Genomic DNA, 53,930 nt, shown 5'->3' on the forward strand with positions numbered 1-53,930 from the left:
GCTGGCCGGCTACCCGCTGGTCGGCGTGAAGGTGACCTTGCTCGATGGTCAGTACCACGAGGTCGACTCGTCGGAAATGGCCTTCAAGGTCGCCGGTTCGATGGCGCTCAAGGAGGCATCCGCCAAGGCTTCTCCGGCGCTGCTCGAACCGATGATGGCGGTCGAGGTGACCACGCCCGAGGACTACATGGGCGAGGTCATCGGAGACCTGAACTCCCGCCGTGGCCACATCCAGGCCATGGAGGAGCGCAGCGGTACCCGCGTCGTCAAGGCTCTCGTGCCGCTGTCCGAGATGTTCGGGTACGTCGGCGACCTGCGGTCCAAGACCCAGGGTCGTGCCAACTACTCGATGGTGTTCGACTCCTACGCCGAGGTTCCGGCCGGTGTGGCTAAGGAGATCATCGCCAAGGCAACGGGCGAGTGACCCGCTGGTCGGCCTCGGGTGACCGGGGCCGGCCAAGAGGCGACGCCTCGCGAAGGCGACCGGGGAGCAATCCCCTCCAGACGGCGGCGAGCGGCCCGCGACCACTTCGGAAGCGAACCGCTCGTCACCTACCCGACAGGACTCCGCCTGGCACAACAAGTCGTACGGCGGAAAGTTAACAAGTCCAGGAGGACAATCCAGTGGCGAAGGCGAAGTTCGAGAGGGACAAGCCGCACGTCAACATCGGGACCATCGGTCACGTTGACCACGGCAAGACCACGCTCACCGCAGCCATCACCAAGGTTCTGCACGACAAGTACCCGGAGCTGAACCCCTTCACGCCGTTCGACGAGATCGACAAGGCGCCGGAGGAAAAAGAGCGCGGCATCACGATTCAGATCGCGCACGTGGAGTACCAGACGGAGAAGCGTCACTACGCTCACGTCGACGCTCCGGGTCACGCTGACTACGTGAAGAACATGATCACCGGTGCCGCCCAGATGGACGGCGCGATCCTGGTGGTCGCCGCGACCGACGGCCCGATGCCGCAGACCCGCGAGCACGTGCTGCTGGCTCGCCAGGTCGGCGTGCCCTACATCCTGGTCGCGCTGAACAAGTCCGACATGGTCGACGACGAGGAGATCCTCGAGCTCGTCGAGATGGAGGTCCGCGAGCTGCTGTCGTCCCAGGAGTTCCCGGGCGACGACGTGCCGGTGGTCCGCGTTTCCGCGCTGAAGGCGCTGGAGGGCGACGCCGAGTGGGCCGACAAGATCGTCGAGCTGATGACCGCCGTCGACGAGAACGTTCCGGACCCGGTGCGTGACACCGACAAGGCGTTCCTGATGCCGGTCGAGGACGTCTTCTCGATCACCGGCCGCGGCACCGTCATCACCGGCCGCATCGAGCGCGGCATCATCAAGGTGAACGAGGAGGTGGAACTGGTCGGCATCAAGGAGAAGCCGCTCAAGACCACCGTCACCGGTGTCGAGATGTTCCGCAAGCTCCTCGACGAGGGCCAGGCGGGCGACAACGTCGGTCTGCTGATTCGCGGTATCAAGCGCGAAGAGGTCGAGCGCGGCATGGTCGTCGTGAAGCCGGGCACCACCACCCCGCACACCGAGTTCGAGGCGCAGGTCTACATCCTGTCCAAGGACGAGGGTGGCCGTCACACGCCGTTCTTCAACAACTACCGTCCGCAGTTCTACTTCCGGACCACGGACGTCACCGGCGTTGTGACCCTGCCCGAGGGCACCGAGATGGTCATGCCGGGCGACAACACCGAGATGTCGGTCCAGCTGATCCAGCCCATCGCGATGGACGAGGGTCTGCGCTTCGCGATCCGCGAGGGTGGCCGCACCGTCGGCGCCGGTCGCGTCACCAAGATCACCAAGTGACGTGACGAGGGCCCGCTTTCCTCACGGGGAGCGGGTCCTCTCTTGTTTTGCGGTGACTTCGGTCCCGTAAAACGACCCCCGATTTTGGGTGGTGCAGGCGATGTGCCATCCTGTATGGGTTGCTCGTTCAGGGCGGCCGGAATTTCAGACTCGCGGATCGACGTGATCGGTCCTGGTAGTCGCGATGAAGCTCCGGCCGCCTTGGTGCGAGGGCCTCGCGCCCTTGTTCGGTGTTCGGCTCCGTTCTCTTTCGGAATCCGATCCCCCGGCCGCTTTTGGTCGGCCGAGCAGGGCACAAGAAGGTGTACGGGCTTTCGGGCCCACCCCATCGGCGACGTTCGTGGGGACCGGTATGCGACAGCTGGGCGACACGCCCGACCGCGTGTACCGGGCACCTACACACTTGAACAGGGGCGGACTGAGAGCTGTGACGGCTCCCGGTATCGGGGACGACACCACGCTGAGGGCCGTGAGGGGCACCGATGGGTGCGCCCTGCACCCATGTACCTGACCGCGGCACGAGACTAGAGGAACGGCAAGCCACCATGGCGGGACAGAAGATCCGCATCCGGCTCAAGGCCTACGACCACGAGGCGATCGACGCGTCCGCACGCAAGATCGTCGAGACCGTGACGCGCACCGGCGCTCGGGTCGTGGGGCCAGTGCCGCTGCCCACTGAGAAGAACGTCTACTGCGTCATCCGCTCCCCGCACAAGTACAAGGACTCGCGGGAGCACTTCGAGATGCGTACGCACAAGCGGCTCATCGACATCCTCGAACCGACGCCGAAGACGGTCGACGCGTTGATGCGCATCGACCTGCCGGCCAGCGTCGACGTGAACATCCAGTAAGGCACGGCGACGAGGTAGCGGAGAGAACGAGACCAATGTCTGACAGGCAGATCAAGGGGATTCTGGGCACGAAGCTCGGCATGACCCAGGTCTTCGACGACCAGAACCGGGTCATCCCGGTGACCGTCGTGCAGGCCGGGCCGAACGTGATCACCCAGATCCGGACCCCCGAGAAGGACGGCTACTCGGCCGTGCAGCTGGCGTTCGGCGCCATCGACCCCCGCCGGGTGAACAAGCCGCGTGGCGGCCACTTCACCAAGGCCGGTGTCACCCCGCGCCGCCACGTCGTGGAGCTGCGCACCGCGGATGCCGGCGAGTACGAGCTCGGCCAGGAGATCAGCGCGGACCTCTTCGAGGCAGGCGCGGTGGTCGACGTGGTCGGCACCAGCAAGGGCAAGGGCTTCGCGGGCACCATCAAGCGGCACGGTTTCCACCGTCAGCCGATGAGCCACGGTGCTCAGGCGGTGCACCGCAAGCCGGGTTCCATCGGCGGCTGCGCGACCCCCGGTCGCGTCTTCAAGGGCATGCGCATGGCGGGGCGGATGGGTACCAACCGCGTCACCACGCAGAACCTGAAGGTGCACAAGGTCGAGGGCGACAACGGCCTGCTGCTGATCAAGGGCGCTGTGCCCGGCCCCAAGGGCGGCCTGGTGCTGGTTAAGAGCCCCGCGAAGGGTGGTGCGTGATGAGCTTGACGCTCGACGTCCGTACCCCGGACGGCAAGACCGACGGCACCGTCGAGCTGCCGGCCGAGATTTTCGACGCGCAGGCCAACGTGGCGCTGATGCACCAGGTCGTCGTGGCCCAGCTGGCCGCGGCTCGCCAGGGCACGCACGCCACGAAGACCCGCGGTCAGGTCTCCGGCGGCGGCAAGAAGCCGTACCGGCAGAAGGGCACCGGTAACGCCCGTCAGGGCTCCATCCGCGCCCCTCAGTTCGCCGGCGGTGGCACCGTCCACGGCCCGCAGCCGCGGGACTACACCCAGCGGACCCCGAAGAAGATGGTGAAGGCCGCCCTGCGCGGTGCCCTCTCCGACCGGGTTCGCGCCGGCCAGCTGCACGTGGTCACCGGCGTTGTCGGCGGCGAGCAGCCGTCCACCAAGTCGGCCAAGACCGCGCTGCGGAACTGGACCGAAGCCAAGAAGGTTCTGGTCGTGCTCGACCGCCACGAAGAGCAGAACTCGTGGCTGAGCCTGCGGAACCTGCAGAACGTGCACCTGATCGACCCGGGTCAGCTGAACACCTACGACGTGCTCAACAGCGACGACGTTGTGTTCACCAAGGCCGCCTACGACCGTTTCGTCGCAGGTCCGGCCAAGGGCCGGTCGGTCAAGGCCGCCGCTTCTTCCGCTGAGGAGGCAGAGCAGTGAGCGCCGACCCCCGGGACATCATCCTCAAGCCGGTGATCTCCGAGAAGAGCTACGGGCTGCTGGAGCAGTCGCAGTACACCTTCTTGGTGGACCCGCGCTCGAACAAGACCGAAATCAAGATCGCCATTGAGCAGATCTTCGACGTCAAGGTCGCCAGCGTCAACACGATCAACCGCAACGGCAAGCGCAAGCGCACCCGCACCGGGTTCGGCAAGCGCAAGGACACCAAGCGGGCCATCGTCACCCTGACGCCGGAGAGCAAGGCGATCGAGATCTTCGGCGGTCCGGCCGCCTGACGGTGCTGATTAGGACGAGGTTGCTTTAGAAATGGGCATTCGCAAGTACAAGCCGACGACGCCTGGCCGTCGTGGCTCGAGCGTGTCCGACTTCGCCGAGATCACCCGGACGGAGCCGGAGAAGTCGTTGATCGTCCCGCTGAATCGCAAGGCGGGTCGCAACGCTCAGGGCAAGATCACCACGCGGCACAAGGGTGGCGGTCACAAGCGGGCCTACCGCCTGATCGACTTCCGCCGCAACGACAAGGACGGTGTGCCGGCCAAGGTCGCGCACATCGAGTACGACCCGAACCGCAGCGCTCGGATCGCGCTCCTGCACTACGCCGACGGCGAGAAGCGGTACATCATCGCGCCGAACGGTGTGAAGCAGGGCGACCCGATCGAGAGCGGCGCTCGGGCCGACATCAAGCCGGGTAACAACCTGCCGCTGCGCAACATCCCCACCGGTACCGTGATCCACGCGATCGAGCTCCGCCCCGGTCAGGGCGCGAAGATCGCTCGCTCGGCCGGTGCCCGGGTGCAGCTGGTGGCCAAGGACGGCCCGTACGCCCAGCTGCGGATGCCTTCGGGCGAGATCCGCAACGTGGACGCGCGCTGCCGTGCCACCGTCGGCGAGGTCGGCAACTCGGAGCACGCCAACATCAACTGGGGCAAGGCCGGCCGCATGCGGTGGAAGGGCAAGCGCCCGACCGTCCGCGGTGTCGTCATGAACCCGGTGGACCACCCGCACGGTGGTGGTGAGGGCAAGACCTCCGGTGGTCGCCACCCGGTCAACCCGAACGGTAAGCCGGAGGGGCGTACCCGTCTCCGCAAGCCGAGTGACAAGCTCATCGTCCGCCGCCGGCGTACCGGCAAGAAGCGCTGAGCAGGGAGGTAAGCAAACATGCCACGCAGCCTGAAGAAGGGCCCGTTCGTGGACGACCACCTGCTCAAGAAGGTGGACGCGCTTAACGAGTCGGGCAAGAAGACCGTGATCAAGACCTGGTCCCGTCGGTCGACGATCATCCCGGACATGCTGGGCCACACCTTCGCGGTGCACGACGGTCGCAAGCACGTCCCGGTGTTCGTCACCGAGGCGATGGTGGGGCACAAGCTGGGCGAATTCGCCCCGACCCGCACCTTCAAGGGCCACGTCAAGGACGACCGGAAGTCGCGCCGCCGCTGAGCGGGTCTGTGACACGAACGAGTAAGAGCAAGGGGTAGCAGGATGACAGCCCGTTCCGACTCCACTGCCGCGGAAGCCCCGCGGGCAGTGGCGCGGGCCCGGTTCGTCCGCGTGTCGCCGATGAAGGCGCGGCGCGTGGTCGAGCTCATCAAGGGCCGGAGCGCCAGCGATGCCCTGGCTGTGCTTCAGTTCGCGCCGCAGACCGCCAGCGGTCCGGTGTCGAAGGTGCTCGCCAGTGCGATCGCCAACGCGGAGAACAACCTTTCCCTCGATCCCGAGACGCTGGTCGTGAACCACGCGTACGTGGACGAGGGTCCGACGTTGAAGCGGTTCCGGCCGCGCGCGCAGGGTCGTGCGTACCGGATCCGGAAGCGGACCAGCCACATCACGGTCGAGGTCGAATCTCGGCCCGCGGTGACCAAGTCCCGAAAGAGCCAGAAGGGGAGTGCCCGGTAGTGGGTCAGAAGATCAACCCGCACGGCTTCCGACTCGGCATCACCACGGACTGGAAGTCTCGCTGGTACGCCGACAAGCAGTACTCGGAGTACGTCGCGGAAGACGTCAAGATCCGCCGGCAGCTGTCTCGCGGGATGGAGCGCGCTGGGATCTCGAAGGTGGAGATCGAGCGCACCCGTGAGCGCGTCCGCGTGGACATTCACACCGCCCGGCCGGGCATCGTCATCGGCCGTCGCGGTGCCGAGGCGGACCGCATCCGCGGTGCGCTGGAGAAGCTGACCGGCAAGCAGGTTCAGCTCAACATCCTCGAGGTCAAGAACCCCGAGGCGGACGCCCAGCTGGTCGCACAGGGTGTGGCCGAGCAGCTGTCCAACCGCGTGTCCTTCCGGCGCGCGATGCGCAAGGCCATTCAGTCGGCCATGCGCTCGTCGCAGGTCAAGGGTATCCGGGTGCAGTGCGGCGGACGTCTGGGTGGCGCGGAGATGTCGCGCTCGGAGTTCTACCGCGAGGGTCGCGTCCCGCTGCACACGCTGCGCGCGGACATCGACTACGGCTTCTTCGAGGCCCGCACCACCTTCGGGCGCATCGGCGTCAAGGTGTGGATCTACAAGGGCGAGCTGGTCGGTGGCCTGAAGCAGAAGCAGCAGGAGTCCGAGGTCCGTCCGCCGCGCGGCGGCGGCAACGAGCGCAACGAGCGTGGTGGCCGCGGTGACCGCGGTGGCCGTCGTCGTGGCGGTGCGGACCGCGGTGAGCGCGGTGCAGCTGACAAGTCCGCCAAGGCCGAGACCAAGGCCGCGGAGGGCGAGCAGCCGCAGGCTGCGCCGGCTGAAGAGAAGACGGAGGGCTGAGACGTGCTCGTCCCACGCAGGGTGAAGTGGCGCAAGAGCCACGCGCCGAAGCGTAAGGGCTTCGCCAAGGGTGGCACCCGGATCAGTTTCGGCGAGTACGGCATTCAGGCGATCGAGCACGGCTACGTGACCAACCGGCAGATCGAGTCGGCGCGTATCGCGATCACCCGGCACGTCAAGCGCGGCGGCAAGGTGTGGATCAACATCTTCCCGGACCGCCCGCTGACCAAGAAGCCGGCCGAAACCCGTCAGGGTTCCGGTAAGGGTTCGCCGGAGTCCTGGGTCGCCAACGTCAAGCCCGGACGCATCATGTTCGAGCTGACCTTCCCGAACGAGAAGACGGCGGTCGAGGCGTTGACTCGTGCGGCGCACAAGCTCCCGATGAAGTGCAAGATCGTGTCCCGCGAGGGTGGTGACTTCTGATGGCAGCGGGTGTCACCGCATCCGAGCTCCGCGAGCTGGACAACGAGGAGCTCGTGCAGCGGCTGAAGGAATCGAAGGAAGAGCTGTTCAACCTCCGGTTCCAGATGGCCACTGGTCAGCTGCAGAACAACCGGCGGCTGCGCGTCGTCCGACAGGACATCGCCCGGATCTACACCATCATGCGCGAGCGCGAACTGGGCCTGACGGTTAACACCGAAGGCGCTGAGGAGGGCGCGGCATGAGTGAGAAAGGACAGGGCGTGGAGCGCAACAGCCGCAAGGTGCGCGAGGGCTACGTCGTCTCGGACAAGATGGACAAGACGATCGTGGTCTCCCTGGAAGACCGCAAGAAGCACGCCCTCTACGGCAAGGTCATGCGGCAGACCACCAAGGTCAAGGCGCACGACGAGGCCAACTCGGCCGGCGTCGGTGACCGGGTACTGCTGATGGAGACCCGGCCGCTGTCGGCCAGCAAGCGCTGGCGACTGGTCGAGGTCGTCGAGAAGGCCAAGTAATCAACACAGTTCTGGGTGGTCCTGCGTCCCGCGCAGGTGGTCTCTCAGAACGACACGGCGAACCGGCCGGTCGCCGGCAAGATCAGCGGCCGGCCGTTTCGCTTGTGGTAGTTGACCGCGCGTGTCAGGTCGGCAATTTGGCACGCCAGAGTGTGTCCGGGCACAAGGTTCGGGCACTTAGGGTCAGGAGTCATACGTGATCCAGCAGGAGTCGCGACTTCGCGTCGCCGACAACACCGGGGCCAAGGAGATCCTTACGATCCGTGTCCTCGGTGGGTCGGGTCGGCGCTACGCGGGCCTCGGGGACATCATCGTGGCGACCGTCAAGGAAGCCATCCCCGGTGCCGGAGTCAAGAAGGGCGATGTGGTCAAGGCCGTCATCGTCCGCCAGAAGAAGGAAAAGCGTCGCGCGGATGGTTCCTACATCCGGTTCGACGAGAACGCCGCCGTCCTGGTGAAGCCGGGTGGCGAGCCGCGAGGCACCCGCATCTTCGGGCCGGTGGCCCGAGAACTGCGCGACAAGAAGTTCATGAAGATCATCTCGCTCGCGCCGGAGGTGTTGTGATCATGAAGATCAAGAAGGGCGACACGGTCGTCGTCATCTCCGGTAAGGACAAGGGCGCCAAGGGCAAGGTCATCCAGGCCATGCCGGCGGAGCAGCGGGTCCTGGTCGAGGGTGTCAACCGGATCAAGAAGCACACCAAGGTCTCCCGGACCGAGCGTGGCGCGCAGTCCGGCGGCATCGTCACCCAGGAAGCCCCGATCCACGTGAGCAACGTGATGGTCGTGGACTCGGACGGCAAGCCGACCCGCGTCGGTCACCGCATCGACGAGGACGGCAAGAAGGTTCGCGTCTCGCGCCGCAACGGTAAGGACATCTGATCATGACTACTGCTGAGAAGATCGTCCCCCGGCTCAAGACCCGGTACCGCGAGGAGATCCGCCAGGCCCTGAACGAGGAGTTCAACTACTCCAACGTGATGCAGGTGCCGGGCGCGGTCAAGGTCGTGGTCAACATGGGTGTTGGCGACGCCGCGCGGGACAGCAAGCTGATCGAGGGCGCGGTTCGCGACCTCACCTCCATCACCGGCCAGAAGCCCGAGATCCGTCGGGCCCGCAAGTCCATCGCGCAGTTCAAGCTGCGCGAGGGCCAGCCGATCGGCGCGCGGGTGACCCTGCGCGGCGATCGCATGTGGGAGTTCCTGGACCGCCTGGTCACCATCGCGCTGCCGCGAATCCGTGACTTCCGCGGTCTCTCGCCGAAGCAGTTCGACGGCAGGGGCAACTACACGTTCGGCCTCAACGAGCAGTCGATGTTCCACGAGATCAACCCGGACAACATCGACCGCCCGCGGGGTATGGACATCACCGTCGTTACCACTGCCACCAACGATGACGAGGGCCGGGCGCTGCTGAAGCACCTGGGCTTCCCGTTCAAGGAGAACTGAGCGATGGCGAAGAAGGCGCTGGTTATCAAGGCGGCCCAGAAGCCGAAGTTCAAGGTTCGCGGCTACACCCGCTGCCAGAAGTGCGGGCGTCCGCGCTCGGTGTTCCGCAAGTTCGGCCTCTGCCGCGTTTGCTTCCGCGAGATGGCGCACGCGGGCGAGCTGCCCGGCGTGAGCAAGTCTTCCTGGTGAGCACTCGCCTGCTTCGGGGTCCCGGTTTCCCGGTCTGATCCGGCGACCCTTACCCTGAAGCAGGCGCTACCAGGGCTGATGCCCACGCTCCGCACGCGAGCCGTGCTTGCGCACGACTGAACAGGGCCCCGTCACCGTGGCGGGAGACCCCGAACTTCGTCCAGGCCAGAGTCCAGACGCCCACCCTCTCCGGGTGGGTCGTGGTCCGGGCTCATCGGAACCAGACGAGAAAGGTTGAGCAGGTCATGACGATGACCGATCCGATCGCAGACATGCTGACGCGTCTGCGCAACGGAAACTCGGCATACCACGACGAGGTCGTGATGCCGCACTCCAAGCTGAAGGCGAACATCGCCGAGATCCTCAAGCGGGAGGGCTACGTCGCCGGCTCCCGCGTCGAGGACGGGGAGACTCACAAGAACCTCGTCGTCGAGCTGAAGTACGGCCCGAACCGCGAGCGGAGCATCGCGGGCCTGCGCCGGGTCTCCAAGCCCGGTCTGCGGGTCTACGCCAAGTCCACGAACCTGCCCAAGGTTCTCGGTGGTCTGGGCGTCGCCATCATCTCGAGCTCCGGCGGTCTCGTGACCGACCGGCAGGCCATGAAGAAGGGCGTGGGCGGGGAAGTCCTCGCCTACGTCTGGTAAGGGAGGAGGAGCGGCTATGTCGCGCATCGGAAAGCTGCCGATCACCGTCCCCTCCGGCGTCGAGGTGAACATCGACGGCCAGGCGGTGACCGTGAAGGGCCCCAAGGGCGAGCTTGCTCACCAGGTCCGCGAGCCGATCGTCGTCGAGAAGGACGAGGACGGCGCGGTGCTGGTCAAGCGCCCCGACGACGAGCGGGAGAGCCGGTCGCTGCACGGGCTGACCCGGACTCTCGTCAACAACATGGTGATCGGCGTCAGCCAGGGATACCAGAAGGATCTGGAGATCCAGGGCGTCGGTTACCGAGTGCTGCAGAAGGGATCGAACCTCGAGTTCTCCCTCGGCTACAGCCACCCCATCGTGATCGAGCCGCCGGACGGCATTCAGTTCGCGGTCGACGGCCCGACCAAGCTTTCGGTCAAGGGCATCGACAAGCAGCTGGTCGGCGAGATCGCGGCTCGTATCCGCAAGCTGCGCAAGCCCGACCCGTACAAGGGCAAGGGTGTCCGGTACGCGGGTGAGACCATCCGCCGCAAGGTCGGAAAGACGGGTAAGTGACCATGAGCGAGACAGCTACCAAGCGCAAGCCGGTTGGCAAGGACATCTCGACCAAGCGTCGGCTCGCCCGCGCCAAGCGTCACACGCGCCTCCGGAAGAAGATCCTGGGCACCGCCGAGCGCCCGCGTCTGGTCGTCACTCGGTCGCTGCGCAACATCACCGCGCAGGTCATCGACGACACCAAGGGCCACACCGTTGCGTCGGCCACGAGCCTGGAGTCCGAGCTCCGCGGCTTCGAGGGTGACAAGAAGGCCGTGGCCACCAAGGTCGGCGAGCTCGTCGCCGCCCGTGCCAAGGACGCCGGTGTCGAGAAGGTCGTGTTCGACCGCGGCGGCAACGCCTACCACGGTCGCGTGGCCGCTCTGGCCGACGCCGCCCGTGACGGCGGACTGGAGTTCTGACAAGTGCGTAAGAACGAGACTGGAAGGGACGCCTGATGCCTGGACGCACTCGGCGTGAAGGCGGCGGGGAGTCCGGCGGCAAGGACCGCCGGGACCGCCGCGACGGCGGCCGTGGCGGGGCGGCCCAAGAGAAGACCCCGCAGTTCGAACGTGTCGTGACCATCAACCGCGTCGCGAAGGTCGTCAAGGGTGGTCGGCGCTTCAGCTTCACCGCGCTGGTCGTCGTCGGCGACGGCGACGGCATGGTTGGTGTCGGCTACGGCAAGGCCAAGGAAGTTCCCGCGGCCATCGCCAAGGGCGTCGAGGAGGCGAAGAAGAACTTCTTCCGCGTCCCGCGCCTGGGCGGCACCATCACGCACCCGGTGCAGGGCGAGGACGCCGCCGGCGTCGTGCTGCTGCGTCCGGCCAGCGCCGGTACCGGTGTCATCGCCGGTGGCCCGGTGCGCGCGGTGCTGGAGTGCGCCGGTGTCCACGACGTGCTGAGCAAGTCGCTGGGCTCGGACAACCCGATCAACATCGTGCACGCCACGGTTGACGCCCTCAAGCAGCTGCAGCGTCCGGAGGAGGTCGCGGCTCGCCGTGGCCTGCCGCTGGAAGATGTCGCTCCGGCGTTCATCATGCGTGCGCGTGCCGCCGGGACGGGGGTCTGATCGTCATGGCACAGCTCAAGATCACTCAGGTGCGCGGGCTGGTCGGCTCGAAGCAGAACCAGCGCGACACCATGCGCAGCCTCGGCTTGCGCAAGATCCGTCAGTCCGTGGTTCGCCCGGACGACTCGAACGTGCGCGGCATGGTCAACGCCGTCCGTCACCTGGTGACGGTCGAGGAGGTCGACTGACATGGTCATCAAACTGCACGACCTGCGTCCGGCCCCTGGCGCCAAGCGCGACAAGATCCGCGTCGGCCGCGGTGAGGGCTCCAAGGGCAAGACCGCCGGCCGCGGTACCAAGGGCACCAAGGCCCGCAAGACCGTCTCCCCTCGTTTCGAGGGTGGGCAGATGCCGATCCACATGCGGCTCCCGAAGCTCAAGGGCTTCAAGAACCGCTTCCGCACCGAGTACCAGGGTGTGAACCTCGGCAAGCTGGCCCAGGCGTTCCCCGAGGGTGGCACCGTCGGTTTCGACGAGCTCGTCGCCAAGGGCCTGGTCAAGAAGAACGAGCTGGTGAAGATCCTCGGCGACGGGGACCTGGAGGGCGTCAAGCTGGACGTCACCGCTCACGCCTTCACCGGCAGCGCTCAGGAGAAGATCACCGCCGCCGGCGGTTCGGTCACCAAGCTCGAGCGCTGATCGAGTTCAGCAGAAGACCCGCCATCCAACCGGGATGGCGGGTCTTCTGTTTTTCCCATTCGGGACCCATCTTTTTCCTGATTCCCACAACTTCCCAGTCGCGATACGGTGCGCACTCGGGAAATCACCCTTGGCAGTTCACTTAGCCGGTTCGCGAGTTCTCCGGCCGCGATATGCGCGAACGCCAGGACCCCTCTTCAGTCCAAGGCGATCCACCGAAGAGTTTCAAGCGAAGGTGGGCCCGTCCTGCTACTTTTCGTCGGTGTTGGCCCCGTCACACGACTCCTTAGCTTTATCGACGCCGTTTCACCCGGACGGCGCTGGTAAATCGAGGGAGGAGCGACGGCATATGCGACCACGACAGGTGGGACGGCGTGCCGTCCTGGTGATCGTCGCGGTGTTGGCCGCGGTTGTCCCGGGAGCAGCGGTGGCCCAACCCGGCGGGCAGGTGGCCCCGAAACCGGATTCGCACTGCAGCTATCACTTCAGCACCGGCGAGACCCTGTGCTTCAACACGCTGGCCGAGGCCACGGCGCAGTCGAGGGACGCGCGTGGCGACGTCATCCAGGCGACGTTGTTCGCCGACCCCAACTACGGCGGGGCCAGCTTCACCGTCTACGGCTCCGAGATGTGCGAGAAGGACGGTGTCGTCAACTTCCAGATCAACCTGCCCGACGACTGGAAGAACATCGTCTCCTCGGTTCAGCCGTGGGGCGGCTGCTGGATCTGGCTGTACCCGGAGCCCGACCTGGGCGGCGAGCGCGACGGGCCGTTCAAGGAGAACACGCCCGACGTCGGTTCGATGCTGAACGACCGCACCCAGTCCGTCGGTCTGAGCTGAGGGGAATTCGCCATGCGAGCAGGAACGATCCGCACCCTGGTGGCGTCGGCGAGCGCGTTCGGCGCGCTGGTCGTGCCCGTCACCGCCAACGCGACCGCTGAGAGCGCCGGTGTCATCAACGCGCGGGGCGTCAACGCCGCCGAGGACCCGACGGTCCGGGAGCTGCTGGAGAAGTGCGACAACGGCACCGACAGCTGCGTGTTCCACCCGGCCGGCGAGCCGGAGTACTTCACCGCGGACACCAAGCAGGTCGGCGACCCGGTCTACAACTGCACCCCGGACGACCAGCGCCACAGCGTCGCCTGGTCGGACACCACGTCGCAGAGCAACAGCGTCGGCTTGTCGATGACCACCGAGGCGGGCTTCGGCAAGGTCTTCGCCGTCACCTACGAGCAGACCTTCCAGCACACCTGGGAGGAGACGCACACCGAGTCGCAGACGACGTTCGTCGACACCGGTTCGCACCAGGTGGGCTGGGTCGAGCGGGCCGCCCAGATGCAGAAGGTGCGCGGCACGTACGAGCTCCACTTCGAGGACAAGTTCCACGACCACTACATCTGGTACGTCAACGACTTCGAGGCGACCGGTCCGGCCCAGGACTCGTCGACCGCGGTCAGCCAGCACTCCCGCGACATGACCCAGGAAGAAGTCGACGCCTGCCCGTAATCCCCCACACGCCTTGACCCCGATTACCCCGGTAATCAGGACCCCGATTACGGCGGTATTCCGGGACCCGATTGCGGCGGTGTTCCGGGTCCGGAGAGCGGCGGTGGTCCGGTGGCCGAAAAGCGTGGTGGTCCGGTGGCCGAAAGCGTGGTGGTCCGGTTCTCGGATGCGGGTGTTGTCCGGTTGGTCTTCAAGTTGATCGAGAGGAACTCGATGATGAAGCGCATCGCGGTGAGCTGCGTGTCGGCGATCGGGGCGGCTCTGCTGCTGGCCCCGCCTGCCACGGCGGCCGAAGAGCCCACGGTTCGCGAGCTGCTGGAGAAGTGCGACAACGGCACCGACAGCTGCGTGTTCCACCCCGAGGGCGAGGTGGAGTACTACCAGAACAGTTCAGAGGCGGTCGGCTCTCCGGTGTTCAACTGCACCGACAAGGAGCAGATGATGAACGTCGCCTGGTCCGACAGCACCGCGGAGAGCAACAGCGTGGGTCTGTCGATGAGCACCAGCTTCGGCGAGGTGTTCAAGGTGACCTTCAAGGCGACCTACGGTCACGAGTGGCGGTCCGAGCACACCGAGTCGCAGACCACCTTCATCACCGTGCGTCCCGGTGAGGTCGGGCAGGTGTACCACGGACCGAAGATGCAGAAGGCCAAGGGAACCTACGAGCTGCACTTCGAGGACAAGTTCTACGATCACTACATCTGGTACGTCAACGACTTCGAGGCCAGCGGCCCGGCCGACGACCAGGGCGGGACGGTCACCCAGTCCACCCGCGCGATGACCGAGGAAGAAAAGCAGGCAAACTGCGGTTGATCCCGATGTGATCGTCGATCTTCGACAACACCGCAGGTCAAGCTGGGAATAACGGCAACCGCGCCTGGGAGGGCGCGGTTGCCGCTGCTTGGTGGCGATGTTGCGAAACGTTGATCGTCGTGAGGGTTCGGTCGCTGTCCGTATCCACCTCGCGGCCTGCTAAAGTCGCGCGGTAGTGCCGTGGGTGACCACGGCCTTGTCCATGGAGTTTCCCGCCGTGCCGGCTGGCGAAGCCGGCCGCTTGTTTTCCGGCCGGTTCCGACCGGTTCGCGTACAGGAGGTTCGCGTGCTCGGCGCCTTCCGCTCGGCTCTGGCAACGCCGGACCTGCGCCGCAAGATCCTGTTCACGCTGGGAATGGTGGTGCTGTACCGCCTCGGTGCGACGATTCCGTCGCCCGGTGTGTCGTACCCCAACATCCAGCAGTGCATCGAGCAGATTCAGGGCAGCGGCGCTCAGAGTGTCTACTCTCTTCTCACCCTCTTCAGCGGCGGTGCGCTGCTGCAGCTGTCGGTGCTGTCGCTGGGCATCATGCCCTACATCACGGCGAGCATCATCATCCAGCTGCTGCAGGTGGTCATCCCTCGCTTCGAGCAGCTGAAGAAGGAAGGCCAGTCCGGCCAGGCCAAGCTCACCCAGTACACCCGGTACCTCACGATCGCCCTGGCGGTCCTGCAGGGCACCGGCATCGTCGCGCTCGCGGTGCGCGGGCAGCTGTTCCAGGGCTGCTCGGTCTCGCCGATCCCGGACGACTCGGTCCTGAACCTGATCACCATCGTGGTCGTCATGACCGCCGGTGCGGCCGTCCTGATGTGGATGGGCGAGCTGATCACCGAGCGCGGCATCGGCAACGGCATGTCGCTGCTGATCTTCGTCTCGATCGCCTCGCGGATCCCCGCTGAGGGCGGCAACATCCTGAACTCGCACGGCGGCCTGGTCTTCGCCATGGTCTGCCTGTTCGCGGTCGCGATCATCGCCACCGTGGTGTTCATCGAGCAGGCGCAGCGCCGGATCCCGGTGCAGTACGCCAAGCGCATGATCGGCCGCAGGATGTACGGCGGCACGTCCACGTACCTGCCGCTGAAGGTGAACCAGGCGGGTGTCATCCCGGTCATCTTCGGTTCGTCGCTGCTGTACCTGCCGCAGCTGATCGGTCAGCTGGCGGGCAACCAGGACAGCTGGTGGGCGCGCTTCCTGCAGACCTACATCGTCGATCCGGCCAGCTGGGTTCACATCCTGCTGTACATGCTGCTGATCATCTTCTTCGCCTACTTCTACGTGTCGATCACGTTCAACCCGGAAGAGCGGGCGGACGACATGAAGAAGTTCGGCGGGTTCATCCCCGGTATCCGCCCCGGTCGCCCGACCGCGGAGTACCTGAGCTTCGTGCTCTCGCGCATCACCCTGCCCGGCGCGCTGTACCTGGGCATCGTGGCCATCCTGCCGATGTTCTTCCTGGGCTTGACCGGTGGTCAGGGCCAGAACCAGAACTTCCCGTTCGGCGGCACCGCGGTGCTGATCATGGTGAACGTGGGTCTGGACACCGTGAAGCAGATCGAGAGCCAGCTCACGCAGCGGAAGTACGAGGGTTTCCTCAGGTAAGGTGGAGCGCCCGGGCGTGTGCTGCACACGCCCGGACCAGCGTGCTTGCCCATGCGCGGACTTTCGCATGGGCATGTTCGCTCGCCCCTCGTCCATGCGTAGGGTGGTTGGGATCGCAGCGCCGTCGGTACGGGGCGGTGCCGCGCAGCTCGTCAGCAGTTGGCGCGCGACGGTGAGGATTCGGAGGCAGACCCTTGGTGCGATTGGTTCTCGTCGGCCCGCCTGGTGCCGGTAAGGGTACCCAGGCGGCTGTGCTCAGCGAGAAGCTCGGTGTGCCGCACATCTCCACCGGAGATCTGTTCCGCGCGAACATCGGCAACTCCACGCCGCTCGGCCAGAAGGCCAAGAGCTACATGGACGCCGGTGAACTGGTGCCGGACGAGGTCACCAACGAGATGGTGCGCGACCGCCTCGGTGACGAGGACGCAGCCCAGGGCTTCCTGCTCGACGGCTACCCGCGCAACACCGCTCAGGCCGAGGTGCTCGGTGGCATCCTCGGCGAGAAGGGCCTCGCCCTGACCGCGGTCGTGCAGTTCGACGTCCCGGAGGAGGAGCTGGTCAAGCGCATGCTGGCGCGCGGCCGCTCGGACGACACCGAGGACGTCATCCGCCGCCGTCTCGCGGTGTACCACGAGGAGACCGAACCGATCCTGGGCTACTACCAGGACAAGGTCATCAAGATCGACGCCATGGGCTCGATCGAGGAGATCACCGGCCGCGCGCTGGAAGCGCTGCGCAGCCACCAGTGAACGTTCGCGCGGCCGGTCACCGATGGTGGCCGGCCGTCGCATTTTCCTCGCCGGGCGCGAACCGGCGTCGTCCAGCAATACTTCGAAGGTGAGTGCCTTGTTGCGTCGGGGTAAGGGCATCGAGCTCAAGTCGCGCGGTGAGATCGAGGCGATGCGAGCCGCCGGACTGGTCGTCGCGCGTGCGCTGGCGGCCGTCCGGGAGAAGGCCGTGCCGGGTGCGAGCACCGGCGAGCTGGACGCCATCGCCGAGCAGGTCATCCGCGACGCCGGTGCGGTGCCCTCGTTCAAGGGCTACCACGGCTTCCCCGGTTCGATCTGCGCTTCGCTGAACGAGAAGGTCGTGCACGGCATCCCGTCGGTGCGCGAGGTCGTCTCCGAGGGAGATCTGCTGTCGGTCGACTGCGGCGCGATCCTCGACGGCTGGCACGGCGATTCCGCCGTCACGCTGGCCATCGGCGAGATCAGCGATGCCGACCGCGCGCTGTCGGCCGCGACCGAGGCGTCCATGTGGGCGGGCATCGAGAAGGTGCGCGCAGGCAACCGCCTCACCGACATCTCGCACGCCGTGGAGACCGCCGCGCTGACGGCGGCTGCGACCGACGGCCGCGACTACGGCATCATCGCCGAGTACGGCGGCCACGGCATCGGGACCCAGATGCACATGGAGCCGTTCCTGCCGAACCTCGGCAAGCCGGGCCGCGGCCCCAAGCTGCGGGTGGGCATGGCGCTGGCGGTCGAGCCGATGCTGACCGGCGGCACCGCCGAGACCGAGGAGCTCGACGACGCCTGGACCGTCGTCACCGCCGACGGCTCCCGTGCCGCCCACTGGGAGCACACGGTCGCCATCACCGAAGACGGTCCCTGGGTCCTCACGGCCCCGGAAGAGGCCTGAGCCCTCAGCCCTTGGGTCGGCGGCAGGCGTAGACCCGCGCCGGCGGCACGTTGCGCCAGACGGCGCTGCGGGGGAACACCTCGTCGAAGGTCTCGTCGAGCGCTCCGATGAACTCCTTGGTCTGCGCGCGCCACAGCGTCGTCAGGTAGGTGACGGTGGTGAACACCCCGCCCGGGGTCATCACCGCGGCGGCCTCGTGCAGCAGCTCGCGCTGCTTGTCGCCGGGTAGCAGCGTCCACGGGATCGAGCTGATCACCGCATCGACCCTGTCCACGCCCGCGTCGGCGAGGAGTTTGCGCAGGTCGGAAGCATCCCCGTGGATCACCTCCAGCCACGGCTTGGTGCGGTTGAGGTAGCGGACCAGCTCCGGATCGATCTCCACCGCCAGATGTCGCGACCCGGGTGCGACGCGCTCCCGGATGGGATCGCTGAGCGCACCGGTGCCGGGGCCGAGCTCCAGCACCGTGCTGGGGCCGTGGCTGGGCACGACGTCGGCGACCGCGCGGGCCACGTGCTCCGAGGTCGGCAGCACCGCGCCGACCTTCGACGGGTTCTGGACGGCGCGGCCCACGAACATCAGGTACTCGCGTGACTTGCTCACGGCTCTCCTGCCCTCCCCGGGTTTGATGCCGCCCGACCGTAACCGGTCCGCAATCAGACATCCACGTCGACCGAAACTCGGCCTTTTGCCTGGAAGTACCCGGTTGTCGGAATGCTCAGACCAGGGGGCGGCGACAGATGTAGTGCAGGATGGGTGGGAAGTTGCGCCACGTGGTGTGGGTGAGGACCTCGTCGAAGGTCTCGTGCAGCCGCTCGCGGAACCGGCGCGCGTTGCGGGTGCGCTCGGCGGGGAGGTAGGTCAGGGCCGTGAACGCGCCGTTGGGCGTGAGTGCCTTGGCCGCCTGGCCGAGGATGTGGCCCTGGGCGCCGTCGTCCAGAAGCGACCACGGGATGCTGCTGACGACCGCGTCGACCTTGTCGATCCGGTGTTCGGCCAGCACCGACACCAGGTCGCCGGCGTCGCCGTGCACGACCTCCAGCCACGGCTTGTGCTCGCGCAGGTGCGCGACCATGTCGGCGCCGAGCTCGATGCCCAGGTGGCGGGCACCCTCGGGCAGGCGGGCGTGGATGCCGTCGGACAGCGATCCGGTCCCGGGGCCCAGCTCGACCACGACCGGGCTGCCGGTGCTGGGCACGACCTGCGCGACGGTGGCCGCCACGGCGGTCGAGGTGGGTGTGGCGGCGCCCACCATGTGCGGGTTCCGGACCGCGGTGCTGAGGAAGGTCCGGTATTCGGCGAGCTTGCCGGTCAACGCCTGCACCGGACTGCCGGTGGGTTGCTGCTGCGCTGTCACGCTGCTCCTCGGGTGTTTCCGGGGTGGGCGCGCCTCGACACCGGTGTCGAGGTTTCGAGTGTGTGGTCGAAAGTAGTGAGGGCCCGAAGATCGGCGCAAGCCGCCGGTGGCGGCGGATGCGGTGTGAGCAGCCCCGATGTGTGGTGCTCATCGGGCTGCGCGTACGATGGACTATCGGCGCACGAGTGGCGCCGGTTCGTTGTGCCCGGAGTGTCCGTCCGCGCGACTCTGCTCAAGAGTATCCGGATCGGGTGTTCATCGGTATTTCGAATCGGATCCCGCGTGTGTCGGTCATGCGTGCCGGGGCCTCCGGTTCGTGTGGCAGGGGCTTTCGCCCCGCAAACCGTCACCGTCACGAAACGCGGAGGACATGGGCAAGAAGGACGGGGCCATTGAGGTCGAGGGTCGGGTGATCGAGCCGCTTCCCAACGCGATGTTCCGTGTCGAGTTGGAAAACGGCCACAAGGTCCTCGCACACATCAGTGGCAAGATGCGCCAGCACTACATTCGAATCCTCCCCGAGGACCGGGTTGTGGTGGAGCTCTCGCCGTACGACCTCTCCCGTGGGCGCATCGTCTACCGCTACAAGTGACCTCCACGGTGTCCGGGGAGACCTGGACACGCGTCCAACAGGAGAGCACGACCGTGAAGGTCCAGCCGAGTGTGAAGCGCATCTGCGACAAGTGCCAGGTCATCCGTCGTCACGGACGAGTCCTGGTGATCTGCGACAACGCCCGACACAAGCAGCGTCAGGGCTGACCGCAGACCACTGAGGTCGCAGCAAGCGGAAACAGAGAAGAACTCCCACGACCTGTCGGCTCGCGAGTTGAGCCGACTGACCTCCGGACCAGGCCGGGGCTCCGCACATCCGTGCGGGGGCGGCGTGGGAGCAGACCTGGACCGATCTAAGGAGAAGGAGCCGACATGGCACGGCTCGTTGGCGTCGACCTCCCGCGCGAAAAGCGCATGGAGATCGCGCTTACCTACATCTTCGGGATCGGCAAGACCCGGGCCAAGGAGATTCTCTCCGGCACCGGTGTCTCCGCCGACGCGAAGCCGCGTGACCTCGACGACGAGCAGCTGACCAAGCTGCGCGACTTCATCGAGGAGAACTACCGGGTCGAGGGTGACCTCCGCCGCGAGGTCCAGGCCGACATCCGCCGGAAGATCGAGATCGGCTGCTACGAGGGTGTGCGCCACCGTCGTCACCTGCCCCTCAACGGGCAGCGGACGAAGACCAACGCGCGTACCCGCAAGGGGCCGAAGAAGACGGTCGCCGGCAAGAAGAAGGCCGGGAAGAAGTAAGCCTCGCTAGGAGAAAGCTAAAGCTATGCCACCCAAGGCTCGCGCTGGCGCCGTCAAGAAGGTGCGGCGCAAGGAAAAGAAGAACGTTGCCCACGGGCAGGCTCACATCAAGAGCACGTTCAACAACACGATCGTTTCGATCACCGACCCCACCGGTGCGGTGATCAGCTGGGCATCGGCCGGCCACGTCGGGTTCAAGGGCTCTCGCAAGTCCACCCCGTTCGCCGCGCAGATGGCCGCCGAGAACGCGGCCCGCAAGGCCGCCGAGCACGGCATGAAGAAGGTCGACGTCTTCGTCAAGGGTCCGGGTTCGGGCCGGGAGACGGCGATCCGCTCGCTGCAGGCCGCAGGCCTCGAGGTGGGCACCATCCAGGACGTGACCCCGCAGCCGCACAACGGCTGCCGCCCGCCGAAGCGTCGTCGGGTCTGAGCCGCGGGAAAGGAGTAAGGATCACCAATGGCTCGTTACACCGGTCCCGCGACCCGCAAGTCCCGTCGTCTCAAGGTTGACCTTGTCGGCGGAGACCAGGCATTCGAGCGTCGCCCGTACCCGCCGGGGCAGCACGGTCGCGCGCGCATCAAGGAAACCGAGTACCTGCTGCAGCTCCAGGAGAAGCAGAAGGCCCGGTTCACCTACGGCGTGCTCGAGCGTCAGTTCCGCGCGTACTACGAGGAAGCCAACCGCCGCCCGGGCAAGACGGGTGAGAACCTCCTGCAGCTGCTGGAGAGCCGGCTGGACAACGTCGTGTACCGCGCTGGTCTGGCTCGCACCCGCCGCATGGCGCGTCAGCTCGTCAGCCACGGTCACTTCCTGGTCAACGGCAAGAAGGTGAACGTCCCCAGCTTCCAGGTCTCGAAGTGGGACATCATCGACGTCAAGCCGAAGGCCCTGGGCACCACGCCGTTCCTGATCGCCAAGGAAACCCTCGGCGAGCGCCCGGTTCCGGCCTGGCTCCAGGTCGTGCCCTCGAACCTGCGCATCCTGGTGCACCAGCGCCCGGAGCGCGCGCAGATCGACACCCCGGTCACCGAGCAGCTCATCGTCGAGCTCTACTCGAAGTGACGCGTCCCGCCGGCGGCCTTCCACGAGGCGGCCGCCGGCGGTCCGCAACCAGCGGTGGCGGTGCAGGAATCCGTCGCCGGTCCGCGATCCGTCGCGGGCATGCCGTTCCATCGGCGTCAAATAGCGGGCGCCGTGAGGAAAGGAATACGAAGTGCTCATCTCCCAGCGACCCACACTGTCCGAAGAGGCCGTGTCGGAGACCCGTTCCCGGTTCGTCATCGAGCCGCTGGAGCCGGGCTTCGGTTACACCCTGGGCAACTCGCTGCGTCGTACGCTGCTCTCCTCCATCCCGGGGGCGGCGGTCACCAGCCTGCGCATCGACGGTGTGCTGCACGAGTTCACCACGATTCCGGGTGTGAAGGAGGACGTCACCGACGTCATCCTGAACATCAAGGAGCTCGTCGTCTCCTCCGAGGAGGACGAGCCGGTCACCATGTACCTGCGCAAGCAGGGCCCGGGTGAGGTCACCGCCGCGGACATCGTCCCGCCGGCCGGTGTCACCGTGCACAACCCCGAGCTGCACATCGCCACGCTGAACGCGAAGGGCAAGCTGGAGATCGAGCTCGTCGTCGAGCGCGGTCGTGGCTACGTCCCCGCGATGCAGAACAAGCAGACCGGTGCTGAGATCGGCCGGATCCCGGTCGACTCGATCTACTCGCCGGTTCTGAAGGTGACCTACAAGGTCGAGGCCACTCGTGTCGAGCAGCGCACCGACTTCGACAAGCTGATCCTCGACGTCGAGAGCAAGCCGTCCATCACGCCCCGCGATGCGGTGGCGTCGGCCGGACGCACTCTCGTCGAGCTGTTCGGGCTCGCCCGCGAGCTCAACGTCGATGCCGAGGGCATCGAGATCGGCCCGTCGCCGGCGGAGGCCGACACCATCGCGGCCTACGCGATGCCGATCGAGGACCTGGACCTGACGGTTCGCTCTTACAACTGCCTCAAGCGGGAGGGCATCCACACCGTCGGCGAGCTGGTTTCTCGCAGCGAGGCCGACCTGCTGGACATTCGCAACTTCGGTGCGAAGTCCATCGATGAGGTCAAGATGAAGCTGGCCGGTCTGGGCTTGGCCCTCAAGGACAGCCCGCCCGGGTTCGACCCGTCCGCCGCTGCGGCCGAGTACCCCGCGGAGAGCTGGACCGCCGAGGACGAGGTCATCGTCGGCTCGGCGGGTCCCGTCGAGGACAACGGCTACGACGACGGTCAGGACTACGCGGAGACAGAGCAGCTGTAGCTGTGTTGCGCGTCCGGGGTTCACCGGCGCGCCCTCGAGAGGAGCAACCGATGCCCACCCCGACCAAGGGTCCGCGTCTCGGCGGGTCCCCGTCGCACGAGCGGCTCATCCTGGCCAACCTGGCCACCTCGCTGTTCGAGCACGGTCGGATCACCACCACCGAGGCGAAGGCGAAGCGGCTGCGGCCGATCGCCGAGCGGCTCATCACCAAGGCCAAGAAGGGCGACCTGCACAACCGTCGCGAGGTCATGAAGACCATCCGCGACAAGGACGTCGTGCACAAGCTCTTCGCCGAGATCGGCCCGTTCTTCGCCGACCGCAACGGCGGTTACACCCGCATCATCAAGACGATGCCGCGCAAGGGTGACAACGCGAAGATGGCCGTGATCGCGCTGGTGGCGGAGAAGACCGCCACCGCCGAGGCCGAGGCCGCCCGCGGCACCAAGTTCGCCGCTGACGAGCCGAAGGCCGAGGAGCCGAAGGCCGAAGAGACCGTCGAGACCACCGAGTCCGCTGAGGCTCAGGTCGAGACCACTGAGGACACCGCCGCCGAGAAGAAGGACGAGTCCTGATTCTGGCCGGTGATGCTGTGAACGAGCCCGCTGTTCCCGCTGGGGATGGCGGGCTCGTTCGCGTGCGCCTCGACCTGTCCTACGACGGGACGGACTTCAAGGGCTGGGCCAAGCAGCCGGGCCTGCGCACCGTGCAGGGGCTGGTGGAGGACGCGCTCGCCAAGCAGCCCCCGGGCCGCGAGGTGCCCAAGTCCGTCGTGGTCGCCGGCCGCACGGACACCGGTGTGCACGCGACCGGTCAGGTGCTGCACTTCGACGTCGTCCCGCTGGATCCCGAGGCGCCCGGTCGCCTGGCGGTCGATTCGAGCGGGATCCCGGACCTGACGCGCATGGTCCACCGGTGGAACCGGATCCTCCCGCCGGACGTGCGGGTTCTCGGCGCCCAGGTGGTTCCTCCGGAGTTCGACGCCCGCTTCTCGGCGCTGCGGCGCCACTACCGCTACCAGGTCTCAGACGCCCCGTGGGGCGCCGATCCGCTGCGGCGCAAGGACACGCTGGCCTGGAACCGCCCGCTGGATGTGGACGCGCTGAACGAGGCGTCCCGGGAACTCCTGGGCCTCAACGATTTCGCGGCGTACTGCAAGCCCAGGGAAGGGGCGACGACGATCCGCGAGCTCCAGCGCTTCACCTGGAACCGCGTGGAGGACAACCTCATCGTCGCCGACGTCTCGGCCGACGCCTTCTGCCACTCCATGGTCCGCAGCCTCGTCGGCACCCTCCTGATGACCGGTGACGGCCGACGCGCGGAGTCCCACCCGGCGGACCTCCTGGCGGCGCAGACCCGCACCACGGCGGTGGCCCCGCCGCACGGCCTCACCCTCCGCGCGATCGACTACCCCGCGAACGAGGACCTGGCGGCCAGGAAGAACCAGACCCGGGCCACCCGCACCCTCTCCTGACGCGGCGACACCGTTTCGAATTTCGCCCGAAATTCGAATCGCCGCCTCACGGTCCCAGGCCGAGGCCGCTCTTGACCGCGGTGACCACCGGCGGGTAACGGCGGCGGTCGAAGCCGGAAGCAGCGAGGTCCATGAAGCACAGAGTGACCGCGAAACCCGGGCTCTAGCACTAAGAAGACCAACATCCGTGGACAGCATCGCGACCTGTGGATAACTCAAAGCAGCCGTCTGGGTGGCCGTTTCGAATTTCGCGCGAAATTTGAACGCCGCGCGCACGACTCGAATTTCGCGCGAAATTCGAATCCCACGTCGGGGACGTCACCCGGTGTGGGCGGCTTGAGGTGGAGAAAGGAGGAGCCCCCGGGGCCTGGGTTGAGTAGGGCCCGGGGGCTCCTTGGAGCGGGTTTCCGGGGCGAGCGGTGCGCGACCCGGAGTTGTGCAGGTCAGTCGCCTCGGCGGATGGGGCCGAGGATCTCCTTCTCCTTCTGGTTCGTCACCAGGCGGATCATCGTCCAGGTCATGTTGCCCAGCGCGATGAGCTGGTCGTCCTGGAGCTGCGTGAGCGGCTGCACCTGGTGGTTGCGCAGGCTCCAGATGCGCTGCGCGAGCTGGGCCTGGTTGAGCGGCAGGCGCTGCAGCAGGACCAGGTCCGCGGTGTTGGCCGCCGTGCCGCTGCTGACCTGCGGGTGCAGGTACGGCAGCACGTACATGGTCGTCTGCCACGGCGCGCGCGGCGGGAACAGCTCCTGCGGAACGGCGCCGCCGTCGTGGATGACCAGCAGCGGGGTGTCCTCGGAGGACCGCGGCAGGTCGAACGGGGCGAGCCGGCGGATCTGCACCAGCGGAACGGGCTTGCCGTCCGGGGTTTCACCGGCGGCGCGTTCCAGCATCTTCCACGCGGCGGGACGGCCGGTCGCGACGATCACCCACGCACCGGTCGCCATGGCCCGCAGCGCGAGCTGGCGGGCCAGGTAGAGACCGCCGACGGTGACCATGCGGGTCGGCAGCGAGCGCAGGATCGACGCCGCCTGGGCCTCGCCCTGCGGGTCGGATCCGATGATCACGCCACCGCGGTCGCCGGACGGGCTGATCGCGTCCAGGGTCTCCGGTGTGACGAGGAACTCCGGTGCGACGCCCTGGCTTCCCGGAACGTCGATCGTCCTGCTTCGGCTCATGCCGCACCTCCGAGCGGCAGCGTCGCTGCGTAACCGGCCAGCTGCGAACCGCGCAGCGGCGTGAGGGTCAACCCGAGTCGGTTGCTGATGGCCTTCAACCGCGCGTCGGCGGTGTCCAGCTCGGCGGGCGTGCGGGCCGAGACCCGCACCAGACCGCGCAGACCGACCTCGTTCTCCTCACCGACCGGCGAGACCGACAGGGCGATGCTGGTGGACAGCGCCCGGATGCCGGTGAGCGCGTTGAGGCTGTCGTTCATCTGGTTCGGCCACGATGTGATGGCGTAGCTGGAGTGGCCGACGCCACCGGCGGTGACGCCGTCCCAGCGCTCCTTGAGGCCCACCGGCCGCTGCGAACCGAGCACGCTGTGCAGTTCGGCGGACGAGATGCCCGCCTGCAGCAGCTCGTCCGGGTCCAGCGGGCGGGCCGGAATTCCGCGCTGCTCCAAGGAGGAGCGCACGCGGGACAGGGCGCCGATCAGCGCGCGCTGGGCGCCGAGGACGCCGCCGCCGCGCTCACCGATGGCCTTGGCGCACCGCTGCGGGTCGAGCCGCACGGCGATCCAGGTGGTCCGGCGGGCCGCGGCGGGAAGCCGGCCCAGCACCTCCAGGTAGGAGTTCAGCGCCGGGGAGTTCGACGGCAGGGCCGCGCTTCCCGGGTAGCAGTGCCAGATGACCTGGATCGCGTCGAGCACCACGCCGCGGTCCTCGAGGCACGGCACGAGAACGCCCAGCGGCAGGTTCGGCGCGTTGTCCACGGGGTTGAGCAGCGAGGGGGTCGGCTCGACCATCAGCACCGCGGTCCACTTGCCGTTGTGCCAGGACATTCCGACCGGGTTCCGGTCGTGGTCCTGGGTGCGGGCGATCACGAGGTCTTCGACGACCAAGCGCAGCAGGGCCACCCGGTGGTTCTCGTCCGGGCCGATGATGCCGTCGCCGTCCTTGTCCTCAGCGGGTTCGGCGACGTCGACGTTCGCCGGCTGGGAGGCGCGGGTGTGGTTGCGGCCGCGGTACTCGAGCACCAGCCCGAACCACTGCGTGAACCAGCGGCCACGACGGCGAAGCAGCGCGATGATCAGGGCCAGCAAGGCGATTCCGCCCGCGATGGACCACATGACCGGGTCTCGCGGGTTGATCAAGAAGACGCCGGCGCCGATCCCCAGGCCGACTTCGATGAGCACGATGTTGGCCGCCGGGATCCCGGCGAGCGTCACGCCGTTGATCCGCCGACGGCGCGCGCGAATCCGGGCGCGGGTCGGGTTGACGGCCCCGGGAGCCTTCGGCTGGGCCGGATGTTGTGTGGGCACGGACATCCGTTCGGTCTCTCCCCCTCGCAGGTAGGTGCGGCGGACGCGTTCGTCGGAGTTGAGCCGCGTGCAGAGAATACTGACGGAGTCCGCCGAACCGCACCCATTCGGTATATCTCAGCGACTATCCTGCGAAACCGTACCTCGGACGGGAGAGCTGTAGGCGAAGAATGGCATCAACACCCACAACGAAGTCACAGGTTCAGGCCTATCGGTTCGTGCTTCGCCGCATGGAGTCGGCGCTGGTGCGGAAAGACGCGGTGATGCTCCACGATCCGATGGGCTCGCACAAGCGGGCCACGGTCGCTGGTGCGGTGCTGGCGGCCGTCGGCGTAATCGGGTTCCTCGTCTGGGGCCTGTTCGGCGGCAAGGGCACGGTTCCCGAAGCAGGGAACATCGTCGTAGCGAAGGAGAGCGGCAGCGTTTTCGTCGTCACCTCTGACGACAAGGCGCAGAAGCGGCTGGTCCCGATGCTCAACATGGCGTCGGCGAAGCTCCTGGTGATGCAGCAGGGCGGCAAGCAGGGCAGCGCGGCGGTGCCGACGACCACGGTCAAGGAAGCGGCGCTGGCGGACTTCCCGCGCGGCCCGGTGACCGGCATGGTCAACGCTCCGACCTACGTGCCGAGCGCGGACAACCCGGCGGAACCGTCGTGGGCGATCTGCGACATCGGCCAGGTGCAGGGGAATCTGAGCTCCTCGCGCGTGGAAGCCGCCACGAAGGTCGAGACGACGGTCATCGGAGGTGACGGCAACCACGGCACCGAGCTGGACCCGAAGCAGTCGCTGTTCGTCAAGGACCAGAGCTCGGGCGAGGAGTACCTCGTCTACCGGGCCCATCGGGAGAACGAGCCCAACACGCACGCGGTGAAGTCGAAGATCGCCAAGAGCGAGACCGTCGTCCGCGACGTCTTCGGTCTCAACGGCGTGACGCCGCGCACGATCAGCACCAACACGCTCAACGCCATCCCGAGCGTCCCGGAGCTGTCGGTTCCGGAGATCGAAGGTGAGGGGCAGCCCGCCTCGTACCTGACCCGCTACAAGGTCGGTGACGTGGTCAAGCGCAGCGTTCCCGGTGAGCGGGAGCAGTTCTTCGTCCTGCTGCAGGACGGCAAGCAGGAGCTGAGCGCCGAAGGTGCGGCCGCCGTGCTGCACGCGGGCAAGGTCTCCAGCCGGGACATCCCGAACGTCACCGGTGCCATCACCGACGCCAAGCAGACGGAGAACCCGCTCAACCTCGACTACTTCCCGGTGTCGGTGCCGAAGCCGGTTTCCTTCCAGCAGGCCGACACGTCCTGCCTGAGCTGGAAGAACATCGGCGGTTCGCAGGTGATCACGATCACGCTGAACAAGGGCACCCCGGAGACCAAGCCGGCGGTGAAGCTGGCCCAGTTCGACGGTTCGGGCCCGCAGGTCGACTACTACTACGGCGCGGCGGGCAAGGCGGCCGTCGTGCGCGGCACGTCCAACGAGGCCGGTGCCGAGAGCGGCCCGATCTTCCTGGTCTCCGATCAGGGCGTGCAGTACGGCGTCAAGGACCTCGCCACCGCGCAGGGTCTGGGCATCGCCAAGAGCGCCGGTGACATCAAGGCGGGCCCGTCGTGGCTGATGCGGAGCCTTCCGCGCGGCGACTTCCTCGACCCGGCCGCCGCGAGCGTCACCTACGACTCGGTCCCGGTCATGCCGGGCGGCGTGAACCGCCCCGCCCCGAAGCCGCAGGCCGGAGGAGCCGCCGGAGGCTGATTCGCGCGGGTGAGGTGGGGAGTTCCAGCGGAAACCTCTCACCTCCCCCGGGAACCGAACCGCCGGTTTCGAACGTCCGAGGGAACGAGCAAACCGCCCGCAGCCACGGTGAGCTGCGGGCGGTTTGTCTTGGAAGCGAGTCCGATCTTGGAGGTGGGCGGATGTCGGGGATCAGGATCGACATCGAGTGGCTGTCGACCCACGCGCGGCAGGTGAAGGAGGCCGGTGAGGACATCACCACCGGTCGGGCGAAGCTGGCGGAGGCGGAGCTCACCGGTGCGTCCTTCGGCGAGATCGGCCGGAAATCCGGTGCGCCCGAGGCGTACCAGCAGCTGTGCGAGCAGCTGCTCGACCGGCACCGCAAGGCCGCCGAGACGCTGACCGGCGCGGGCGACGAGCTGCGCGCGGTGGTCGACCACCACTCCGTCGGCGACGACGACAGCGCTGTTGGCCTGCGCAGACAGGAGGCGTGACGATGTCGACCGAGCACCAGCACTACCTCGCGGGCATCGCCGAGGAGCTCGACGTCCCGTACTTCTCGCCCACGGCCGTCGACGAACTCGTCGGCAGGCCGGAGGACTTCCGCGCGGCGGCACAGGTGTGGCGCGAGGCCGCCGCGGTCGTCGAGCAGTCCTCCGGTGACGTGGACGGCAAGCTGGGCGGGATCGACACGGCGTGGCAGGGCGCGGACGCGGAGGCGTTCGTCGCGCACGTCCGCGACGCCGGGCTGGCGGGCAAGGACCTCGCCGATGCGATGACGGGACTCGCCGATGCCCTGGACCACACCGCGGAGGGCGTCGGTGCGCAGGAACGACGCCTGAACGAGCTGGTCGCCAGGACCGCCGACGACGTCAGGGCGGCCATGACCGCTGCCGACGCCGAGCGTGCCCGCAAGCACCTGGCGGACCTCGCCGAACCCGCCCGCGAGCTCCTGGAGTCCATCGCGGACTACTACATGGCCTTCACCCGGCTCTGCGACGACATGGCCGGAGTCGCGACCCGCGAACCCGGCCGCTGGGAGGCCCAGGCCCCGGCCGCGGTCTCCGCTGGAACTCCGGCCACCCCGGGGGTTTCCGAGGTCGCGTGGACGGCGGATCCCACCGGGACCACGTCGCCCTCCGGAACCGCTGCGGCGTCGGCGGAGTCCGAAGAGGACCAGTCCGGTACCGGTGCCGCTGCGGGCGGAATCGCCGCGGGCGCTGCCGTGGGAGCGGCAGGCGTCGGCATGGGCATGATGCCGATGGGCATGATGGGCGGGATGATGGGGCAGCGAGGTGGCGGCAACCAGGAGCGCCAGAACTCCTCTCGTCTCAAGTCCAACCCGGACGAGCTCTTCGGTGCCCAACCGGAGGTGCCCCCGGCGGTTTTCGGCGAGCCGGCGAAGTCCCAGCAGCCCCAGGCGGATCAGAATCCCCAGGAGCCGCAGGCGGCCCCGGGGAAACTGGACCTGCCCTCGACCCTGCAACCGGCACCGCCGAAGCTCTCGATCGACGAGGTCCTGGCTCCCAAGGCGGACTCCAAGCCGAAGCCGGAATCGGGCACCGCGGGCGTCGGAGACGCCCCACCTCCGAAACCCCGAGGCTGATCTCCTCGTCGTCCCCGAGGGCACCGGGCGGTTCTGGTCTGAACTGACCAGGCAAAACGGCTTTGATCACGTCCGGTTCAGACCAAAACCGCCCGCTGCCGCAACATCCCCGCCGAGAAGTGGGGGGTGTTGCGATGTTTGGGCGGGATGTACGTTATGGGGCGCGCAGTGTGGATGTGAGAAAGGGCCGTCTCCCCAGTGGGAGACGGCCCTTTCTCGGTCGTGCGAAGCGGAGGTTCCGCTTCAGCGGTTCTGGCGGGCCCGGGCGCGGACGCTGCGGACCGCGTTGGCGAGGAACGCCGTGAACACGATGCCCGCGATTCCCGCTCCCGCGCCGCCGATGGCGACGATGATGGCCGGGAAGTCCTTCTGCTGCAGGGCATCCGCCGCGAGGCGCGTCTGCTTCTTCGGCGGCGCCTGCTTGCCGTGCTCGGCCGGGACCACGTCCTGCATCGCGGCCGTCGGGTCGATCATGCCGTAGCCGACGATGTCGTTGCGACCGTTGACGCCGCCCGGGTGCAGAGCGGTGGTCTTGATCCGCTCCATGACCTGGGCCGCCGACATCGTGGGGAACTTCTGCTTGATCAGCAGAGCCAGCCCGGACACGTACGGAGCCGCGAAGCTCGTGCCCTGGATCGGGGCCATCTTCCCCTGCTCGCCTTCGGAGATCTGGCTGACCAGTCCGTTCCCGCCGTTGCCGGGGTCGAGCGCGATCAGGTTCTCGCCGGGAGCCGCCACGTCGACCCAGGGACCCGGGACGGTGAACTCCGACGGCGCACCCTGCTGGTTCAGCGAGGCCACGGTGAGCACCTCGTCGTCGAACCACGCGGGCAGCACGGCCGTCGACGGACTGCCGGGCGAGTTCTTCTGGCAGTTCCCGCCGACGTTGCCCGCAGCGGCGACGATCACGATGTCCTGGTTGTAGGCGTTCTTGACGGCGTTGTGCAACATCTGGTTGCCGTAGTCGTCGTACTTGCTCGCCTGCGCGATCGGCTGGCACGAGGACTGCGAGATGTTGATGACCTTCGCGCCTCGCGCGGCCGCGAGGTTGATCGCCTGCGCCATGGTCTCGGTGGTGCCGACCGTGGCGTTGGTCTGGTCGTCGACGAAGAGGTTGGACGTCTGCCGGATCGACAGGATCGTCGAGTCCGGCGCCACACCGACGTAGCCGGTCTCCCCGCTCGGATCGGGATCGGCGGAGATGACGCCGGCCACGATCGTTCCGTGCCCGTCGCAGTCCTGCGTGCCCCGACCGTCCGATGTGATCGACGTGCCGCCGGGCACGACCGCGCCCAGCCTCGGGTGGTTGTTCACCCCGGTGTCGATCACGGCCACCATCTCGTTGGCCCCGGTGTATCCCAGCTCGTGCGCCCGCTCGTAGCCGAGGACCAGCTGGCTCCAGGGCTTCTCGGGGATCGTGCTGCCGGGATTGCCGTTCATGCAGCCCTGCTTCTGCGGGAAGTTCTGCGGCTTGAGCGACGTCCCGGTCTGCTGGCTCGGATCCAGTGGAGGCGGTCCCACCTGCTGCGCGATGGCCGGGGCCATCGGTCCGCTGAGCCCGAGGACGCCCACCGCGGCGCACAGCGCGAGTCCGCGCCGTGCGCCGCGAGAGCGCGGGTGCTTGAAGCCCATGTGCGAGGTCCCTCTTAGAAGTTCAGGTTCAGGTCGCGGATGGCCATGTAGAGGTCCATCGCGGCCAGCGCCAGCGGGAGCACCAGGGCGATCAGGACGGCTTCGAGGATGTCGACCATCCGGCGCTGAACCGGCGAGAACCGGCGGTTCGGGAACACCACGCCGAAGATCACCGCGAGGCCGCCGAGGATCAGCAGCGGCGGGAACACGGCCGCCACGTACACCGGGTTGTCGGCGACCTGCGCCAGCAGTCCGACGGCGATGCCCGCCGAGGCCAGCAGACCGTTGAACAGCAGGGCCAGCGCCTGGCTGCCGTTGGCGTAGTTGCGGCCGCGCAGCAGCAGGACCGCGGCGACGACGACGGCGAACGCCGAGCCCCAGATGGGGTTGGTCGCGGCGGCGACCATGGCGCCGATGGCCGCGACGACACCGCAACCGATGATCAGACCGGTCATGTACTGGTGGGCCAGTCCGGTCTGCCGCTCGATCATCCGGTAGTCGGGGAACCCGGAGTCCTCCTTGAGGTCCTCCGCGCTGCCCGGAACGTGCGGCAGCGGCAGCTTCGACAGCTGGATGGTAATGCGCGGCAGCAGGGAGATCCCGGCCAGCGCAACGGCACCGGCGCCTGCGGCGACGCTGGAGGCGCTGACCTGCGTGAAGATCGTCGCGACTGCGAAGGCGATGGTGCCGAAAGCACCGGCCGTGGCAGCTGCGATGAAGGTCACGATTCCCGCGCCGATCACCATGATCGAGATTGAGGCGAAGATGAACGCCAGCGCGCTGCCCAGCAGCAACCGCGGTTCCAGCGTGTTGCCGGGAACCATGTTGAAGCCGGCCACGAACGCCATCGGCAGACCACCGGCACCGGCGATCACGGTTCCGGTCGTGGAGGCCGCGTAGGCGCGGGTGACCACCGAGCCGATGCCGGTCGCGAAGATCGCGATGACCATCGCCGTCACGGCCGCCGCCAGCTGGAACACGACCGCGGTGGTGCCCTGGATGGTGGTCGGGTGCAGCATCCCGGCGGGACCTGCGAGCCCGAGAGCCGCGGCCGCGGTGAGCAGGCCCAGCGCGCCGGCGGTGTGGCCGACCTTCGCGGAGGTCTCCTTGGTCCACGGCCGGTAGCTGCCCGGTTCCGCCTCCGCGAGCGCGTCGACGACGTCGTCGTAGAGCGGCGGCGGCGGGTCGTCCGACCGGCGGCGCAGTTGCAGGATGTCGCCGTCGACAACTCCCTGCGAGGACAGCGACTGACTCGGATCGAGGGCCGCGCTCTCACCGAGCTTGGCCAACACCCAGCCGCCGTGCCGCGAACCGCCGTCCGGGGTCATCTCGCGGGCCATATCCAGCAGCATCGGCAGCAGGTCCGCCACCGATACGTCTGAAGGCAGCGCCAGGTCGATACGAGTTGTAGGCGCCACCACCGTCACGCGGCTGAACACCGTGGTCCCGGTCGCCACTTGGGCCCCCTACTCCCTGAAGTTGATTGCCTTGCATTCGTTTGTCGAGGGCTCGATCCAACCAAGGCCGGGTTTTCTTGTCGAAACCCACCCGCCCGATCGGAGAGCGCCCCTAGTATGGCCACACCGACCGTCCACGGGTGACGGGTTTGGCGGAACTCGTGTCAACTACTTGGTATCTGGTTGGTCACGCTGAGCCGGACCCCGTTATCCAGAGCTGCGCGGCAGTGAACAATGCTGGCTGCGAGTTCGACGAGCACCGGAGGTCTTCTGGTGTTTTCAGGCACGTCTGAGAAAGGTTGTTGCGTCCGGTGAGCACGCTGCAGTTCAAGCGAACGCCACGCCTGGCCGCTCCCAGGCCACCGGGCGGGGAGGTGCACCTCGAACCACCGCCGGAGATTCCGCGGGCGATCCCGGGAAACATCGTTCAGAAGGTCCTGCCGGGCCTGATGATCGTGGCGTCCCTGGGAATGATGGCCTTCATGTTCACGCGGGCCCAGAACAACCCGATGATGATGATGATGCCGATGATGATGCTCATCTCAACATTCGGGATGATGGCCGGTGGTGGCCGGGACGGCAGTCAGAAGAAGGCCGAGATGGACGAGGACCGCAAGGACTACCTGCGGTACCTCGGCCAGATGCGCGACCGCGCCCGCGAGGCGGCGGACGAGCAGCGCTTGGCCCGTGAGTGGGTGCACCCCGATCCGCAGACCCTGTGGTCGCTGGCGGCCGGCAGCCGCCGGATGTGGGAGCGCCGCCCCAACGACAACGACTTCTGCCAGGTCCGCGTCGGCCGCGGTTCGCAGCGGTTGGAGACCCGTCTGGTCCCGCCGCAGACCGGACCGGTCGACGAGCTGGAGCCGATCACCACGCTGGCGCTGCGCCGCTTCGTGCGCGCGCACTCGCTGGTGCAGGACCTGCCGATCGCGACGTCGCTGCGCGGTTTCGCCGCGGTGGGCCTGCAGGGCGACAAGGAGCAGGTGCGCGGTCTCGCTCGCGCGATGATCTGCCAGCTGGCCACGTTCCACACGCCCGAGGACGTGATCATCGCGGTCGCAAGCTCCGGCCAGGCGCGTCGCGAGTGGGAGTGGGTGAAGTGGCTGCCGCACGCGCAGCACCCCACCGAGACCGACGGCATCGGCCAGATGCGGTTGATGGCGGGTTCGCTGGCCACGGTCGAGAGCATGCTCTCCGAGCAGCTGGCCGACCGTCCGCGCTTCCAGCGCAACGCGGCTCCGCCGGACGGTCAGCCGCACGTGGTGATCCTGATCGACGACGCCGAGATCAGCCGTGAGGAAGCCCTCTACGTCGAGGGCGGCCTGGCGGGCGTCACGATGATCGACCTGTCCGACCTGCTGGGTCCGCTCACGGCTCGCCGCGGCATGCGGATGGTCGTGGAGGAGGACCGCATCGGTGCCCGCGGTGGTTCCGGTGTGGAGTGGTTCGGCAAGCCGGACACGCTGACCGAGGAAGAAGCGACGTCGCTGTCCCGCCAGCTGGCCCCGTACCGGGTCGCCGGCGGTCCGGCCCTCGACACCGACTCGGGCAGCTACGAGCCGCTGACCACGCCGCTGAACTACATCGAGCAGCTGGGTCTGGCCGGTGACGTGGTCACCTTCGACCTCAACGAGGCGTGGCGCCCGCGTCCCACCGACGACCTCTACAAGGTCGCGATCGGCCCTGGTGAGCAGGGAGAGATCGTGCACCTGGACATCAAGGAGACCGCCTCGGGCGGCATGGGTCCGCACGGTCTGTGCATCGGTGCGACCGGTTCCGGTAAGTCGGAGTTCCTGCGCACGATCGTGCTGGGCCTGATGGCCACGCACTCCTCGCAGATGCTCAACTTCGTGCTGGTCGACTTCAAGGGTGGCGCGACGTTCAACGGGTTCGACACCCCGCACGTGTCGGCGTCGATCTCCAACCTGGAGGGCGACGGCTCGCTGATCGACCGCATGCAGGACGCGCTGGCCGGTGAGATGAACCGCCGCCAGGAGGTTCTGAACAAGGCGGGCGCGAAGAACGTCTGGGACTACCGGAAGATGGCCGAGGCGGGCGACGAGCACGCGCAGGAGCCGCTGCCGGCGCTGTTCGTGGTCATCGACGAGTTCTCCGAGCTCCTCTCGCAGCAGCCGGAGTTCGCCGAGCTGTTCGTGATGATCGGTCGTCTGGGTCGTTCGCTGCAGGTCCACCTGCTGCTGGCTTCGCAGCGCCTGGAAGAGGGCAAGCTGCGCGGTCTGGACTCGCACCTGTCCTACCGGATCGGTCTGAAGACGTTCAACGCCGCGGAATCCCGCGCGGCCATCGGTGTTCCGGACGCCGCCGACCTGCCGGCCACCGGTGGTCACGGTTACCTCAAGCACCCCAACGGCATGGACCGCTTCCGCGCGGCCTACGTCTCCGGCCACCTGCACCAGACCAGTGGTCGTCGCCCGACGATGCTGGGCGGGGCGTCGCCGGTGACCGGCGAGAAGATGCCGCGCTACTTCATCCCGGACTTCATCGAGAAGCCCCCGGAACCGGAGACGTCGGACGAGCCGGAGGTCAAGGAAGAGGCGCAGGAGCCGGAGTACACCGACTTCCAGATCATCGTCGACAAGTTCAAGAAGCTGGCCGCGCCTCCGGCGCACCAGGTCTGGCTGCCGCCGCTGGACGCTCCGGCCACTCTGGACACCCTGCTGCCGCCGCTGCAGTCCACCGACGACCGCGGCTACACCGCCGCCGGGTACTCGGGCAGCTCCCGGTTGCAGATCCCGATCGGCATCATCGACGTTCCGTACCACCAGCGCCAGGACGCGATGACCCTGGACCTGTCGGGTCAGGGTGGTCATGGTGCTGTGGTCGGTGGTGTGGGTTCGGGCAAGTCGAACGCGATCCGGACGATCATCGCTTCGGCTGCGTTGACGCACACGCCGCAGGAGATGCAGTTCTACTGCGTTGATCTCGGTGGTGGTTCGCTGACCACGCTGCGGGGTCTGCCGCACGTGGGTGGTTACGGTTCGCGTCGTGACCCGGACACGGTCCGCCGGTCGATCGCCGAGCTCAAGGCGGTGCTGGCCGAGCGCGAGGGCCGGTTCCAGCAGCACGGCGTCGAGGGCATGAACGACTATCGCAACCGCAAGCGTCGCGGTGAGTTCGACGACGACCCCTACGGTGACCTGTTCCTGGTGATCGACGGGTGGCGGGCGTTCCGCGAGGAGTTCGAGACCCTCGAGCAGGACGTGCTGAACCTGGCGTCCAACGGTCTTGCCTTCGGAGTGCACGTGTTCATCACGGCCACCCGGTGGGCGGAGATCCGGCCGGCGATGAAGGACCTGATCCAGACGCGCATCGAGCTGCGGCTGGGTGACCCCAGCGAGTCGGAGATCGACCGCAAGGCGGCGGTGAAGGTCCCGCAGGGCCGTCCGGGTCGCGGTATGCACGAGTCGAAGCTGCACTTCCTGACGGCGTTGCCGCGTGTGGACAGCGAGAAGATCGGTGATCGGATCGCGGTCGAGGTGCAGGCCGCCGAAGACGAGCGGCGTCCGGCCCGGATGGGCTGGGAGCTCTACAACGACGACGTCTCCGAGGGCGTGGCCGACCTGGTCAACCGGGTCAAGAGCTCCTGGAAGGGTCGTCCGGCCCCGCAGGTGCGCCTGCTGCCGGAACTGCTGCCCTACCAGCAGCTGCCGCGTCCGGAGCAGCAGCCGAACCCGAAGCTGGTGCCGATCGGCATCAACGAGGACGGTCTGCACCCGGTGTACCTGGACTTCCGCGCCGAGCCGAACTTCTACGCCTTCGGCGAGCGGGAATCGGGCAAGACCGCGCTGCTCAAGACGATCGTGCGCGGCATCACCGAGCGCTACACGCCCAAGGAAGCGCTGATCCTGCTGGTCGACTACCGGCGTTCGATGCTGGGCTTCCTCAACTCCCACCTGCTGGAGTACTCGGTCGGCGCCGATCAGCTCAAGGGCAACGTCAAGGACGTCTGCGCCTCGCTGAAGAAGCGACTGCCCGGACCCGACGTCACGCAGGAACAGCTGCGCGACCGCTCCTGGTGGAAGGGCCCGGAACTGTTCGTCGTCGTCGACGACTACGAACTGGTCGCACCGCAGGGCAACAACCCGCTGGCCCCGCTGGCGGAGTTCATCCCGCAGGCCGCCGACGTGGGTCTGCACGTCATCCTGGCCCGCAACTCCGGCGGTGCGGGACGCGCGTTGTACGAACCGCTGATCGGCAAGATGCGCGAAACGTCGGCCCCCGGCCTGGCGATGAGCGCGAACAAGGACGACGGTCAGCTGGTCGCCAACATCAAGTCCCGCCAACTGCCCCCGGGCCGAGGCACTCTCGTCAGCCGCACCCTCCGCGGCGGACCGCAGATGATCCAAACAGCCATGATCACCGAACAGCAGCAGTGATCAGAAGCTGAAGAAGCCTCCCCTCGAACCAGCTTCGAGGGGAGGCTTCTTGCTGCGCTAGGGGCGTGAAGCGGCTGCGGGTGGGTTGTCGGTGAGGTGCTTCCAGCAGTCCATGCAGGTGGGTTCGAGGATCCAGGCGATCTCGTTGAGGTCGTGGAGCTTCGCCGCCTCGACTTCGGCCCCGCAGTAGGCGGTCGCGGTCTCCTCGACGTCGAGCTTGGTCGCGGCGATCGGAAAGGCATGTCGCTTCCCGGGAACGGGCCGCCACACGTAGGTCAGGTATTCAGGCATCGGAACTCCCCAGTGAGTTGGATTTTGGCAAGATTGCCAGTGGGGCTCCAACTGATCAATTACACGAAAGAGGGAGGTCAGAAAGGCCCTTCGCCGCTCGTAAGCTGTCGCTATGGCCGACACACCAAGGGCACGCGCGCTCGCGAAGGAACTCCGCGCCGCACGATTCGCGACGGGACTGACCGCGCGAGAGCTCTCGCGAATGCTGGGCTGGTCGGAGGCGAAGGTCAGTCGGCTCGAAACAGCCCGCCGGGGCATCCACGTCGAGAGCGTCGAGGCGATCCTCAAAGCCCTGAAGGTGAACCGCTCCGAGCGCGAACGCCTCGTCAAGCTGGCCCGCGAGATCCGGGAGCCCGCCTGGTGGGAGGTCGGCCGCGAGATTCCCGAACAGCTGACCGCGCTCCTCGACGCCGAACAGCGCGCGAAGCGCATCACGAGCGTGCAGCTCAACCTCGTTCCCGGGCTTCTGCAAACCCGCGAGTACACCCGGCAGATCATGACGTCGTCCGAGCTGGATGACGACACCGCTGACGCTCGGGTCGAGATCCGCATGAAGCGGCAAGAAGTCCTGCATCGACGCAACACGGTTCGGTTGCGGGCCTTCCTCGACGAGGCGGTGTTCTTCCGGCCGATCGGAGGATCGCTCGTCATGGCCGAGCAGATGCGCCACCTGCTCAAGGTCAGCGAGAGCAGCAACGTCGAGATCCGCGTTCTGCCGCGGTCGATCGGAGCGCACGCGGGGATGAGCGGTGCGTTCCTGCTGTTCGAGTTCGATCGATCAAGGCCCGTGGTCCACATCGAGGCCCGCAGGTCAGGTGCGTTCATCGACGCCCCGGAGGACGTCGGCCTCTTCCTTGGTTCAGTCGAAACGTTGGAACTTCAGGCCTCTGACCCGGACGCCTCGCGCGCGATAATTCTCTCGTACCTGGAGAAGTACGAGAGCGAGGCGACATGACTAGCGAGTTAGCCGGCTGGAAGAAGTCCTCCTACAGCGGCGTCGAAGGGGACTGCGTCGAGGTCGCGGTGGCTCCGGAGATCGTCGGGGTCCGGGACTCCAAGGATCGAGACGGCGATGTGCTGGTGTTTCCCCAGCAGAGGTGGGCCGACTTCCTCGCAGGACTACGCCGTTCTCGTTGACCGCTTGGGCTGATCGGCTGTTGTGTGAGCCACCTCCCGTGAATCCCGCCCCACGGCAGGTCACTGACTTGTACCCTCTGCGTTCGTGATCGCTCGGTTGAGTGACGTTCTTGATCACGAACGTGGAGGGGGCTCTCGATGACCACCGGGATGGAAGGCTTAGCCGCCGGCGCCTCAGCGCTGCAGGGGCAGTCGCAGGGTCTCCGTGCTGCGGTCGACAACGGTCAACTCGTCATGGACCCGGAACGAGCCGAAGCGGTCGCCAAGGTCTACGAGGAGAAGGCGGACGACTTCCGCCACTTCTTCCGAGACGCGCAACGTCTGATCACGTCCAACGCCTACGGCGATTGCTTCATCGGGCGCGACTTGGAGACGAAGTTCAACGAGAAGGTTCGAGGGCAGGCAGGCTCGGACGCAGGACTCCTGCCGATCCTCCGCAAGATGGAGGAGATCCTTCGCGATATGGCTCAGGCGTACCGGGATTCCGCGCGTGAGATGCAGAATACCGACGACGAGAACGCTCGAAATCTTCCGAAAGTCTGATCTGATGGTGGGTATGCGCAAGGCGACTATGAGCAGCGTGCTGTTCGCTGCGACGGCGTTGTTGATCGCTGGATGCTCGGGTGGGCAGAGCACCCCTGGCCAGCCGACTGGGGAGGCGGGCAGCGGCGCTCTGAAGAGCTTTGATCCATGCACGGCGTTGTCCCCGGACCAGGTGCAGGCTTTCGGCGCTTCCGTCCCAGGACAACCGAGTGACCTCGGGACCGGTGAAGTCGGCTGCGACTTCCAAGGTGAAGACCTCGAGTTCGGTGTGCTGAAAGCTGAGACGAACGGCGAGGCGTTCTGGCAAGGCCAGCGCGACCAGTTCGACCAGTTCACGCCCAACCAAGTGGGTTCGCACAGCGGGTTCGCCGGTATTGCCATCGGAGGCAAGGGCCTGGGGGGCTGCCGTCAGATCATGTACGTCGGTTCTGGCTCCGTGATCGTCGACATCACCTACAGCTCGGACAAGATGCCGAGCGACGAGGAAACCTGCAGCAAGGCCAAGGAAATCGCGCAGGCCGTCGAGCCGAAGCTGCCGAAGTAGGAACTGTCGAGGGGGAACGACATGGGGAACGGGTTCACCGAGTTCGTCGGCGGCGTTGCCTCGTCCGCCGGTGATGTGTTCGTCGGCGCTGTCGGTGGTGAAACCTCCGCGCAGGAGGAAGCTCGGCTGGCGCGCGAAGCAGCGGCAAAGGGCGGGCGCCAGGATCTCAAGGCGCTCACCCAGCAGCAGCAGAACCTCCAGCTCAATGGCCATGACCCCGCGTCGATCACTCAGCAGGACAACTGGAAGAACTGGGACCAGGCCCGTCTTGCCGAGAAGCTGAAGCCCTCGCTGAACGTTGAGGCGATCAACCGCTCTGGGCAGGGCTGGGAGAAGCTCGGTCAGAAGATCGCAGAATCGCTCGGTGACCTCGACCAGAAGGCTCGTGCCGCCGCTGGTGACGGGATGCGCGGTCAGGCAGCCGAGGCCGGGTTCAACGCGTCGAAGCCGCTGCAGGAGTGGGGTCGTGCCTTCGGCGACTCGGTGCGCGGAACGGGCCTGAAGATCCAGGAAGCCGGGGTCGCCGCCGAGCAGACCAAGGCGTCGCTGCAGCCGCCCGCCGGGTACGACACGACTCGCGGTGTGATCGCGACCGCGATGGGACCGGCCGGCGGTCTGATGGACGGCGCCGCGCAGATGCGCGAGCAGCAGGAAGCCGATCAGCAGGCTCGGCAGGTCGCGGAGAACGTCTACGGCAAGGGCTACCAGGCCGTCGACACGAGCACTCCTACGTTCCCGCCGCCGGTGAACCCGCTGGCCCCTCCGCCTCCTCCGCCTGGTTCGGGTGATCCCGGCGGTGGTGTACCCGGCGGGTCCGGTTCGGGGTCCGGTGGCGGTGGTTACTCCGGCTCCTCGGTCGGTGGTTCCGCCGGGGGCTCCTCCGGTGGTTCGTCTCCTGCTCAGAGCAGTTCGCAGTGGGCTTCGTCGACGCCGAACGGTCCTGGTGCCGGTGGCGGCACGCCTCCCGGGGCGAATCCCGGTCCGGGCGGGCCCTCGGCCGGGTTCGTCGGTGGGATGCCGCCGGGAGCCGGTGCGGGTGCAGGCGGTCGTGGTGCCGGCGGCATGGGCGGTGCTCGCGGTGCGGGCGCAGGCATGGGTGCCGGTGGCAAGGCCGGTGCCGGTATGGGCGCTGGTGGCCGGGCAGGGATGGGCGGTCTCGGCGCGGGTGCCGGTGCGGGCGCTGCGGGTGCGGGTGCCGCTGGTCGTGGTGCCGCGGGTGCCCCCGGAGCCGGTGCCGGTGCGGGTCAGCGCGGCCAAGGCGATGAGGACAACGAGCACGAGCGTCCCTCCTGGCTCGAAGAGCAAGAAGACATCTGGATGGACGACATGCCGAAGACCGCGCCTCCCGTTTTCGGCGAGTGACGAGCGGTTTCGGCGTAGCTGGGGAGGAAAGCGTGTCCGAGCGTTGGCTGCTGCCACCGCTGTGGTTCGACCTGTGCTGGGAGATCGGCGGGTTCGACGAATACCCGTTCCCGATCTCCGTCCGCTCGCACGGCGAGACGCTCGAAGAGCGTGCCGTGCTGCGTCAGCGCAGCCTTCCCGAGCTGCAGAAAGCCGGTCTGCTCGGGCAGAACGGCCTGACCCAGCGCTTCGCCGAAGTCCTCGGGCAGCTGGCGAAACCGGGCTTGTGGATCGAGGGGCTGTGGATGCCCGACGACACCGCCGAATCCCCGTTCAGGCTGCTGTCGGTGGCCACCGAGCAGGGCGCGCTGCTGCTCGTCCAGCAGTCCGGCGACACCGAGAACTACGGCGGTGACCTGCGGATCTCGGTGCTGCCGCGAACCTCGGTGGGAGCCGCCGCGGTGCAGGGCATGCCGCCCGCTCCCGTCGGCAAACGTCCCCGCCTGGCGGTCCCCTCGGCCGATCTGGCGGCTCAGAGGCCGTCGGACGACTTCGAGAACATCGACCACATGCAGTCCGCGGGTCCGCGCAAAGCACCGGCCGCCGAGACCCTCCGCGCCTTCGTCGAGGCCGAGCACCACCGGGACGGCCAGTTCACGGCCAACCTCCGGGACCGCCTGGGCAGGACCCACCGCTCCGCGGTCCTCAAGTGGTTCGACGCCCCGGAACCGGACGGCCGCTACGGCCTCACCCAACAACAACGCCCAGGCGTCGGCCCGGAGATCGTCCTAGCAGGCCTGGGCGCCCCGGAACTGACCGCAGCCCTCGAAAACCGAGTAGCAGAAGTCCGCACCCAAGCCAAGAACTGACCCACCCCGAAACCCCAACCCTCCCACCAGCGGTTTCCCCGCCAACCCAAATCTCAGCGGCACCCACACCCCGGATTTCAGTGGAAATCAGGAACCGGACTTCAGTGGAACTCGGGGACGGGGTTTCAGTGGAAATCGGGGTCCTGATTTCCACTGAAACCCGAGACTTCACCCGCTCAGGTGGGCCCGGGTGGTGTGTCGGGGACGTGGGGAACGGCCGGGGTTGGTGGTGGAGTGGTGCGGGAGTGGGGTCTGTCCGCGTCAGTCAGGTCGGGTCTGCGTTCGCAGGTGTGGTGGGTGGTCTCTCACCCGGTCGATCACCCAACGTCGTCGGCTGATTGCGGGAGGATGTTGGTGCGGGGGTGGCGGGTGGCTCTAGGGTGCTTCCCCGGGGGGACGGTGCCGCCGGTACGGCGGGCCGGATGACGACGTCGTCGCTGACGCGCGCTTCGGCGACGGTGAATGGAGTTCTGGGTGTCCCTGCACGTCTCGATCGACTTCGGCACATCGAGCACATGCACGGTGGTCTCGGTCGGCGGTGCCGAGCCACAGGTGGTCGTCATCGACGGGCAGCCGTTGGTGCCCTCCGCGGTGTTCGCCGCAGCCGACGGCACGCTGTTCGTCGGTCACGAAGCCGAACGCCAGGCCGCGGTCGATCCCGCTCGCTTCGAACCGCACCCCAAACGTCGCATCGACGAGGGTGAACTGCTGCTCGGCAGCACCGTGCTCAAGGTCGGCGACGTCATCAGGGCAGTGCTGCACCGCGCGGTCGGCGAGGCCCGCCGCTTCGCGGGCGGGGCCGCCGTCGACCTCCTCGTCCTGACCCACCCCGCCGACTGGGGTTCCGTGCGCGCCGCCGAACTCCGGCAGGCCGCCGCCGGCCTGGGCAAGGAGATCGTCCTGGTGCCCGAACCGGTCGCCGCGGCCGTCTTCCACTCGGCGGGCAACGGCCTGCCCGACGGTGGCGCGCTGGCCGTCCTCGACCTCGGCGGCGGCACCGTCGACGCCTCCGTGGTGCGCAAGCAGGGCGCGTCCTTCCAGGTCCTGGCCACCAAGGGCGAACCGAACTTCGGCGGCGCGGACATCGATCAGCTGCTGCTGGAGCACGTCGGCAAGCTCGTCGGCACCGCTGATCCGGACGCGTGGCGCAAGCTCGTCGAGGGCCGCGAGATGCCCGATCGGCGACGTCGCCGCGTCTTGCGGCAGGACGTGCGCGGCGCGAAGGAGACGCTGTCCCGACACGCCTACACCGACGTCCCCATGCCGCCGCCGTTCGCCGACGCCCACGTCACCCGCGCCGACCTCGAGAAGCTCACCGCCGCACCGCTGGCGAAGGCGGCCGAGCTGGTCCTGGCGACGTTGCGCGACGGGCACGTCCCGCGCAGGCAGCTCGCCGGAGTGTTCCTCGTCGGCGGTTCCAGCCGGATCCCGATGGTGGCGCGACTGATCCACGAGCGCACCGGCGTCGTTCCGGCGACCCTCGACCAGCCCGAAACCGTGGTCGCCCGAGGCGCTTTGCGCGCCGTGCGGCTCGACCCCGGGCGCAGCGGCGGCCTGGCTCCCACCGGCACCTGGGCGGGCACGACCGTCCGCGACTACCCGCTGCCGGGGCACCAGCCCACCAGGGGCGAGGCGCCGAGCCGCCCCAGGCCGGCGGTCATGACCGGCGACGAACCGACCCGCCCGGTGACCAAGCCCCCGAAGCTCAAGCGCAAGCGGAAGGCGCCGTGGCTGGTCGGCGCCGGGGCCGTGGCGCTGGTGGCGGCGGCCGGAGCCGCCGCCCTGCTGCTCACCGGCAACCGGCCGCAGGCCGATCCGCTCGTGCCCGCGCAGCAGATGTCCGGCTACGACTACCACTTCTCCTACCCGGGGAGCTGGCGTCCGGCGGGCGGCGACCCGGCGAAGTTCCAGACGCTGGTCGCGCCTGGCGACGGGCCGCAGGGATCGCTGGTCGCCGTCGAGGAGGGGCGGCTGACCTTCGACACCGATGGCGACCGCAATCGGGCGGTGCAGCTGTTGCGCGGCGAGTACGAGAAAAGCGTTGCGGCGGGCGAGAAGTTCTCGCTGTTCACGCCGTCCACCAGCTTCGCGGGCCGGGACGTCGTGTACTACCGGGAAACGCTGCCTGAGGCGACCGTCGAGTGGTACACGCTGTACAAAGGTCAATTCAAAGTGAGCGTGGGCTGCAAGTACGGACCGCAGGGGAAGGACGATGTCGTTCGCGCTTGCGAACAGGTCGTGGGATCACTCGGGATCGGTTGATGCATTTGCGAACGGACTCCGTTCGGCCGAACCACGTTTCAGGTTTTCGCAACCGCAAAACCCGTGTTGACCTGCTGGTTCCCGTTTTTGCGTTTACAACAGCAACGGCTTGCCGAGAAATCCAGGACAACAGGGAACCGGACGTGGCAATGTCTGCGTCGCAGGTTCATCAGAGCTTGATACCGAGTTTGAAGGGGGTCATCCAGAGATGGCTGGAATTGGTGCGGACACCGAGGCGATCCAGCAGGCGTCGGTTGACATCGACGAGGCGCGCAACGCGGTCGAGCAGGCGCTGCAGCAGCTGCAGGGCCAGCTCGAGGGCCCGGTGCAGAACTGGAAGGGTGCCGCCGCCGACGTCTTCCGCAAGCTGATGGAGCAGTACGAGCAGAGCGGCAGGACGATCATCCAGAAGCTGGACGAGCTGGGGCAGAACGTGCAGTCCTCGGGTCAGGACTACGCGCAGGTCCAGGAGGAGCAGGCGCAGGAGATCTCCAAGATCACCAGCATGCTCGACGGCTGATTTCGCTTCCGCTTTCTTCGCAGATTCCACATTTCTTGATCTAGACGCATTCGAGGGGACAGGTAATGAGCGAGATCAACGTCAACTTCGCGGAGCTGCAGCAGGCTTCCGACGACCTGCAGACCGCTGCCCAGAAGATCCAGGGTGAGCTGGACGACCTGGAGAGCAAGATCCAGAAGCTCGTCTCCACCTGGGAGGGCGAGGCCGTGGCCGCGTACCAGGAGGCTCAGGCGTCCTGGGACCAGGAGGCCGCCAAGATGCAGGAGACCGCCGCCAAGATGGGCATGGCCGTGGGTGCGGCCAACGAGTCCTTCCAGGCCGGTGAGAAGAAGAACGCCGGCCGCTTCGGTGGCTGAGCTCACCTCGCACTGATTTCCGCGTTGATGGCTCCGGTGTTTTCGCCGGGGCCATCAACGCGTCCGGCGGTTGATCTCCATTTGCGGAGGTCCGATCGGCTTTGCCGGGGTCCCCGCCGGGCACCAGCGGGCATTGCTATGCTGGTTTCGGCAATCTGCCAGGTCAGAACCTCGAATTAGCAAACGAGGACCCGTTTTGACCGGGCCAGAAGCCACCAAGTACCCTCATTCTTTGTTGTGCGGTGCGCGGCTGCAGTTCGCGCCAGCGGAACGGACTCGCGAAAGCGGGTCACGGTCCCGGCGGCGGTACTGGCGGACGTGCCGGTTCCACGAGAAGACCTCGTGCGAACTGTCCGGCGTGATCGAGACGGGCTCCGCACTGAGATTCCGACGCGAACGACGACGAGGTAGACCCGTGCGCACGTACAGCCCGAAGCCCGGCGAGGTGACCCGCGCCTGGCATGTGATCGACGCCGAGGATGTGGTGCTCGGCCGGTTGGCAACTCAGGCCGCGACGCTGCTGCGCGGCAAGCACAAGCCCACCTACGCGCCGCACGTCGACACCGGTGACTTCGTCGTCATCATCAACGCCGAGAAGGTGGCCCTCACCGGTAACAAGCGCGAGCAGGCGTTCCACTACCGGCACTCCGGGTACCCGGGTGGTCTGCGCAAGCAGTCCTTCGGCCAGGTGCTCGACTCGCACCCCGAGCGGCTGCTGGAGAAGGCGATCAAGGGCATGCTCCCGAAGAACAAGCTCGGCCGGGCCATGGGCAAGAAGCTCAAGGTCTACGCCGGTCCGGAGCACCCGCACCAGGCCCAGAACCCGCAGGCGTTCGAGATTAAGGCGAAGGTCGAGAAGTGACTGACGAACTGCAGCAGGAAGAGGCAGTGACCGCTGCCGCGGAGGAGACGGTCGAGGCCGTCGCCGCTGACGAGACGGCTGCGGCCGTCGCCGCTGACGAGACCCCGGCTCCCGCTCCCGTTCCGGTTCCGACCGGTGGTGCGGTTCAGACCGTTGGTCGCCGCAAGGAAGCCGTGGTCCGCGTCCGGCTGGTGCCGGGCAACGGCGGCTTCAAGCTCAACGGCAAGACCCTCGAGGACTACTTCCCGAACAAGGTCCACCAGCAGCTCATCAAGGAGCCGCTGGTGACCGTCGAGCGCCTCGAGAACTTCGACGTGCTCGCGACCCTGAGCGGTGGCGGCCCCTCGGGCCAGGCCGGTGCGCTGCGCATGGCGATCGCCCGCGCGCTGACCGCCTTCGACTCGGAGGACCGCCCGGCGCTGAAGAAGGCCGGCATGCTCACCCGTGACTCGCGGGAGAAGGAGCGCAAGAAGTACGGCCTCAAGAAGGCCCGCAAGGCGCCGCAGTACAGCAAGCGCTGACGCGAACCCCAGCATTACCTGCGGGAGCAGGTTCGCCCCACTCGGGCGAACCTGCTCCCGCAGTCGTTTCAGGGGTGGTGGGTGGCGGAAGCGGCTTCGATCATGGCGGTTCGGGCCGCGAACGCCACCCGCGCACGGGGGACGCTGTGGAGTGCCGGATGACCGGTTGTGCGACGCTTGACCAACCGGTCGCAGACACGAGGAGGACTTGCTGCTGATGGCTCGGTTGTTCGGCACCGACGGTGTGCGCGGTTTGGCCAATGGCGATCTCACGCCGGAGCTGGGGATGTCGGTGAGCTCGGCCGCGGCGCGCGTGCTCTACGACCGGGACGACTCCCGGCGCCGGGTGGCGCTGGTCGGTCGTGACCCGCGGGCCAGCGGCGAGATGCTCGAAGCGGCCGTCGTGGCCGGTCTGACCTCGGCGGGTGCCGACGTCCTGCGCATCGGAGTCCTGCCGACCCCGGCGGTGGCCTACCTGGTCAAGGAGTTGGGCGCCGATCTCGGCGTGATGATCTCCGCCTCGCACAACCCGATGCCCGACAACGGCATCAAGTTGTTCAGCGCGGGCGGCAACAAGCTCCCGGACGCGATCGAGGACGAGATCGAGGCCCGTCTCCACGAGCACGTCGAGCGCCCCACGGGCGTGCACGTCGGGCGCGTCCGCGACGTCCCGGACGCCCTGCGCCGCTACACCGACCACCTGCTGATCGCGGCGCCGTCCCGGCTCGACGGCATCAAGATGGTCGTCGACTGCGCCAACGGCGCCGCCTCCGAAGCAGCACCCGACGCCTACCGCCGCGCCGGTGCGGAGGTCGTGGCCATCAACGCCGAGCCCGACGGCCTCAACATCAACGACGGCGTCGGATCCACCCACCTCGACGTGCTGCAGGCCGCGGTGCTCGAGCACGGCGCCGACCTGGGCATCGCCCACGACGGCGACGCCGACCGCTGCCTGGCGGTGGACGCCGCGGGCGACGTCGTCGACGGTGACCAGATCATGGCGATCCTCGCGGTCGCGATGTGCGAATCCGGCGAGCTGACGGACAACACGCTGGTCGCGACGGTCATGAGCAACCTCGGCCTGCACCTGGCGATGCGCGAGCAGGGGGTGTCCCTGCGCACCACGGCCGTCGGCGACCGCTACGTGCTGGAGGAGCTGCGCTCGGGGGGTTACTCGCTGGGCGGTGAGCAGTCCGGTCACGTCGTGCTGCCCGGCCACGCCACTACCGGCGACGGCCTGCTGACGGCGCTGCGCCTGATGGGCCGCGTCGCGGCGACCGACACCCCGCTGGCTGGGCTGACGAAGGTCATGCGCCGGCTGCCGCAGGTCCTGGTGAACGTCCGCGTCGCCGACAAGGCCGCGGCCGTGGTCGCCCCCGAGGTGACCGCTGCGGTCGCCGACGCGGAGGTCGAACTCGGCGAGACCGGCCGGGTCCTGCTCCGCCAATCCGGCACCGAACAGCTGGTCAGGGTCATGGTCGAGGCGGCCAGCGAGCAGAACGCGCAGGACATCGCGGACAGACTGGCAAAGATTGTTTCCGCTATTCGGTGATCTTTGTGATTTGAGTCTCCACAGGGCCTCGATCTGTGAGACCCTGCTCACATGGGTGCCATCGTCGTCGCCATAGTTGTCGGTCTCATCGCCGTCGGACTCGTTTTCGGGATCATCGCGCTCGGTGCGCTGATGCTCGGAGCTCTCAAGGCTGTCAACGCAGCCCACGAGGGTCGTTCCTGGTACGTCAACCGACGCCATCACAAGGTGTGAGACACCGATGCGCCTCCTCGGCGACCTCTGGACGGTCCTGATCGTCCCGCTCGTCTGCATGCTCCTGGGCGCGCTGATCTTCGCGGTCGTCCTCGCCCAAGGCTGGGGCCTGCCGACGCTGTTGCACTGAGTGCCATCCCGTCCGCCGCTCGCGTTCGGTAGGTTCGCGGTGCAATCACGACTGGACGGAGGCGGGGCGCGATGGTTCTGACGGTGACGCTGTTCGGGCTCGTTCTCGGACTTGGGCTGGGCTTCCTCGTCGGATTCCTGGTGTTCCGCAACAAGGGGCCAACCGGGCACGGCCAGCAGCCGCAATTCGCCCAGCCCCAGCAGTGGCAGCAGACGCCGCCGCAGCAGTTCGCTCCTCAGCAGGGCTTCGGCCAGCCGCCACGCCCTCCCCAGTGACCTGCGCGATCGTCAGCGCCGTCGGCACTACCGAAGGAAAGCCTTGCTCTCAGTCGCCATCTTCCTGCCCATCGGATTCGGGGTCGGGTTCCTCGTCGCCTTCCTGATCTTCCGCAAACGGCCGGGTCAGCAGGGCTACCCGCAGCAGTCGCAGTCCTGGAGCCAGCAGTACCCGCAGCCTCCGCAGCAGTGGGGCCAGATGCCGCCGCAGCAGTACCCGCCGCAGTGATGTGAGGAAGAGAGCACCTGCTGATTCGCGGTCGGCGGGCGGTCCCGGCCTGGCATGATGCGGCACATGGTGCGCCCGATCATTGGAATCCTTCTCCTGCTGCTGATCGTCGGCGCGGTCACTCTCGTGATCGTGCTGGTCAAGAGGAAGAACAAGCAGTCACCACCGCCCTACGGTCACCCGCCGCAGTGGGGCCAGCAGTACCCGCAGCCTCCGCAGCAGTGGGGCCAGATGCCCCAACTGCCGCAACAGCAGTGGGGCCAGTCGCCTCAGCAGCCTCCTCAGCAACCTCCTCAGCAGGGTTACGGGCAGTACCCGCCTCAGCAGTGAGCCCCCTTCGCGGATGCAAGTACCTGGGCCGTTCCGGCCTCTCAACGGCGCAATCCTGCGAAGATGAGGAACCAGACAGTCTTGGTTCGCGTCGGAACCTGTGCTTGAGCGCCGCATGGCGACGGCGGGTTCCTTTGATGGAGGGGGAAGGGTGACCGGGTTCGGGGCAAATGCCGGTGAGTTCTCATCGGCAGGTGGAAGCATTCGTGCGGCGGCGGATCCAGTCCGCGATCAGCACAGCAAGAACATCGCCGACATGGGGATGGGGCAGGCCGACTTCGGCAAGGCCCATGGCGAGAACTTCCAGCCCTACGACCAGGCGATGAAGAAGATCTCCAAGTGCGTCGCGAGTCTCGCCGACGGCATGGACGACTTCGCCGGAAAGCTGGAGAAGACCGGCTCCGGCTACACCTGGTCCGACGCCGACGCGGCCAGCACCGTCGGAAAGTCCGGGGGTAACTGATGGGCGACGACTCCAAGAACCCGAGCTGGGAAGAAATCAAGAAGGTCCTTGACGACCCCAACGTTTCTGATGACAAGAAGCGCGAACTCGCCAGTACCTATGCAGCTGAAGACGACGCAGCCTTGTTCGGGATCCGTGACGAGGTCGAGCCTTATCTTGCGAAGTATGACGACGGGTACTGGTCGACTCAGGGTGACTGGTGGGTTGGCGATCCCGACAAGGAACTCCAGGACGTCTACAACGATGCCAAGAAGGACGCGGACGCTGCTTCGAAGAAGGAGCAGCAGCACGATCAGGCCGTCAAGGACGGCAAAGGCAAGCTCGAGGACGTCAAGCGCAAGTCCGAGAACGGCGAAAACGGGGGTGCGGGCGCCAAGTCGGGTGATGAGCTGCTCGACGCCGGCAAGCCGGGGCTGAGGTTCTTCGAACGGTGGGTGCCGCTCTACGAGAAGATCCAGAACGACTACAACGACAAGAGCAAAGTGCTCAAGGTCGACAAGATCCGTGAGCACTACAACGAGCAGCGCCAGCTCAACTTCGACAAGTTCGCCAAGAACATCGAAGACCTGAAGAATGCCGAGAAGGGCATGCGCGAGTCTGTGCAGACCATGTCCGACAAGCTCGGCGGCTTGTGGAAGGGCTGGACCGGTGGTGCTTCGGACGCTTCCCAGGACTTCTTCTCGTCGAAGTTCACGCCGACCGCGCAGGAACGTGTGATCCAGAAGGTCAGCGACGCCGCATCGATGACTCAAGACACCGTGAAGTCCGTGTCGTCGATGATTCGTGAGAAGGCCACTGCGGCATTGGAACTCGACAAGTACTCCGAGCGGATCGGGGAAAAGGCCGACCAGGACTGGGACACCACCATCTCCGTGGCCAACGGAACTGACGACGACACCACACTGCGCAAGGCGTGCTCGATCTGGGGCGTGGAGGTTGAGCAGGGGTGCGACGGTGACCTCGACGAGGAAGTGAAGCGCAAGATCGAGGACGAGTGCCGAAAGGTCGTCCGCGAGAACTTCGCGAAAACCGTCGAGGACACCACTTCCAAATTCGTGCAGATGTGTGACGACACCAAGAAGCACATCAACGAGGCTTGGAAGAAGCTCAACGACGAGCTGGGCAAGGTCGAGGAGAACCCATTCAAGAACCCGGGCCCTGCTGACAAGGGTGGTGACCAGAAGCCCGGCGGCCAGCAGCAGCCCGGCGGCCAGCAAGGCGCCGGCGGCGCTGGTGGTGGCGGCGCTGGTGATGGCGGTGCTGCTGGTGCTGGAAGTGGCGCCGGAGCGGGTGCTGGAGCCGGAGCCGGTGGCGGCGGGATGCCGCCCACTCCGGAAATGCCGAAGCCCCCGGAAAAGCCAGAAGTTCCTGGTATGCCGGGACAGGGCGCTCCAGGCGCTCCCGGCATGCCAGGTAGCGAGGGCGAGAAGGTGACCCTTGGTCAGGGCCCGAACGCTGTGACCGTTCAGGAACCCGGCACTGACGGCAAGACCCAGGTGCAGCTGACCGGGCCGGACGGCCAGCCTAAAACCTATGCGGTCGACTTCGGCCAGGGAGCACCTGGCCAAATGCCCGGACAACCCGCCGCTGGTGGGGTTCTCGGCGGCATGCAGACCATGCCCGCACCAGGGCAAGGCCCCGGTGTTCCGGGCGGTCCCCACTCGATTCCGGTGCAAGCCGGGCCGGACGGGCGCGCGGTCATCCATGAAGGTGACCGCACCATCACGCTGGAGCAAGGCCCCGGCGGTGAGATGAAGGTCAACGTCGACAACGGCGGTGGCCAGCCTCCGCTGAACCAGACGATCGACTTCGGTGATGAGCCGCCGAAGCCGCCGACTCTCGGTGATTCCGAAGGTGCGGCGGTTGGCGGTGGGATCGTTGGCGGCCCCTATCCCGCGGAACCTCCGCAGGGCGGTTTCCCGCCTCCGGCAGCTGGACCCGTGCCGGGCGGCTTCCCGCCGCCTCCGGCCGAGCCCGTCGCTCCTGCCGGGTCTTCGCCTGGCTTCGCGGGCGCAGGTGCGGGCAGCGGCTTCACGACGATGCCCGCACCTGAGACGAGTGGTTTCACGACCATGCCTGCGGCAGACCAGAGCGGCGGTCCGGTTCCGGGAGCTCCGGCGTCGACGGCTCCACAGGCCGCGGGCGTCGGGTCGTCCGCACCCGGTGGCGACGGAGTGCAGAACTCGTTCAGCAGCATGTCCGGAGATTTGTTCGGCGGCCAGGACCAGCCAAACCCTGCGCCTGGAGGGTCTGCCGGTCTCTCTTCGCTGGGCGGAGACCCGGCGGGCGGGCACGCGCAGGGTGCGGGTTCGACCGGCCTGTCTTCCCTCGGCGGTGACCCCGCCGGCGGTGGACAGCCCGGTGGATCTCAGAGCGGGCAGGGCTCAGCAGCGATGGGCGGCGGCATGATGGGCGGCATGATGGGCGGTGCGCAGGGCGGTCAACAAGGCGGCGATCAAGAGCGCACCAATGAGAGCCCGTGGCGCACCCAGGGGCAGCTCTTCGATGATGGCGTGGATGCCTCGAACGTGCGCTTCCGCTCGGTGCTCGGCGAGGACAGGGAGCAATGACCGAAATCAGCGAGAGCGCCAAGGCTTTCCGGAACTCGATGGAAGGTCTGGCCAGGACGAACGCGGCCAGCGTCCGGTCCGTTGAGCAGAGCTGGGCTGAATCCGCGAAGGCTGCCGATAAGTCCGCGCAGGAGACGACGGAGAAGGGACAGAAGCTCCTGGCCCGGGTCCGAGAACGTGCCGAGTACCTCCGTCGCGCAGACGAGAAGTCAGGAGTTCAGGAGATCTCCGTCGGCGAAGAGCCCGAGGTGGAGGACCTGGATCCCGAGGTCGAGCGGTTCTCGCAGCAGCTCTACGCGGTGCAGAAGAGCAAGGCCGAGGAAGCCGCCGCGACGACCGCGCAGTCCGCACAACCATCCGACCAGCCCGAGAGCGACGCCCGCCCCGCTCCGCAGCCCCAGGCACCGGAGAGCGCTTGGAACGTGCAGGCTGGCCGGTTCGGTCGTCGAAACGAGCAGCCCGCGCCGCCGCCTGCCACGCCAAAGCCACCGGCACCGCCCAAGCCGGCCCCTCGTCGGCAAAAGCCGACGTTCGATGATGACGACGACTACGAGAACCAGAGTTGGTTGCGTTGAACATTTTTCGGGCCGTGATCCAGCGATCACGGCCCGAAAACTCATTGCTGGGGATAGAAGCCACCTGGCTGCTGCGGGTTGCCTTGTTGCTTTTGGAAACCCTGTTGCGGGTAACCGACCTGCGGCGGGTAGCCCTGCGCGGGGAACTGCATGGGAGGGCCCCCGGGGTGGCCGGCTTTGGCGGGTTTTGGGTTCAGCGCTGCTTTGACAGGTGGTAGCGCTGTGACAACGAGAACGACGATGGCCAGCGCGAGCACGGTGATGTACTCGACGTCAGCGGCTTCGATGCTCGAACCGCGGTTGGCATCTGCGTGAAACGCCGTCGCGACACGGAAGCCCATCATGATCACGCCTAGTCCACCGCTGACCATCCCTAGCAGTGGTGCGAATGGTTGGCGGAGGAAGAGCAACACGGCAGTTGCCGCGATCCCCAGTGCTGTCAGCAGGCCGGTCGCGCTCGTTACCCAGAACAGCGCATCGCCGACACCAGCATTGGTCTCGCCGGTGATGCCACCCATCATGCCGATCGCGTCGTCGATGTATCCGATCGCGAATATCAACGAGATCAGTGCTGCGACAGCGCTGACAGCGGCTGCGGCGTAGGCAGCCTTGGGACGCGGCTCAACGATCTGCGGGTAGCCCGGCGGGGTGTGCGGCTGCTGTGGGAAACCTGCCTGGGGCTGCGAGTACGCAGGCTGTTGGGGGTATCCGGGTTGTTGCTGCGGATAGCCCTGCTGGTAATAACCCGGCTGCTGACCAGACTGTTGGGGCTGGCCGTACGGCGGCTGCGGGGGCGTCA

Annotated in this window: 69 protein-coding genes (2 of these 69 cut by a window edge); 61 read left to right on the forward strand and 8 right to left on the reverse strand. The window is 67.2% G+C overall.

Annotation, left to right across the window (positions count from 1 at the left end; genetic code table 11):
- From fusA to map, 29 genes are all read left to right on the forward strand, one after another.
- A protein-coding gene (gene fusA / locus AB0J78_RS02750) for an elongation factor G (RefSeq protein WP_363786233.1) crosses the window boundary here: on the forward strand, positions 1-424 show its 3' end. It extends 1,679 nt beyond the left edge of the window; the window shows 424 of its 2,103 coding nt (coding positions 1,680-2,103); its start codon lies off the left edge, out of view; its stop codon occupies positions 422-424.
- 200 nt (positions 425-624) lie between these two features.
- Positions 625-1,818: an elongation factor Tu gene (gene tuf / locus AB0J78_RS02755; RefSeq protein WP_210968391.1), complete on the forward strand. Its 1,194-nt coding sequence runs from the start codon at positions 625-627 to the stop codon at positions 1,816-1,818.
- Between the two features lie 545 nt (positions 1,819-2,363).
- Complete coding sequence (gene rpsJ / locus AB0J78_RS02760; protein WP_009948626.1) at positions 2,364-2,669, forward strand: 30S ribosomal protein S10; 306 nt, start codon at positions 2,364-2,366, stop codon at positions 2,667-2,669.
- A 35-nt stretch (positions 2,670-2,704) separates the two neighbouring features.
- On the forward strand, positions 2,705-3,355 hold the full coding sequence (gene rplC / locus AB0J78_RS02765) for a 50S ribosomal protein L3 (RefSeq protein WP_210968392.1): 651 nt from the start codon (positions 2,705-2,707) through the stop codon (positions 3,353-3,355).
- The gene (gene rplD / locus AB0J78_RS02770) at positions 3,355-4,038 is read left to right on the forward strand and encodes a 50S ribosomal protein L4 (RefSeq protein WP_132624358.1); all 684 of its coding nucleotides are present in this window, start codon (positions 3,355-3,357) and stop codon (positions 4,036-4,038) included. The genes rplC and rplD overlap by 1 nt, the downstream gene beginning before the upstream one ends.
- Positions 4,035-4,334 carry a 50S ribosomal protein L23 gene (rplW, locus tag AB0J78_RS02775; protein WP_093414194.1) on the forward strand — a complete coding sequence of 100 codons (300 nt, stop codon included), beginning with the start codon at positions 4,035-4,037 and terminating at the stop codon, positions 4,332-4,334. Before rplD ends, rplW begins: the two co-directional genes overlap by 4 nt.
- Before the next feature lie 31 nt (positions 4,335-4,365).
- Positions 4,366-5,199 carry a 50S ribosomal protein L2 gene (gene rplB / locus AB0J78_RS02780; protein WP_132673939.1) on the forward strand — a complete coding sequence of 278 codons (834 nt, stop codon included), beginning with the start codon at positions 4,366-4,368 and terminating at the stop codon, positions 5,197-5,199.
- Between the two features lie 18 nt (positions 5,200-5,217).
- Positions 5,218-5,499 carry a 30S ribosomal protein S19 gene (rpsS, locus tag AB0J78_RS02785; protein ID WP_093414191.1) on the forward strand — a complete coding sequence of 94 codons (282 nt, stop codon included), beginning with the start codon at positions 5,218-5,220 and terminating at the stop codon, positions 5,497-5,499.
- A gap of 42 nt (positions 5,500-5,541) precedes the next feature.
- Positions 5,542-5,955 (forward strand): 50S ribosomal protein L22, encoded by a 414-nt coding sequence (rplV, locus tag AB0J78_RS02790; RefSeq protein WP_132624362.1) that lies wholly within the window; start codon positions 5,542-5,544, stop codon positions 5,953-5,955.
- Positions 5,955-6,803, forward strand: coding sequence for a 30S ribosomal protein S3 (gene rpsC, locus AB0J78_RS02795; RefSeq protein ID WP_363786237.1), 849 nt, complete (start codon positions 5,955-5,957; stop codon positions 6,801-6,803). The genes rplV and rpsC overlap by 1 nt, the downstream gene beginning before the upstream one ends.
- 3 nt (positions 6,804-6,806) lie before the next feature.
- Positions 6,807-7,226, forward strand: a complete 420-nt coding sequence (rplP, locus tag AB0J78_RS02800; protein WP_132624366.1) for a 50S ribosomal protein L16 — start codon at positions 6,807-6,809, stop codon at positions 7,224-7,226.
- Positions 7,226-7,468 (forward strand): 50S ribosomal protein L29, encoded by a 243-nt coding sequence (gene rpmC / locus AB0J78_RS02805; RefSeq protein WP_363786240.1) that lies wholly within the window; start codon positions 7,226-7,228, stop codon positions 7,466-7,468. The genes rplP and rpmC overlap by 1 nt, the downstream gene beginning before the upstream one ends.
- Entirely contained in the window at positions 7,465-7,740 is a 276-nt protein-coding gene (gene rpsQ, locus AB0J78_RS02810; protein WP_132624370.1) for a 30S ribosomal protein S17, read from the forward strand. Before rpmC ends, rpsQ begins: the two co-directional genes overlap by 4 nt.
- A 196-nt stretch (positions 7,741-7,936) precedes the next feature.
- Complete coding sequence (gene rplN, locus AB0J78_RS02815; protein WP_010315405.1) at positions 7,937-8,305, forward strand: 50S ribosomal protein L14; 369 nt, start codon at positions 7,937-7,939, stop codon at positions 8,303-8,305.
- A gap of 2 nt (positions 8,306-8,307) precedes the next feature.
- The gene (rplX, locus tag AB0J78_RS02820) at positions 8,308-8,622 is read left to right on the forward strand and encodes a 50S ribosomal protein L24 (protein WP_132673941.1); all 315 of its coding nucleotides are present in this window, start codon (positions 8,308-8,310) and stop codon (positions 8,620-8,622) included.
- Between the two features lie 2 nt (positions 8,623-8,624).
- Positions 8,625-9,188 carry a 50S ribosomal protein L5 gene (gene rplE / locus AB0J78_RS02825; RefSeq protein ID WP_132673942.1) on the forward strand — a complete coding sequence of 188 codons (564 nt, stop codon included), beginning with the start codon at positions 8,625-8,627 and terminating at the stop codon, positions 9,186-9,188.
- Positions 9,189-9,191: 3 nt separating this feature from the next.
- The gene (locus tag AB0J78_RS02830; protein WP_132624378.1) at positions 9,192-9,377 is read left to right on the forward strand and encodes a type Z 30S ribosomal protein S14; all 186 of its coding nucleotides are present in this window, start codon (positions 9,192-9,194) and stop codon (positions 9,375-9,377) included.
- 245 nt (positions 9,378-9,622) lie between these two features.
- Complete coding sequence (gene rpsH, locus AB0J78_RS02835; RefSeq protein ID WP_363786244.1) at positions 9,623-10,021, forward strand: 30S ribosomal protein S8; 399 nt, start codon at positions 9,623-9,625, stop codon at positions 10,019-10,021.
- Positions 10,022-10,037: 16 nt separating this feature from the next.
- A complete protein-coding gene (gene rplF / locus AB0J78_RS02840) occupies positions 10,038-10,577 on the forward strand; it encodes a 50S ribosomal protein L6 (protein WP_363786246.1) in 540 nt (179 codons plus the stop codon).
- Positions 10,578-10,579: 2 nt separating this feature from the next.
- Positions 10,580-10,978, forward strand: a complete 399-nt coding sequence (gene rplR / locus AB0J78_RS02845) for a 50S ribosomal protein L18 (protein ID WP_165943816.1) — start codon at positions 10,580-10,582, stop codon at positions 10,976-10,978.
- A gap of 35 nt (positions 10,979-11,013) precedes the next feature.
- On the forward strand, positions 11,014-11,628 hold the full coding sequence (gene rpsE, locus AB0J78_RS02850) for a 30S ribosomal protein S5 (protein WP_132673945.1): 615 nt from the start codon (positions 11,014-11,016) through the stop codon (positions 11,626-11,628).
- Positions 11,629-11,633: 5 nt separating this feature from the next.
- Positions 11,634-11,816, forward strand: coding sequence for a 50S ribosomal protein L30 (rpmD, locus tag AB0J78_RS02855; protein WP_132624388.1), 183 nt, complete (start codon positions 11,634-11,636; stop codon positions 11,814-11,816).
- A gap of 1 nt (position 11,817) precedes the next feature.
- Positions 11,818-12,267, forward strand: a complete 450-nt coding sequence (rplO, locus tag AB0J78_RS02860) for a 50S ribosomal protein L15 (protein ID WP_132624390.1) — start codon at positions 11,818-11,820, stop codon at positions 12,265-12,267.
- 349 nt (positions 12,268-12,616) lie between these two features.
- The gene (locus AB0J78_RS02865; protein ID WP_363786249.1) at positions 12,617-13,108 is read left to right on the forward strand and encodes a hypothetical protein; all 492 of its coding nucleotides are present in this window, start codon (positions 12,617-12,619) and stop codon (positions 13,106-13,108) included.
- Positions 13,109-13,120: 12 nt separating this feature from the next.
- On the forward strand, positions 13,121-13,774 hold the full coding sequence (locus AB0J78_RS02870; RefSeq protein WP_363786251.1) for a hypothetical protein: 654 nt from the start codon (positions 13,121-13,123) through the stop codon (positions 13,772-13,774).
- A gap of 216 nt (positions 13,775-13,990) precedes the next feature.
- The gene (locus AB0J78_RS02875) at positions 13,991-14,587 is read left to right on the forward strand and encodes a hypothetical protein (RefSeq protein ID WP_363786253.1); all 597 of its coding nucleotides are present in this window, start codon (positions 13,991-13,993) and stop codon (positions 14,585-14,587) included.
- A gap of 286 nt (positions 14,588-14,873) precedes the next feature.
- Positions 14,874-16,187, forward strand: a complete 1,314-nt coding sequence (gene secY / locus AB0J78_RS02880) for a preprotein translocase subunit SecY (RefSeq protein ID WP_363786255.1) — start codon at positions 14,874-14,876, stop codon at positions 16,185-16,187.
- A 194-nt stretch (positions 16,188-16,381) separates the two neighbouring features.
- Positions 16,382-16,936 (forward strand): adenylate kinase, encoded by a 555-nt coding sequence (locus tag AB0J78_RS02885; RefSeq protein WP_363786257.1) that lies wholly within the window; start codon positions 16,382-16,384, stop codon positions 16,934-16,936.
- 97 nt (positions 16,937-17,033) lie between these two features.
- A complete protein-coding gene (gene map / locus AB0J78_RS02890) occupies positions 17,034-17,828 on the forward strand; it encodes a type I methionyl aminopeptidase (protein ID WP_363786259.1) in 795 nt (264 codons plus the stop codon).
- A 4-nt stretch (positions 17,829-17,832) separates the two neighbouring features.
- On the opposite strand, the gene AB0J78_RS02895 is transcribed toward map, so the two are convergent.
- Positions 17,833-18,429, reverse strand: a complete 597-nt coding sequence (locus tag AB0J78_RS02895) for a methyltransferase domain-containing protein (protein ID WP_363786261.1) — start codon at positions 18,427-18,429, stop codon at positions 17,833-17,835.
- Positions 18,430-18,544: 115 nt separating this feature from the next.
- Entirely contained in the window at positions 18,545-19,183 is a 639-nt protein-coding gene (locus AB0J78_RS02900) for a methyltransferase domain-containing protein (RefSeq protein ID WP_363786263.1), read from the reverse strand.
- A 370-nt stretch (positions 19,184-19,553) separates the two neighbouring features.
- On the opposite strand from AB0J78_RS02900, the gene infA reads away from it, so the two are divergent.
- From infA to truA, 8 genes are all read left to right on the forward strand, one after another.
- A complete protein-coding gene (gene infA / locus AB0J78_RS02905) occupies positions 19,554-19,775 on the forward strand; it encodes a translation initiation factor IF-1 (RefSeq protein ID WP_009948665.1) in 222 nt (73 codons plus the stop codon).
- Positions 19,776-19,828: 53 nt separating this feature from the next.
- Positions 19,829-19,942 (forward strand): 50S ribosomal protein L36, encoded by a 114-nt coding sequence (rpmJ, locus tag AB0J78_RS02910; RefSeq protein ID WP_010315372.1) that lies wholly within the window; start codon positions 19,829-19,831, stop codon positions 19,940-19,942.
- Between the two features lie 165 nt (positions 19,943-20,107).
- Positions 20,108-20,488 carry a 30S ribosomal protein S13 gene (rpsM, locus tag AB0J78_RS02915; RefSeq protein ID WP_093414155.1) on the forward strand — a complete coding sequence of 127 codons (381 nt, stop codon included), beginning with the start codon at positions 20,108-20,110 and terminating at the stop codon, positions 20,486-20,488.
- Positions 20,489-20,513: 25 nt separating this feature from the next.
- Positions 20,514-20,918, forward strand: coding sequence for a 30S ribosomal protein S11 (rpsK, locus tag AB0J78_RS02920; protein ID WP_093414154.1), 405 nt, complete (start codon positions 20,514-20,516; stop codon positions 20,916-20,918).
- 27 nt (positions 20,919-20,945) lie between these two features.
- Positions 20,946-21,551 (forward strand): 30S ribosomal protein S4, encoded by a 606-nt coding sequence (gene rpsD / locus AB0J78_RS02925; RefSeq protein WP_132624414.1) that lies wholly within the window; start codon positions 20,946-20,948, stop codon positions 21,549-21,551.
- Between the two features lie 151 nt (positions 21,552-21,702).
- Entirely contained in the window at positions 21,703-22,785 is a 1,083-nt protein-coding gene (locus AB0J78_RS02930; RefSeq protein ID WP_132624416.1) for a DNA-directed RNA polymerase subunit alpha, read from the forward strand.
- Positions 22,786-22,835: 50 nt separating this feature from the next.
- On the forward strand, positions 22,836-23,357 hold the full coding sequence (rplQ, locus tag AB0J78_RS02935; protein ID WP_210968401.1) for a 50S ribosomal protein L17: 522 nt from the start codon (positions 22,836-22,838) through the stop codon (positions 23,355-23,357).
- Between the two features lie 17 nt (positions 23,358-23,374).
- Positions 23,375-24,256: a tRNA pseudouridine(38-40) synthase TruA gene (truA, locus tag AB0J78_RS02940; RefSeq protein WP_363786267.1), complete on the forward strand. Its 882-nt coding sequence runs from the start codon at positions 23,375-23,377 to the stop codon at positions 24,254-24,256.
- Positions 24,257-24,699: 443 nt separating this feature from the next.
- On the opposite strand, the gene AB0J78_RS02945 is transcribed toward truA, so the two are convergent.
- Entirely contained in the window at positions 24,700-25,431 is a 732-nt protein-coding gene (locus tag AB0J78_RS02945; protein WP_363786269.1) for a hypothetical protein, read from the reverse strand.
- Positions 25,428-26,741: a type VII secretion protein EccE gene (eccE, locus tag AB0J78_RS02950; protein WP_363786271.1), complete on the reverse strand. Its 1,314-nt coding sequence runs from the start codon at positions 26,739-26,741 to the stop codon at positions 25,428-25,430. Before eccE ends, AB0J78_RS02945 begins: the two co-directional genes overlap by 4 nt.
- Positions 26,742-26,905: 164 nt before the next feature.
- On the opposite strand from eccE, the gene eccB reads away from it, so the two are divergent.
- From eccB to AB0J78_RS02965, 3 genes are all read left to right on the forward strand, one after another.
- Entirely contained in the window at positions 26,906-28,477 is a 1,572-nt protein-coding gene (gene eccB / locus AB0J78_RS02955; RefSeq protein WP_363786273.1) for a type VII secretion protein EccB, read from the forward strand.
- 161 nt (positions 28,478-28,638) lie between these two features.
- Positions 28,639-28,950 (forward strand): hypothetical protein, encoded by a 312-nt coding sequence (locus AB0J78_RS02960; RefSeq protein WP_363786275.1) that lies wholly within the window; start codon positions 28,639-28,641, stop codon positions 28,948-28,950.
- A gap of 2 nt (positions 28,951-28,952) precedes the next feature.
- Positions 28,953-30,062 carry a WXG100 family type VII secretion target gene (locus tag AB0J78_RS02965; RefSeq protein WP_363786277.1) on the forward strand — a complete coding sequence of 370 codons (1,110 nt, stop codon included), beginning with the start codon at positions 28,953-28,955 and terminating at the stop codon, positions 30,060-30,062.
- A 243-nt stretch (positions 30,063-30,305) separates the two neighbouring features.
- Here AB0J78_RS02965 and mycP read toward each other — a convergent pair whose 3' ends face one another.
- Positions 30,306-31,694, reverse strand: a complete 1,389-nt coding sequence (gene mycP, locus AB0J78_RS02970; RefSeq protein WP_363786279.1) for a type VII secretion-associated serine protease mycosin — start codon at positions 31,692-31,694, stop codon at positions 30,306-30,308.
- Between the two features lie 14 nt (positions 31,695-31,708).
- On the reverse strand, positions 31,709-33,151 hold the full coding sequence (gene eccD / locus AB0J78_RS02975) for a type VII secretion integral membrane protein EccD (protein ID WP_363786281.1): 1,443 nt from the start codon (positions 33,149-33,151) through the stop codon (positions 31,709-31,711).
- 311 nt (positions 33,152-33,462) lie between these two features.
- Here eccD and eccCa point away from each other — a divergent pair, with 311 nt between their 5' ends.
- Positions 33,463-37,548: a type VII secretion protein EccCa gene (eccCa, locus tag AB0J78_RS02980; RefSeq protein ID WP_363786283.1), complete on the forward strand. Its 4,086-nt coding sequence runs from the start codon at positions 33,463-33,465 to the stop codon at positions 37,546-37,548.
- Between the two features lie 57 nt (positions 37,549-37,605).
- On the opposite strand, the gene AB0J78_RS02985 is transcribed toward eccCa, so the two are convergent.
- Positions 37,606-37,839: a zinc finger protein gene (locus AB0J78_RS02985; protein ID WP_363786285.1), complete on the reverse strand. Its 234-nt coding sequence runs from the start codon at positions 37,837-37,839 to the stop codon at positions 37,606-37,608.
- Positions 37,840-37,951: 112 nt separating this feature from the next.
- Between AB0J78_RS02985 and AB0J78_RS02990 the strand changes: the two genes are divergently transcribed.
- The 20 genes from AB0J78_RS02990 (at position 37,952) to AB0J78_RS03085 (ending at position 53,131) form a co-directional block, all read left to right on the forward strand.
- Positions 37,952-38,794 carry a helix-turn-helix transcriptional regulator gene (locus AB0J78_RS02990; protein WP_363786287.1) on the forward strand — a complete coding sequence of 281 codons (843 nt, stop codon included), beginning with the start codon at positions 37,952-37,954 and terminating at the stop codon, positions 38,792-38,794.
- Positions 38,791-38,976, forward strand: a complete 186-nt coding sequence (locus AB0J78_RS02995) for a DUF397 domain-containing protein (RefSeq protein ID WP_363786289.1) — start codon at positions 38,791-38,793, stop codon at positions 38,974-38,976. The genes AB0J78_RS02990 and AB0J78_RS02995 overlap by 4 nt, the downstream gene beginning before the upstream one ends.
- 138 nt (positions 38,977-39,114) lie before the next feature.
- Positions 39,115-39,519, forward strand: a complete 405-nt coding sequence (locus tag AB0J78_RS03000; protein WP_363786291.1) for a hypothetical protein — start codon at positions 39,115-39,117, stop codon at positions 39,517-39,519.
- Between the two features lie 13 nt (positions 39,520-39,532).
- Entirely contained in the window at positions 39,533-40,063 is a 531-nt protein-coding gene (locus AB0J78_RS03005; protein WP_363786293.1) for a DUF3558 domain-containing protein, read from the forward strand.
- 21 nt (positions 40,064-40,084) lie between these two features.
- Positions 40,085-41,425 carry a hypothetical protein gene (locus tag AB0J78_RS03010; RefSeq protein WP_363786295.1) on the forward strand — a complete coding sequence of 447 codons (1,341 nt, stop codon included), beginning with the start codon at positions 40,085-40,087 and terminating at the stop codon, positions 41,423-41,425.
- A gap of 32 nt (positions 41,426-41,457) precedes the next feature.
- Positions 41,458-42,273, forward strand: coding sequence for an ESX secretion-associated protein EspG (locus AB0J78_RS03015; RefSeq protein WP_363786297.1), 816 nt, complete (start codon positions 41,458-41,460; stop codon positions 42,271-42,273).
- Positions 42,274-42,735: 462 nt separating this feature from the next.
- The gene (locus AB0J78_RS03020; protein WP_363786299.1) at positions 42,736-44,535 is read left to right on the forward strand and encodes a type VII secretion-associated protein; all 1,800 of its coding nucleotides are present in this window, start codon (positions 42,736-42,738) and stop codon (positions 44,533-44,535) included.
- Between the two features lie 208 nt (positions 44,536-44,743).
- Positions 44,744-45,055 carry a WXG100 family type VII secretion target gene (locus AB0J78_RS03025; protein ID WP_132682606.1) on the forward strand — a complete coding sequence of 104 codons (312 nt, stop codon included), beginning with the start codon at positions 44,744-44,746 and terminating at the stop codon, positions 45,053-45,055.
- 65 nt (positions 45,056-45,120) lie between these two features.
- Entirely contained in the window at positions 45,121-45,411 is a 291-nt protein-coding gene (locus tag AB0J78_RS03030) for a WXG100 family type VII secretion target (protein WP_363786302.1), read from the forward strand.
- Positions 45,412-45,826: 415 nt separating this feature from the next.
- Positions 45,827-46,273 carry a 50S ribosomal protein L13 gene (gene rplM, locus AB0J78_RS03035; RefSeq protein ID WP_132624452.1) on the forward strand — a complete coding sequence of 149 codons (447 nt, stop codon included), beginning with the start codon at positions 45,827-45,829 and terminating at the stop codon, positions 46,271-46,273.
- Positions 46,274-46,281: 8 nt separating this feature from the next.
- Positions 46,282-46,794 carry a 30S ribosomal protein S9 gene (rpsI, locus tag AB0J78_RS03040; protein WP_363786401.1) on the forward strand — a complete coding sequence of 171 codons (513 nt, stop codon included), beginning with the start codon at positions 46,282-46,284 and terminating at the stop codon, positions 46,792-46,794.
- Positions 46,795-47,011: 217 nt separating this feature from the next.
- On the forward strand, positions 47,012-48,346 hold the full coding sequence (gene glmM, locus AB0J78_RS03045; RefSeq protein ID WP_363786304.1) for a phosphoglucosamine mutase: 1,335 nt from the start codon (positions 47,012-47,014) through the stop codon (positions 48,344-48,346).
- 51 nt (positions 48,347-48,397) lie between these two features.
- On the forward strand, positions 48,398-48,559 hold the full coding sequence (locus tag AB0J78_RS03050; RefSeq protein WP_363786306.1) for a hypothetical protein: 162 nt from the start codon (positions 48,398-48,400) through the stop codon (positions 48,557-48,559).
- Between the two features lie 7 nt (positions 48,560-48,566).
- Complete coding sequence (locus AB0J78_RS03055) at positions 48,567-48,689, forward strand: hypothetical protein (protein ID WP_363786308.1); 123 nt, start codon at positions 48,567-48,569, stop codon at positions 48,687-48,689.
- A 71-nt stretch (positions 48,690-48,760) separates the two neighbouring features.
- A complete protein-coding gene (locus AB0J78_RS03060; protein ID WP_363786310.1) occupies positions 48,761-48,964 on the forward strand; it encodes a hypothetical protein in 204 nt (67 codons plus the stop codon).
- 43 nt (positions 48,965-49,007) lie between these two features.
- A complete protein-coding gene (locus tag AB0J78_RS03065) occupies positions 49,008-49,193 on the forward strand; it encodes a hypothetical protein (protein ID WP_363786312.1) in 186 nt (61 codons plus the stop codon).
- Between the two features lie 66 nt (positions 49,194-49,259).
- Entirely contained in the window at positions 49,260-49,523 is a 264-nt protein-coding gene (locus AB0J78_RS03070) for a hypothetical protein (RefSeq protein WP_363786314.1), read from the forward strand.
- Between the two features lie 256 nt (positions 49,524-49,779).
- On the forward strand, positions 49,780-49,986 hold the full coding sequence (locus AB0J78_RS03075; RefSeq protein ID WP_210968423.1) for a hypothetical protein: 207 nt from the start codon (positions 49,780-49,782) through the stop codon (positions 49,984-49,986).
- Positions 49,986-52,556, forward strand: coding sequence for a hypothetical protein (locus AB0J78_RS03080; protein ID WP_363786316.1), 2,571 nt, complete (start codon positions 49,986-49,988; stop codon positions 52,554-52,556). Before AB0J78_RS03075 ends, AB0J78_RS03080 begins: the two co-directional genes overlap by 1 nt.
- A complete protein-coding gene (locus tag AB0J78_RS03085) occupies positions 52,553-53,131 on the forward strand; it encodes a hypothetical protein (protein ID WP_363786318.1) in 579 nt (192 codons plus the stop codon). Before AB0J78_RS03080 ends, AB0J78_RS03085 begins: the two co-directional genes overlap by 4 nt.
- A gap of 41 nt (positions 53,132-53,172) precedes the next feature.
- Here AB0J78_RS03085 and AB0J78_RS03090 read toward each other — a convergent pair whose 3' ends face one another.
- Positions 53,173-53,930, reverse strand: partial view of a hypothetical protein gene (locus AB0J78_RS03090; protein ID WP_363786320.1) — the 3' portion only. The gene runs 1 nt beyond the window's last position; the window shows 758 of its 759 coding nt (coding positions 2-759); only part of the start codon is in view: it crosses the right edge, with 2 bases visible at positions 53,929-53,930; the stop codon is at positions 53,173-53,175.

The organism is Saccharopolyspora sp. NPDC049426, assembly GCF_040676935.1.
Taxonomy (GTDB): domain Bacteria; phylum Actinomycetota; class Actinomycetes; order Mycobacteriales; family Pseudonocardiaceae; genus Saccharopolyspora.

Bases quoted from the DNA above. Each gene is read 5' to 3' on its own strand.
- rpsJ (WP_009948626.1), top strand. From the start codon at position 2,364: ATGGCGGGACAGAAGATCCGCATCCGGCTCAAGGCCTACGACCACGAG.
- rplC (WP_210968392.1), top strand. From the start codon at position 2,705: ATGTCTGACAGGCAGATCAAGGGGATTCTGGGCACGAAGCTCGGCATG.
- rplD (WP_132624358.1), top strand. From the start codon at position 3,355: ATGAGCTTGACGCTCGACGTCCGTACCCCGGACGGCAAGACCGACGGC.
- rplB (WP_132673939.1), top strand. From the start codon at position 4,366: ATGGGCATTCGCAAGTACAAGCCGACGACGCCTGGCCGTCGTGGCTCG.
- rpsS (WP_093414191.1), top strand. From the start codon at position 5,218: ATGCCACGCAGCCTGAAGAAGGGCCCGTTCGTGGACGACCACCTGCTC.
- rplV (WP_132624362.1), top strand. From the start codon at position 5,542: ATGACAGCCCGTTCCGACTCCACTGCCGCGGAAGCCCCGCGGGCAGTG.
- rpmC (WP_363786240.1), top strand. From the start codon at position 7,226: ATGGCAGCGGGTGTCACCGCATCCGAGCTCCGCGAGCTGGACAACGAG.
- rpsQ (WP_132624370.1), top strand. From the start codon at position 7,465: ATGAGTGAGAAAGGACAGGGCGTGGAGCGCAACAGCCGCAAGGTGCGC.
- rplX (WP_132673941.1), top strand. From the start codon at position 8,308: ATGAAGATCAAGAAGGGCGACACGGTCGTCGTCATCTCCGGTAAGGAC.
- rplE (WP_132673942.1), top strand. From the start codon at position 8,625: ATGACTACTGCTGAGAAGATCGTCCCCCGGCTCAAGACCCGGTACCGC.
- AB0J78_RS02830 (WP_132624378.1), top strand. From the start codon at position 9,192: ATGGCGAAGAAGGCGCTGGTTATCAAGGCGGCCCAGAAGCCGAAGTTC.
- rpsH (WP_363786244.1), top strand. From the start codon at position 9,623: ATGACGATGACCGATCCGATCGCAGACATGCTGACGCGTCTGCGCAAC.
- rplF (WP_363786246.1), top strand. From the start codon at position 10,038: ATGTCGCGCATCGGAAAGCTGCCGATCACCGTCCCCTCCGGCGTCGAG.
- rplR (WP_165943816.1), top strand. From the start codon at position 10,580: ATGAGCGAGACAGCTACCAAGCGCAAGCCGGTTGGCAAGGACATCTCG.
- rpsE (WP_132673945.1), top strand. From the start codon at position 11,014: ATGCCTGGACGCACTCGGCGTGAAGGCGGCGGGGAGTCCGGCGGCAAG.
- rpmD (WP_132624388.1), top strand. From the start codon at position 11,634: ATGGCACAGCTCAAGATCACTCAGGTGCGCGGGCTGGTCGGCTCGAAG.
- rplO (WP_132624390.1), top strand. From the start codon at position 11,818: ATGGTCATCAAACTGCACGACCTGCGTCCGGCCCCTGGCGCCAAGCGC.
- AB0J78_RS02865 (WP_363786249.1), top strand. From the start codon at position 12,617: ATGCGACCACGACAGGTGGGACGGCGTGCCGTCCTGGTGATCGTCGCG.
- AB0J78_RS02870 (WP_363786251.1), top strand. From the start codon at position 13,121: ATGCGAGCAGGAACGATCCGCACCCTGGTGGCGTCGGCGAGCGCGTTC.
- AB0J78_RS02875 (WP_363786253.1), top strand. From the start codon at position 13,991: ATGAAGCGCATCGCGGTGAGCTGCGTGTCGGCGATCGGGGCGGCTCTG.
- infA (WP_009948665.1), top strand. From the start codon at position 19,554: ATGGGCAAGAAGGACGGGGCCATTGAGGTCGAGGGTCGGGTGATCGAG.
- rpsM (WP_093414155.1), top strand. From the start codon at position 20,108: ATGGCACGGCTCGTTGGCGTCGACCTCCCGCGCGAAAAGCGCATGGAG.
- rpsK (WP_093414154.1), top strand. From the start codon at position 20,514: ATGCCACCCAAGGCTCGCGCTGGCGCCGTCAAGAAGGTGCGGCGCAAG.
- rpsD (WP_132624414.1), top strand. From the start codon at position 20,946: ATGGCTCGTTACACCGGTCCCGCGACCCGCAAGTCCCGTCGTCTCAAG.
- rplQ (WP_210968401.1), top strand. From the start codon at position 22,836: ATGCCCACCCCGACCAAGGGTCCGCGTCTCGGCGGGTCCCCGTCGCAC.
- AB0J78_RS02945 (WP_363786269.1), bottom strand. From the start codon at position 25,431: ATGAGCCGAAGCAGGACGATCGACGTTCCGGGAAGCCAGGGCGTCGCA.
- eccE (WP_363786271.1), bottom strand. From the start codon at position 26,741: ATGTCCGTGCCCACACAACATCCGGCCCAGCCGAAGGCTCCCGGGGCC.
- eccB (WP_363786273.1), top strand. From the start codon at position 26,906: ATGGCATCAACACCCACAACGAAGTCACAGGTTCAGGCCTATCGGTTC.
- AB0J78_RS02960 (WP_363786275.1), top strand. From the start codon at position 28,639: ATGTCGGGGATCAGGATCGACATCGAGTGGCTGTCGACCCACGCGCGG.
- AB0J78_RS02965 (WP_363786277.1), top strand. From the start codon at position 28,953: ATGTCGACCGAGCACCAGCACTACCTCGCGGGCATCGCCGAGGAGCTC.
- mycP (WP_363786279.1), bottom strand. From the start codon at position 31,694: ATGGGCTTCAAGCACCCGCGCTCTCGCGGCGCACGGCGCGGACTCGCG.
- AB0J78_RS02985 (WP_363786285.1), bottom strand. From the start codon at position 37,839: ATGCCTGAATACCTGACCTACGTGTGGCGGCCCGTTCCCGGGAAGCGA.
- AB0J78_RS02990 (WP_363786287.1), top strand. From the start codon at position 37,952: ATGGCCGACACACCAAGGGCACGCGCGCTCGCGAAGGAACTCCGCGCC.
- AB0J78_RS02995 (WP_363786289.1), top strand. From the start codon at position 38,791: ATGACTAGCGAGTTAGCCGGCTGGAAGAAGTCCTCCTACAGCGGCGTC.
- AB0J78_RS03000 (WP_363786291.1), top strand. From the start codon at position 39,115: ATGACCACCGGGATGGAAGGCTTAGCCGCCGGCGCCTCAGCGCTGCAG.
- AB0J78_RS03005 (WP_363786293.1), top strand. From the start codon at position 39,533: ATGCGCAAGGCGACTATGAGCAGCGTGCTGTTCGCTGCGACGGCGTTG.
- AB0J78_RS03010 (WP_363786295.1), top strand. From the start codon at position 40,085: ATGGGGAACGGGTTCACCGAGTTCGTCGGCGGCGTTGCCTCGTCCGCC.
- AB0J78_RS03020 (WP_363786299.1), top strand. From the start codon at position 42,736: ATGGAGTTCTGGGTGTCCCTGCACGTCTCGATCGACTTCGGCACATCG.
- AB0J78_RS03025 (WP_132682606.1), top strand. From the start codon at position 44,744: ATGGCTGGAATTGGTGCGGACACCGAGGCGATCCAGCAGGCGTCGGTT.
- AB0J78_RS03030 (WP_363786302.1), top strand. From the start codon at position 45,121: ATGAGCGAGATCAACGTCAACTTCGCGGAGCTGCAGCAGGCTTCCGAC.
- glmM (WP_363786304.1), top strand. From the start codon at position 47,012: ATGGCTCGGTTGTTCGGCACCGACGGTGTGCGCGGTTTGGCCAATGGC.
- AB0J78_RS03050 (WP_363786306.1), top strand. From the start codon at position 48,398: ATGGGTGCCATCGTCGTCGCCATAGTTGTCGGTCTCATCGCCGTCGGA.
- AB0J78_RS03055 (WP_363786308.1), top strand. From the start codon at position 48,567: ATGCGCCTCCTCGGCGACCTCTGGACGGTCCTGATCGTCCCGCTCGTC.
- AB0J78_RS03060 (WP_363786310.1), top strand. From the start codon at position 48,761: ATGGTTCTGACGGTGACGCTGTTCGGGCTCGTTCTCGGACTTGGGCTG.
- AB0J78_RS03070 (WP_363786314.1), top strand. From the start codon at position 49,260: ATGGTGCGCCCGATCATTGGAATCCTTCTCCTGCTGCTGATCGTCGGC.
- AB0J78_RS03075 (WP_210968423.1), top strand. From the start codon at position 49,780: ATGGGGATGGGGCAGGCCGACTTCGGCAAGGCCCATGGCGAGAACTTC.
- AB0J78_RS03080 (WP_363786316.1), top strand. From the start codon at position 49,986: ATGGGCGACGACTCCAAGAACCCGAGCTGGGAAGAAATCAAGAAGGTC.
- AB0J78_RS03085 (WP_363786318.1), top strand. From the start codon at position 52,553: ATGACCGAAATCAGCGAGAGCGCCAAGGCTTTCCGGAACTCGATGGAA.